A 57,487-nucleotide genomic window follows, 5' to 3' on the forward strand; every position below is an offset into this window, starting at 1 on the left:
GTTTGCAGCAGTCTGGATCTCGGCATGCGGGTGCTGCAGCCACGGCCGAGTGAGATGGATTCACCCGGCTCTTGCCGTATCAGTGGCACCTTCCAGCTGACCTTTCCTCTGAGCAGTATTGTCAGCTGGAACCAGAACAGCAGCGGTTTGCGATCGATCATCCAGGCACCGGGTGCCACCGGTATCGTCCTGCGCTTCGTGATGTTCGAAATGTGCCCGACGATGACCACGCCTCAGCTGCAAGCCGATTATGCCGCCGGCAGAGACACCCCGAACCCGAGCATTGGCCGGGTCATCGGCACATTGGCTCCGGCGTTCGCCAATGAGCCGCTGAACTGTCAGGCGGGCCGTCAGATTGTCAATCAGGACACTGGCGGCACCGGCTACGCAGACCTGAGCAGCCCGGCAATGCTGAGCGTCGACATGGTCAACATCATTCCGAAAGAGACGTTCAGAGTCGTCAGGGATGACATCACCAGCCCTATCGGACCTAACGGGAATTACGGTCCTGTCACTCTGGCAGCCGGCGATACCACTCTGACTACACTCGATCCGACCAGCAGTCCCCTGTTCGACTATTACGTGTATGGCGGCATTGTCGATGTGCCTCTCAATACAACTCAGCAGTCTGCGGTCAGATCCTCAGCGCTGGCCATCAACGCCCCCGGCACGGTCGCCGGGACTACGTTGCAGGCCACGGAGTCTGTCTATCGGATCTATGCCGATCAACGCAGCGTTTATACCGAGGACTACCCACAGGGCCTGTCGATTACGCTGCAGGTCCGGTATCTGGGTGCTGCGGTGACCAGGACAACTGAAATCGATCTCACAGCCGCGCCCTCGGGACCGTATTACACGCAACAGCGGTACTGCGACTTCCTTTATTTCCCCCCGGCGTTGACGGTGAGCCCCGGTCAATTGGCCGTCACTTTCTCCGTCAACGTTAAACCCGCAGCAGCTCCCTTCGCCGGTTTCGTCGCCCTGACCTACACCGTCAACGGTCAGGAAAGCGGCACGTATTTCACCAACTTCCGCAAATACGCCCAGACCGACTTCGGCATCCCCAGGGGTACCACCATCACCTGGCAACTGATGTATCCGAACGTCCTGCGCTTTCACTACCTGGCATTCCCGGCCATGTCTCGCTACATCCCGCTGAACCAGCCCGACGCGATCATGGGCGCGAAGAACCCGATCCTCGTGCGGACCTCGGATGCCTACAAAGGCACCACGCTGTTCATGCCGGTGGTGCGGTCGATGTCGCCCTGTCAGCGGGCACTGCTGCGAGCCTATCTCACGGGTGAACCGTGGCAACCGCCGCAGTAATCGCGTCCATCAGCCCATGGAGAGAAACCTATGACTGTTCATATTCCTGCGCGCCCCCGCGAGACGCTGCGCCCCAGCACGATCATTGCCGAGGGTCTGCTGAACCCACGCGGCGCCTGCGTGCAAGCCGATGGCAGTCTGCTGCTGGTCGAAGCCGGTTCAGGCCTGCCGGACCAGACATTCAGCGGCCGCATCAGCCGACTGCGACCGGACCCGCTCAAGCCCGGCGCGTATCTCGCCCCTGAAACACTGGCGCAAGGTTTCCGCGCCATGAACATGCAGGCCCGCATGCTGCGCGATGAAATCATGGGGCTGTCGGACATCGCCTGCGGTGACGGGCGCTGCCTGGTCAGCCAGACCGACTATGTCGAGGGTTCGAAACTGCTGGACCTGCAATACACCCCGCCCGAGCCGCTGTTTCACAGCCGGGGCAATCTGAATGCGCTGTGTTATCACCCGACCCGCCGCAGTTGGCTGGCGGTCAAACCCGATACCAATCAACTGGTGGAATTCAGCACCGGCGAGGAGGAACAGGTATTGGTCCAGTTGCCCGATCTGGACATGGGCCAGGAAGCCGTCCCCGTCACGCTGGTGCACGAACCGGCGACGGACGCCGTGCTGATCAGCCTGTTCTCCGGAGAGCTGCAAAGCGATCCGAGCCGCAAAGGCATCGACTTTGATGATCAGGCCGGCCAGGTGATCCGGGTCTGGCCCGACACCGGCCGGATCGAAGTGCTGATTCGCGGCCTGCAACTGCCTACCGGACTCGCGCTGTGTCCGCAAGGAAACGTCTTGGTGCTGGAGCTTTGCAGTCGTTTTCAACAACCTTTGCCGCCTGACTGGAACGGCGAACCGCTGCATGGCGGCTTCACTCGATTCAGCGGGCGACTGTTGAGCTGCAACCTGCAAACGAGCGAAGTGACCGTGCTCGCCCGGGACCTGGATACCCCGTCCAACCTGTGCCTGGTGCAGGATGCGGTACTGGTGAGCGAAGGCATGGGTTTGACGGGGCGCCCGCTGCCCACGCCGGATAACAAGGTGGTTGCGTTGAGCGGCAGGCTGCGTCGGGTGCAGCTCTGAAAACAGAAAAAAGGGCGCGGCCTCATTGAAGCCGCGCCCTCTGTTTATTGAGTCACCACAATCTTCCCGATCATCTGCGGATGCAGTACGCAGAAATACTCGAACTCGCCCGGCGTGTTGAACACCCAGGAAAAGCTGTCATTGGTGTCCAGCGCCCCCGAGCGAAACACCTTGTGGGTCTCTGCCACCGTATGCGGGATCTGATCGTCATTCACCCACGTCACCTTGGTGCCCACGGCCACGGTCAGATCCTTGGGGCCGAACATGAACTCCTTGATATCGACTTTCACCTCCTGCGCCCACGCCGACATCGACAGCATCAGGCACACCACCGCCAAAAATCGCGTTTTCATCTGGCTGCCCTCCCCTAGACCAGTGTCGAATCGATCAGTGCCAGCGGATGATCGCCTTGTGTCGCACGCACATCGGTGATCCCCAGATAGTTGCGCAACTGATCGGCTGCCACGGTCATCGGCCCCGGAGACGGCGCTGCGCCCGGTGCCGGTTGCGGATACGCCGTGCCACGGGCGGTGTGGAAGGTGATGTTGCCTTCGACCTTCTGGATGACCTGATGGATGTGGCCGTTCAACACCGTCACCGAGCCGTATTTGCGCAACATCGCAATCGCCTGATCGCCATCCTCGGTGCCCCAGCCCCATGGCTGATAGATCGTCCACAGCGGAATGTGGGTGAACACGACGACGGGCGTACTGGTCGAAACCGCGCGCAGATCATCAGCCAGCCACGCCAGTTGATCGGCGCCGAGCGTGGCTTCATGGCCGGCCTGGAAGTTGAAGACATTGACCAGCGCGATGAAATGCACGCCATGGTCATCGAAGCTGTACCAGCCGTTGCCTTTGGTGCCTTTGCCGTAACGTTCCAGATAGAGCTTGCCGCCGCCCTCGTCGAGGGTGTCGTGTTCACCGGGGATGTAATGCACGGTGGACGGCAGGCCTTTGAGCACCTGCGCCGCCGTATCGAACTCCTCGGCCTTGGACAGGTGCGTGATGTCGCCGGTGTGCAGGATCAGCGACGGCCGTTTCGGCAGTGCGATGACCTTGTCGATCGCCACTTGCAGCGTTTTCACCGGCTCCGGATTGGCTTCCTTGTTGAAGCCGATGTGCGAATCGCTGATCTGCACGAAATGAAAGGTGCTGGCCAACGCCTTGGGGTCGGTGACGTTACCCGCCTCATCCATCGCAAACGCTCTGGGAATGCCGCCGCTCAATGCCCAGAGGACGCCGGCCCCGGCCCACGCCGAGCATTTGAGCAGCGTTCGCCGGTCAGGGTTGTGCAGCAGGCCGTCGGTGCGCAGTGGATGTTTTGCTTGATTGTCCATGGGGATGTCCTCGCTGGCGGACTACAGTGATGTAGCTGACACCAGGTAGAACCACGCGGGGCGAACGTTTATTCCACGCTGCAAAACAAATTCTTTTCAGGGAATAAAACACGACGCATCACGGTTATAGGGGTGTGACGGTGCGGAAACCATTATGAATCGATTTGAGGAACTGATTGCGCCGCACCTGGACGCGGCTTACAACCTCGCGCGCTGGATCACAGGCAACGACAGCGCTGCACGGGACGTCGTGCAGGAAAGCGCCCTGCGCGCCTTCAGGTTTTTGCAGCGTTTTGCCGATGGCAACGCCAAGGCCTGGTTCCTGACCATCGTGCGCAACGAAAGCTACACCTGGCTCAAAGCCTCGGCCGGACGCCACTGGGTCGCTATCGATGACGAAACCGGCGATAGCAGCGATAGCAGCGATAGCGGCGGCGCACTGAGCCACAGCCAGAGTCCGGAACTGCTGGCCATTCACACGGAAAACGCGGCGTTGCTCCAGCAGGCACTGAGCGCCTTGCCGCCGGCGTTTCGCGAGGTCATTGTGCTCAAGGAACTCGAAGACATGCCCTACAAGGACATCGCGCTGGTGGTGGATATTCCCATCGGCACCGTCATGTCGAGGCTGGCCCGGGCCCGCGCCATGCTCAAGCTCGAACTACTGAAGTTGCACGATCATGAATGAACTCCACTGCACGGTTTGCCAGACACAACTGCAGGGCTATCTGGATCAGGAACTTGATCCGGCGATGGCGGCGGATGTCGCTGCGCATCTGGCCACCTGCGCTGACTGCGCGCGGCTGCATGATGAGGCAAAACTGTTGAAGGTCAGTGTGAAGCGCCATGCGCAGTATTACTCCGCGCCGGCATCACTGACGGCCAGCGTGCTTGCCGCCGTTGCGCCGGCTTCGTCGAGCCCGTTCGAACGCTGGCGAAAATGGTTCGCCCCGGCAATTTCAGCAGCGGCCCTGGCCCTGGCGATGGTGCTTTACGTGGCAACACCGGGCAGCGAACAGCCGTTGATGGACGAAGCCGTCTCCAGCCACGTGCGCTCATTGATGGGCGCTCACTTGAACGATGTGGTGTCGTCCGACCGCCACACCGTAAAACCCTGGTTCACCGGCAAACTCGACTTCTCGCCCCCCGTCGTCGACTACTCGGCGCAGGGCTTTCCACTGCTCGGCGGGCGACTGGATTACCTGCAACACCAGACCACCGCTGCCCTGAGTTACGGCCGCGCCAAGCACATCATCAATGTGTTTATCCTGCCGACAACGGACGCCGACAAACCGTCGCAGAGCCAGACGATTCGCGGCTTCAACGTGATTTCCTGGCAGGCCGGTCACATGCGTTTCGTGCTGGTTTCCGATGTGGAGAAAGGTGAGTTGGAGGCGCTCGGTCAGTTGCTCAGGAACGGCGCTTGAAAGAATGTATCCCGTCCGTTAGCGGCACGATCGCTTCAATGTCTCACTCGGCAACTCATCGAACAGCGCCCGATAGCTATTGGAAAACCGCCCCAGATGCCAGAACGACCAATTCATCGCCACTTCGGCCACCGTGGTGCCTGAAGCGGCGCTTCTGAGCAATTCCCGGCGCGCCCCATTGAGCCGGCGCAGGCGCAACCACTGGGTCGGTGACATCCCCGTGTAGGCCTTGAAGGTCTGCTGCAATTGCCGCAGCGATACCCCGGCCACTTGGGACAATTCCAGCAGATTGAGGGTTTCCTCCGGCGAGTCCGCCGCCCATTCCCCCACCCGTTTCATGGTCGTGCGCTCTTCCGCGCGGCGCTGCAGACCGCCGCTGTCGAGGCACACGCAAGCGTTGTCGAGGATGAACAGACAGTCCTCCAGCAACTGTTGGGTCAGTGCTTCTTTGCTTGGCTGATCAAGGGTTTGCGACAGCTTCGTGAGAGTCGAGCTTAACCAGCGACTGAACAGCGCGTTCTGTGCGCCGTTGAGCGGCGCCATGAACAAACCTTCCAGCCGGGCCACGTCCAGGCCGTTGCGGCGCACGAACTCGGGGCCGAACACCACGGCGATTTCCTGATAGTTCTCCGGGGTGATCCAGATGTTGCGGCTCTCTTCGTTCAGCAGGTACAGCGCGTTGTCACTGCGATCGAAACAGAACGCCAGAGACCCCGAGGGTGCACTGAAATTCTGCTCGACCCGGGTGTTCATCTGTTCTTCGTAGACCTCTACACCTTGCAAGTCCAGATAGCGGATTCGCCCGGCGAAATGCCCCGGCGACATCTGTTGGTAATGCTGGACCCAGCCCGGTGTGGCGCGAACCTGTTCGGCGACATCGGCGGTGTTGAAAGCTTGAACCTGTAGCGGATTACACGTTGTCATGGGAGACCTTGCGCACTCTTTTGGTGCGCTTTGGTGCTGCTTAAAGTGGATAGATGGAACGGCAAGGCCCGCCCAAGATAGTCGTCAACGCGCCACAGGGGAAGCCTGCGAAAGATGAAATCGCACTTCCCCCGCGTCAATAAAACCAACGACGAGGTCTTTATGAATGCCCCTTTCGATCAGCTGTTCACGTGGCTGAAAGATCACAAGATTACCGAAGTGGAATGCGTGGTCAGCGACCTGACCGGCATCGCCCGCGGCAAAATTGCACCGACCAACAAGTTCCTGCATGAGCGAGGCATGCGCCTGCCGGAAAGTGTGCTGCTGCAAACGGTAACCGGGGATTTTGTCGACGACGACATCTACTACGACCTGCTCGACCCGGCCGACATCGACATGGTCTGCAAACCGGTGAGCGACGCGGTGTACGTGGTGCCATGGGCCATCGAACCGACGGCCATCGTGATCCACGACACCTTCGACAAGTTCGGCAACCCGATCGAGCTGTCGCCGCGCAACGTGCTGAAGAAAGTCTTGCAGCTGTACACCGACAAGGGCTGGAAGCCGATTGTCGCGCCGGAAATGGAGTTCTACCTGACCCAGCGTTGCGAAGACCCGGATTTGCCGTTGAAGGCGCCGCTGGGACGTTCCGGTCGCGCCGAGAGCGGACGTCAGTCGTTCTCCATCGATGCGGCCAACGAATTCGATCCGCTGTTCGAAGACGTCTACGACTGGTGCGAACTGCAAGGCCTGGACCTGGACACGCTGATCCACGAAGACGGCCCGGCGCAGATGGAGATCAACTTCCGTCACGGCGACGCCCTGGATCTGGCCGACCAGATCACCGTGTTCAAGCGCACCCTGCGTGAAGCCGCGCTCAAGCACAACGTCACCGCGACGTTCATGGCCAAACCGATTGGCGATGAGCCTGGCAGCGCCATGCACTTGCACCAGAGCGTGGTGGAAATCGCCACCGGCAAACCGATTTTCGCCAATGCCGACGGCACCATGAGCGATCTGTTCCGCCATCACATCGGCGGTCTGCAGAAATTCATCCCGAAAGTGCTGCCGATGTTCGCGCCCAACGTGAACTCGTTCCGTCGCTTCCTGCCGGACACCTCGGCACCGGTCAACGTCGAATGGGGCGAAGAAAACCGCACTGTCGGCCTGCGGGTTCCAACCTCCGGCCCTGAAGCGATGCGCGTGGAAAACCGTCTGCCCGGCGCTGACGCCAACCCGTACCTGGCGATTGCCGCGAGCCTGCTGTGCGGTTACATCGGCATGGTCGAGGGCATCGAGCCAAGTGCCGCCGTCGAAGGCCGCGCCTATGAGCGCCGCAACCTGCGCCTGCCGATCACCATCGAAGAAGCCCTGACCCAGATGGAAGAGTGCGACACCGTCGCCGAGTATCTGGGCAGCAAGTTCGTGCGCGGCTACGTGGCAGTGAAACGTGCCGAGCATGAAAACTTCAAGCGCGTGATCAGTTCCTGGGAGCGTGAGTTCCTGTTGCTGAGCGTTTAAGCCTGCGACCTGATCGCTCCCGGACACTGTCCGGGAGCGATCCCTACCGACTTTACGAGCATAAAAAATCCAACTCGAAGAGGTGTCGATATGCGTCTGTTGAAATCCCTGATCCCCGCCGCCCTGGCATTGGCGTGCAGCGCAGGTGCGCAAGCCCAACCCCAGGTCAGCGTCTACAACTGGACCGATTACATCGGCCCGACCACCCTCGCCGACTTCCAGGCCGGCAGCGGAATCAAGGTGATCTACGACGTCTTCGACTCCAACGAAACCCTCGAAGGCAAACTGCTCGCCGGTCGCACCGGTTACGACGTGGTGGTGCCGTCCAACCACTTCCTGGCCCGTCAGGTGAAGGCCGGGGCGTTCCTCAAGCTGGATCGTTCGCAACTGCCGAACTGGAAGAACCTCGACCCGAAACTGCTGGCCCTGCTCGAGAAAAACGATCCGGGTAACGAGCACTCGGTGCCGTACCTGTGGGGCACCAACGGCATCGGCTACAACGTCGACAAGGTCAAACAGGTGCTGGGCATCGACCACATCGATTCCTGGGCCGTGCTGTTCGAGCCGGAGAACCTGAAAAAACTCACCCAGTGCGGCGTGTCGATGATGGACTCGGCCGACGAAGTGTTCCCGGCGATCCTCAATTACATGGGCATGGACCCGCGCAGCGAAAACCCGGAAGACTTCAAGAAAGCCGAAACCAAGCTGCTGAGCATCCGCCCGTACATCACCTACTTCCACTCCTCGAAGTACGTGTCGGACCTGGCCAACGGCGACATCTGCGTGGCCTTCGGTTACTCCGGCGACGTGTTCCAGGCCGCCAACCGCGCCAAGGAAGCAAACAACGGCGTGAACATCGCCTATGCGATTCCCAAGGAAGGCGCGAACCTGTGGTTCGACCTGCTGGCGATTCCCGCCGATGCCGGCAACACCAAAGAAGCCCACGCCTTCATCAATTACCTGCTCGATCCGCAAGTGATCGCCAAGGTCAGCGCCTCGGTCGGCTATGCCAACCCGAACCCGCCGGCCAAGCAATACATGGACGTCGCACTGGTCAGCAATCCTGAGGTTTATCCGCCTCAGGAGGTGCTCGACAAACTCTACATTTCCACCACCCCGCCCCAGTCGATCATGCGTCTGATGACCCGTTCCTGGAGCAAAGTGAAGTCGAACAAATGAATCAGTACACCCAGGAACACGCCCGCTCCTACTACGCCGCGTCGGCCCGGTCGAGCACGTCCTACCCTGCACTTGAAGCCGACCTGATCGCCGATGTCTGCGTGATCGGCGGCGGCTTCACCGGCGTCAACACCGCCATCGAGCTGGCCCAGCGCGGCCTCTCGGTGGTGCTGCTTGAAGGCCGGCGCATCGGTTGGGGCGCCAGCGGGCGCAACGGCGGCCAGTTGATCCGTGGCATCGGCCATGAAGTCGAGGGCTTCGCCCGCCATGTCGGCGCAGAAGGCGTGCGCTACCTGCAACAGGCCGGCGTCGACTCGGTGGAACTGGTGCGTCGGCGCATCGGCGACAACGCCATCGAGTGCGACCTGCGCTGGGGCTTCTGCGAACTGGCCAACACCACGGCGCAGTTCGAAGCGTTCAAGGCCGAACAGGACAGTCTCGCGGCCTCGGGTTATGCCCACGAAACACGTCTGGTCGGCCCCGAAGATATTCGTCGGCAAGTGGTCAACGCCGGTGTCTACAAGGGTGGCCTGATCGACATGGGTTCGGGCCATCTGCACCCGCTCGATCTGGTTCAGGGCGAAGCGCGGCTGGCAGCTTCGCTCGGGGTGCGTATCTTCGAGCAGAGCCCGGTGCTGGAAATCATCCACGGTGCGACGGTACAAGTGCGCTGCGCTTCGGGCACGGTACGCGCCGGCAGCCTGGTGCTCGGTTGCAACGCGCATCTGGACGAACTCGAGCAACAACTCAGCGGTAAGGTCCTGCCCGCCGGCAGCTACATCATCGCCACCGAACCCTTGTCCAGGGAACGCGCCGCCGAACTGATCCCGCAGAATCTGGCGCTCTGCGACCAGAAGGTCGGCCTCGACTATTACCGGCTTTCGGCGGATCGGCGTCTGCTGTTTGGCGGTGCCTGCCATTACTCCGGGAAGGATCCGGCGGATATTGCCGCGTACATGCGACCGAAGATGCTCAAGGTGTTCCCGCAACTGGCGGATGTGCGCATCGACTATCAATGGGGCGGCAAGATCGGCATCACCGCCAACCGCTTCCCGCAGGTCGGGCGCCTCAAGCAGCACCCGAACGTGTTCTACGCACAGGGCTATTCCGGCCATGGCCTGAACGTCACGCACTGGTGCGCCAAATTGCTGGGCGAAGCGATTCACGCCGGCCACAGCCAGGGCATGGACGTGTTCAGCGGCGTGCCGCACATGACCTTCCCCGGCGGCCCGGCGCTGCGCTCGCCGTTGTTGGCACTGGGCATGTTCTGGTATCGCCTGCGGGAAATGCTCGGCTGAACCTCGCGGCTTGAAGCGACCTGCACATTTGCTCTATCGCAAAGCACTTCTATATTGATGAAGTGCTTTTGCGTTCCTGACGCTCAGTGCCCAACACACTCTGGAGGTCATGGATGGAGTCGTCAGCCGCCGATCAACCGCGAGCACCCGGCCAGGCACCGATCAAGACCCGGCGCTTCAGCATTTCGCTGGTGTGGATCGTGCCGATTGTCGCCGTGCTGGTAGGCATTTCGCTGGTGGTGCACAACCTGATGCAGGAAGGCCCGACGATCGTCGTCACCTTCAAGACCGGCAGCGGTCTGACCGCCAACAAGACCGAAGTCAAATACCGCAACGTGGTGGTCGGCCAGGTCTCGGATGTCGAACTGAGCGACGACCAGAAGAGCGTCAACGCCACGATCAAACTGTCCAAACAGGCCGAAACTTTCACCCGCGAAGACTCGCAATTCTGGGTGGTACGCCCGCGTATCGGCGCGGGTGGCGTGTCGGGCATCGATACCCTGCTGTCTGGCGATTACATTGGTGCCGATATCGGCCAATCGAACGATCGCGCCAAGTATTTCAAAGGCCTGGAAAACCCGCCCCCGATCACCTATGGCGAACCGGGCAGGCGCTTCAACCTGCACGCCTCGGATCTGGGTTCGCTGGACATCGGCTCCCCCGTCTACTACCGCAAGATCCCGGTCGGCCAGGTGGTGGCCTATGCCCTGGACCCCGACGGCAAAGGGGTGAATATCGAAGTGTTCATTCACGCACCGAACGATGCCTACGTCACGGAAAACACCCGTTTCTGGAACGCCAGCGGCATTGACGTGAACGTCGGTGCCAATGGTTTTGCGGTGAAAACCGAATCGTTGTCGACCTTGCTGGTCGGTGGCATCGCCTTCCGCGCACCCGATTACAGCCCCAACGATGTCGCCGCGGCGGATGAAAAGTCCTTCGATCTGTTCGAAGACCAGATGACCGCCCTCGCCCCGCCCAACGGCAAGCCGCAGTATCTGAGCCTGCGTTTCGATCAGGCGCTGCGCGGTCTCAAGGTCGATGCTCCGGTGGAATTCCTCGGTATGGAGATCGGCCGGGTGGTGAGCATCAACCTCGACTTCGACGAGAAAAAACGCAGCTTCCCGCTCAACGTCGGCATCGTGATCTACCCGCAACGTCTGGGACGGGCCCACGAAAAGATGCTCAAGGTGCTCAACCACAACCCGGACGACGAAGCCGCCGGCGTGCGTCTGATCGGCACCTTCATCGACAACGGCCTGCGCGCCCAGGCCCGCAGCGGCAACCTTCTCACGGGTCAGCTGTACATCGCTTTGGACTTCTTCCCCAAAGCCGAAAAAGTCGCGTTTGACCCCACCGCTCGCCCGATCAGCGTTCCGACCGTCCCCGGCAGCCTCGAACAGTTGCAGGAAAAACTCGAGGCCATGGTCGACAAACTCAACAAGCTGCCGGTGGAACGCATCGCCGGCAATCTCGACAGCAATCTGGTGGAACTGCGCAAAGGCCTGACCCAATTCAACGCCAAGACCCTGCCCGGTGTTCAGAGCACCCTGGCGGACGTGAGCAAGACCCTGCAATCGGCGAGTTCGACGCTGGCCGAAGACTCGCCGCAACGCGAGCAACTGACCCAGACCCTCGACGAACTCGGGCGCATGTCGCGCTCGTTGCGTGAACTGTCGGATTACCTGGGCCGTCATCCGGAATCGCTGATTCGCGGTCGCCCCGACAACGCCGCGCCGCTGGATCTCAAAGGACCGCCGCGCAATTGAGCACAGGAGCTGTCCCATGGCTTTACCGCTGAAGTTCACCGTGCTGGCTGCGTGCCTGCTGCTGGGTGCCTGTCGCAGCGACCCGATCAGCTTTCATACTCTGACCCCGGCACAACCGGCGGCCGGCAGATCGGGCTCGGACATCGCGATTGAAGGCATCAGCGTGCCGCCGCAGGTCGACCGGCCGCAGATCGTCATCCGCCAGGGCAGCAGTGGCCTGGCGATTCTGGAAACCGAATGGTGGGGTGCAAGCCTGGCCGATGAATTGCGCAGTGCGCTGGTGGATCAACTGAGCAACGCCGCTGGGTCGCGCAAAGTCTCGGTGCGCATCGACGTGCAACGTTTCGATTCGCTTCCCGGGCAATACGCGCTGATCGACGCCAAATGGCGACTGCGCGCAACCGGTGAATCCGACAATGGGCTGCTCACCTGCCGTTCAGTCCTGCAAACGCCGTCCGGGCCGAGCATCAATGAACTGGTGATTGCACAACAGAACAACGTCAAGCGACTGGCTGCGCAGATCACTCAGGCGGCGGGCAATGGACGGGGCTGTCCGCCGGCGTCCTGAGCGGCAGGGCTCAACTTCACGCTGAAGCGGCAACCGTTGGATTCGCCCGTACTCAGGTTCACCTGCCATTGCTGTCGCTTGCAGATCCGCTGCACCAGCGACAATCCCAGCCCAAGCCCCTCTCCCCGACCTTCGTCACCGCGCACGAAGGGCTGAAATACGGCCTGGCGCTGTTCTTCCGGAATGCCGATGCCACTGTCTTCCACGACAAAACCGTTTGCCATCACGGTCAATCGGACAAAACCCCGATCGGTGTAATGCCAGGCATTGCGCAGCAGGTTACCCATCACCGATTGCAGAAACGTCAGGTTGAAACGTTCCATGCAGGGCTGATCCACGTCGTAGTAAAACTCCAGCCCTTTTTCGCGAATCAGTCGGCCCCAGATCTCGCACTGAGCATCGGCGACTTCCTTGAGGGTGACGCAAATATCATTGCCGGCATCATCCTCGGCGCGAGCCAGCATCAGGAAGGTATCGACCAGTTGGCGCATCTCGTGGCTGGCCCGGGCGATACGATTGACCTGTGCGGTCGAACGGGGATCCAGCGACGGATTGGCGAGCAACAATTCACAGGAGCCGCCCAGCACCATCAACGGCGTGCGCAGTTCATGGCTGACATCGCTGGTGAACAGTTTTTCGCGGCTCAGGGTTTCACGCAAACGCCCCAGCGTCTGATCGAACGACAACGCCAGCTCTCCCACTTCATCCGCTGCATAGTCCGGGTGCAGCGGGGGCGCCAGCACCAACAGCTGATCGCGGTGGCGAACCTGGCGAGCCAGACGAATGACCGGCGCCATCACGCGCCGCGCCAACAGCCGACCGAGCATGATCGCCAGCAGGATGCTCAGGAGAAACCCGACCGTGACCACGATGAACAGCAACCGCTCACGTTGTTCGAGGCTTTCCTGATCACGCAGCAGCACGTATTTGCGCCCGCCGACCACCTCGACCATCGCGAAAAAATCGTCGCCGTTGAACATGATTTCCTGGAATCCGGGTGACAGCGCGGCCAGTGACGGAATCAGTGCCATGGGCCCGGGTCCGCCTTCGAAAAAAAATAATTCACTCTTTTCCGGCTGATGGCTCCAGCGATTGATGTCATCCATCGCCAGCAACCGGTGCAGACCGCCACTCAGGGTGCTGGTGGCCAGTTTGTGTTCGACCACATGCACGGCGGCAACGATGCCCAGCGCAAACACCCCGGCGACCAGGGCGCTCATCAAAGCGAACACGATGACGATCCGTTTCGTCAGGCTTTGCTTGAGATCCATTCGGGTCGATGACTCCACTGCTGATTTCAGACTTCGCGGTCAAAAACAGGCGAGCTCCGCGACATTGACCGAACCTGCGCAGCTTCACCGCAAACATAAACATTTGTTAAGCCAGGCCGGTAAAAAAAGGGTATTTGAGTTTGGTTATCAAACACCCGATTAATTGCGCATTTTCAACTCTCGCAAATTTTTCACATGTTCTTCACTGCCCCCCAACGTGCACAAACGTAATGTTCAGCCATTATTCAAGTTCAAAACTATAAAAGTTGGTTAAATCGCCGGCCAATCTCGCCTGCGACGTCAAGGGGCATGCCGTGGAGCGACAGATGCAATTAACAGCGACATATAAACAACGTCGGACGCTGCGACTTGGAAGACTGCTGACCATCATCGGTTCGTTACTGGTCATTGCGCTGGTCAGCGGCTTCGTCTGGATGACCCGTTCGCCCATCGATCTGGGCCAGGCCGGCCATGCGGCCAAGGCTGATTTGACCAAGGCCTGGCAGGCCGGCGAAGTCGTTGCTCTGGTGCGTCATGCCGAACGTTGCGACCGTTCCGACAATCTTTGCCTGGGCCCGGCCGACGGCATCACCAAGGCCGGCAACGACTCTGCAGCGCTGGTGGGCAAAGGCTTCGTGGCACTGGGCATGCAGCAGGCTCAGGTGTTCACCAGCCCGCTGACGCGTACCGTGCAAACGGCGCGTGCCATGTTCGGGCAGGACGCCACAGCCCAGATCTGGCTTGAGTCCTGTGGTTCTTCACTGCGCAACGACGTGGTGGCGCACAAGGTGGCGCAACGCAATCTGGTGCTGGTCACCCACAGCGGCTGCATCAGCGACTTTGAAAAACAGACCGGTTTCCCCCACGCAATCGCCGCCGATTACGGCAGCACCCTGTTCGTACGCATCGATGACAAGGGGCAACTTAAAGTGCTGGGCATCATGAATGCCGACGCTTGGTCCCAACTCAAAAATCATTAATGCTTTAGTTGGATCGGGTCGGCAAGGCTGAACTTTTTTTCAACTAACCAGCGCTGATTTCATTAATTTGTAATGAGACATGTATCTGCCCCCGATTTACTGGACAACTGTTTTTTTTAAGCTTGGCTTTATCGCGAGAACTTCGGCCTGGAGGTACGACAGTTCTCTGGATACAGGAAACGCCCGACACCTGCATTCATTCAACACGATGACACGCCCGCTCAGGAACGCGCCGGGCAGGTCATCGACACAAGAACTTCGTTCGGTACCAAGGCTCTGTCATGACGTCTGAAAACAACCCGCTGCGACACGCTGCCCGTCATTTTCCCCCAACTACGACTTTCGACCGCTTGGCCATCCCCGGCCTGATTCTGGCTTTCGTGGTGTTTTACCTGCTGCCGTTGATGACTCACGGCCTGTGGATCCCCGATGAAACCCGCTACGGCCAGATCAGCCAGGAAATGCTGCTCAGCGGCAACTGGGTGGCCCCGCACTTCATGGGCATCCGCTATTTCGAGAAGCCGATCGCCGGTTACTGGATGATTGCGATCGGTCAGGCGATTTTCGGTGACAACCTGTTCGGCGTGCGTATCGCTTCGGCGCTGAGTACCGGTGCCAGCGTCTGGCTGACTTACCTGATGGCCCGCCGGCTCTGGAACAACCCGCGCATCAGCGCCGCGAGCGCCCTGCTTTATATGAGTTTCGGGCTGATTGCCGGTCAGGCCGGTTATGCCAACCTCGATCCGCAGTTCACCCTGTGGGTCAACCTGAGCATGGTTGCCGTGTGGTTTGCCATCGACAGCCGCACGCCCCGCGCTCGCCTGGGTGGCTGGGCACTGCTGGGTGTTGCGTGCGGCATGGGCCTGATGACCAAGGGTTTTCTGGCCTTGCTGCTGCCGGTGCTGATCGCCCTGCCCTACATGATCTGGCAACGCCGCTTCGGCGAACTGGTGCGTTACGGACTGGTTGCCGTGGTGGTTTGCGTGCTGATCAGCCTGCCGTGGGTATTGGCTGTTCATTATCGGGAACCTGACTTCTGGCGGTTCTTCTTCTGGCACGAACACATCCGTCGCTTTGCCGCCGGCGATGCCGCGCAACATGCTCGCCCGTGGTGGTTCTACCTGCCGTTGCTGTTTGCCTCCACCCTGCCGTGGGCCGTGCTGCTGCCTTCGACGCTCCTGCGCACCTGGCGCGAAAAGCGTGAGGCAAAAACCGCTTACCTTGCGCTGTGGTTCCTGCTGCCACTGGCCTTTTTCAGCCTGAGCAGCGGCAAACTGCCGACCTACATCATGCCGTGCCTGCTGCCGATCGCCCTGTTGATGGGACAAACCGTGATCAACTGGCTGAATCAGAACAGTGGCCGTGTCTTGCGCCTGAACGGTGTGATCAACACCGTCATCGCCAGCGCTGCGCTGGTGGCGCTGCTTTATCTGCAAGCGACCAAAGAAATCTACGAAAACACCGAGATGTTCAGCCTGTCGCTGGTGTACATCGTGCTGGTGGGCTGGATCATCGCCAACGCCTTGCAGGTGTTGCGACCACTGACGTTGTGGGCGATGCCGGCGCTGGGCATCGGTCTGCTGGTGGCGTTGCTGCCTGCGGCCATGCCGGCGCAGATCGTCAACAGCAAGATGCCTGACCAGTTCATTGCCGAGCATCAACAGGAACTGGGTGAAACCTCATCCTTGCTGAGCAACGACCTGGGCGCAGCCTCGGCGCTGTCGTGGCGTTTGAAGCGGCCGCAAGTGGATCTGTTCAACACGATCGGTGAACTCAAATACGGTCTCGAAGACCCGGCCATGGCGGCGCGTAAAGTCACCATGGAAAACGTCGGCCAATGGATGACCGATGCGCGGAAAAAAGGCGCGGTCGGTGTGGTCTTGCGCGTCAACAGTACCCAGGAAGAGCAGGAAGTCGAATTGCTGCCGGTGGACGGCAAGCACTACCGTCGCGGCAATCTGCAGATCTTCATCTTTGCGCAGAGCCAGCCATGACCTTGCGCAACAATGAACGGGGCGCCCTGCTGCTCCTGCTGGCCGCCAGCGCCCTGATGTTGCTGCTCGGCCTGGGCAGCCGCGAGCTCTGGGGCGCAGAAACCCGCTGGGCCAACATCGCGTTGCAGATGCTGCAAAGCGGCGATTACTTCGACCCGTACCTTAAGGGCGATCCCTACTACGACAAACCGTTGTTGTCGTATTGGCTGATCACCGCAACCGCCTGGCTGACCGGTGGCCTGGATCACTGGTCGTTGCGCCTGTCTTCGGTGGTATCCGCGTGGTTGAGCGTCTGGCTGGTGTACCTGCTGGGCGAGCGCCTGTTTCGCAAAGGCACCGGCCTGATCGCCGGCTGGATGCTGGCGACCACGTTCTATTTCGTGTTCTGGGCGCGGGTCGCCACGGCCGACATCCTGACGGTGTGCGGTGTGCTGGCGGCAGTCTGGTGGTACTGGCGCGGGCCGGATGACACTCGGTTTTCACGCTATTTAGTGTTCTGCGTTTTGCTGTCCCTGACTTCGCTGTTCAAAGGCCTGATCGGCTTCATCCTGCCGGGGCTGGTGCTGTTGCCGCATCTATTGAATGAAGGTCGCTGGAAGCGCCATCTCAACCTGCGCCTGCTCGGGGCGCTGCTGGTGGCCGGGGCGTTCTATATGACGCCATTCCTGCTGTCCCATCTTTACGGTGCGCCGAACTACGGGGAAAGCGGCCTGGGATTGGTGCTGAGGGAAAACGTCGTGCGGTTCTTCCAGCCGTTCGACAACATCGGCCCGATCTACACCTATTTGTTGTACCTGCCGGTGTATACCCTGCCCTGGGCGCCGTGCTGGATCATCGCCCTGTGGGTTGCCGCGCGGAACTGGAAACACATCGAACCGGACACCCGCTGGCTGATTCAGGGCCTGGGGTTGTTGATGCTGTTCTTCACCGCCAGTGGCAGCCGGCGCAGTTACTACGTGCTGCCGCTGGTGCCGTTCGCGCAACTGCTCGGGGCCTGGTGGATCACTCGGCGCATGGCTGCGCGCAATGCCGAAAGCCCGTTCGGCGGGCGTGGCCTGAAAATCGGTTTCGGCGTGGCTACCGTCCTGCTGCTCGGTATTCTCGGCGTGCTTTACCCGTGGACCAACAGCGGCGGCGGCGCGATCCGTTTCGGCGAGACCGTGCGCCTGCAAGCCAGCCAAAAGGCGCCATTGAGTCAGTGGCACATGGTCATGGTCGAGGTGGACAACAAAGTGCCGATGTACCTGCAGACCGGCGGTGCACCGTTCTACTACGTGCCGGAAACCCGGGATTTCCCGCGTGATGGCGATGCTGCCGCGATGTTCGAGTGGCTGGAGCGCACCAGCGGCCGGCATTGGGATCCGCAACGGACCATCTTTGTCGCCCAGTACCGCACCGGCGATCCGGTGCCACTCGAGCAGCTCGGTCGCGACCATCAAGTCATCACCACCACCCCGACCCGCGGCGAACAAGTGTTCCACGGACGCGAAGATCAAAGCGTCGCCTACCTCCCCCAAGGCTCCTGAAAGACAACGCCGGGTTCGCCCGGCGTCCCCGCCAAGTGACTGCTAACCTGAATGGCAATGACATGTATTAACGGTTTGTTTGACGTTTTTTTCTCATTTGCCTCTCTACATTGCCAGCCAGCCAACATATGCAAATCATTCGCATTGAAATTTCCCCGCGAACGGTTGCCCATAACGTCTAAAAAACAGGAGCTGCCCCGTCATGAGTTCATCCATTCCGTCCTTTCTCAAGCACGCTGCTCTGGCGACGGCGCTGCTGGCTGCCGGCCAGGTGTTTGCCGCCGACTCGGTTGGTATCGTGGTCTACAACGCCCAGCATGAAACCCTGACCAAGGCGTGGGTCGCCGGCTTCACCGAAGAAACCGGGATCCCGGTCACGATCCGTAACGGCGACGACACGGAAATGGGCAACCAGATCGTGCAGGAAGGTGCGTCTTCTCCGGCAGACGTGTTCCTGACGGAAAACTCCCCGGCGATGGTGCTGGTGGACAATGCCAAGCTGTTCGCCCCGGTAGCACCGGCCACCCTTGAACAAGTGGGCGCAGCCTATCGTCCGGCGCACGGCCAATGGGTCGGCATCGCCGCTCGCTCCACCGTATTCGTCTATAACCCGGCGAAACTGGCGGAAAAAGACCTGCCAAAATCCCTGACGGACCTCGCCTCCCCAGCCTGGAAAGGCCGCTGGGCTGCCTCGCCTGCCGGCGCGGACTTCCAGGCCATCGTCGCCGCCGTGCTGGAACAGAAAGGCGAAGCCGCCACCCTTGAATGGCTCAAGGGCATGAAAGCCAACTTCACCGCCTACCGTGGCAACAGCTCCGTGCTCAAAGCGGTCAATGCCGGGCAGATCGACAGCGGCGTGATCTATCACTATTACTACTTCGTCGATCAGTCCAAGACCGGCGAAAACAGCAAGAACACCGCCCTGCACTACTTCAAGCATCAAGACCCGGGCGCGTTCGTGAGCATTTCCGGCGGTGGCGTGCTGGCGTCCAGCAAGCACAAGGACGAGGCTCAGAAATTCCTCCAATACATCACCGGCAAGCAGGGCCAGGAAGTTCTGCGCACCGGCAACTCCTTTGAATACGCCGTGGGCAAGGACGCAGCATCCAACGCCAAACTGGTACCGTTGAAGGATCTGGACGCGCCAAAAGTCGACGCATCGAAGCTCGACAGCAAGAAAGCCGTCGAACTGATGACCCAGGCAGGACTGCTGTAATTGATGCCTGAAACTTTACCGGCGGGGATCGCTGCGGCGCCCCCCGCCAACCTTTCACGCAGGACCCGCGCCCTCAACGGTCGCGGGAGCCCTTGGGTGGTCGTGCTGGCGATCGGTGTGTCACTGCTGTCGTTACTGCCGATCGGTTTTGTCATCGGCGTGTCGTGGTACACCGGTTGGGCGACCATCGAAGCGTTGATCTTCCGCCCCCGGGTGGCCGAACTGCTGATCAACACCGTATTGCTGGTATTGATCACCCTGCCAATCTGCATTGTGCTCGGCACCACTCTCGCCTGGCTGACCGAACGCACCAATCTGCCGGGTCGGCGATTGTGGTCACTGCTGGCGGTCGCGCCGCTGGCGGTGCCGGCGTTCGTGCACAGTTACGCGTGGGTCAGCCTGATTCCGTCGATCAATGGATTGCCGGCCGGCGTGCTGGTGTCGGTGATCGCCTATTTTCCGTTCCTTTATCTGCCGATCGCGGCGACATTGCGTCGCCTCGACCCGGCGATTGAAGACGTTGCCGAATCCCTCGGCCTCAAGCCGTGGGCCGTGTTCTTCCGGGTGGTCTTGCCGCAATTGCGCCTGGCGATCTGTGGCGGCGCGCTGTTGGTGGGTCTGCACTTGCTGGCCGAGTACGGCCTGTACGCGATGATCCGCTTCGATACGTTCACCACCGCCATTTTCGATCAGTTCAAATCCACCTTTAACGGTCCGGCCGCCAATATGCTCGCCAGTGTCCTGGCGCTGTGCTGTCTGGCGATGCTGACCGTTGAATCCAGCGCCCGAGGCCAGGCACGTTATGCCCGGGTCGGTTCCGGCAGCGCCCGCGAACAGCGGACCGTGCGCCTCAAACGTGGCACCGCCGCGCTGGGTCTGTGCCTGCAAGTCCTGACCTGCCTGCTGGCGCTCGGCGTCCCGATGCTGACGCTGGGCAAGTGGCTGATCGCGGGCGGCGCCGAGGTCTGGCAAGGCGAAGAGTTGTTGCCGGCGCTGCTTCAGACCCTGTCGTTCGGTGTGGCCGGGGCGTTGTTGACCAGCCTTGCCGCGATTCCGATTGCCTGGCTGTCGATCCGCGCGCCCGGCAAGCTGCAGCGTCTGCTTGAAGGCTGTAACTACATCACCAGTTCTCTGCCGGGGATTGTCGTGGCACTGGCGCTGGTCACCGTGACGATCCACTTCGCCCGGCCGATCTACCAGACCACCATCACCGTGCTGCTGGCGTACCTGCTGATGTTCCTGCCGCGAGCGCTGGTCAGCCTGCGTGCCGGTTTCGCCCAGGCGCCGGTGGAGCTGGAAAACATCGCGCAAAGCCTCGGTCGCTCGCCCCTGCGCGCCTTGTGGCTGATCACCTTGCGCCTGGCCGCGCCCGGTGCGGCAGCGGGTGCAGCGCTGGTGTTCCTGGCGATCACCAATGAATTGACCGCAACCCTGTTGCTCGCGCCCAATGGCACGCGCACCCTGGCCACCGGTTTCTGGGCCATGACCAGCGAAATCGACTACGCCGCCGCAGCGCCTTACGCGCTGCTGATGGTGGTGCTTTCGCTGCCGCTCACGGCCATCCTCTATCACCAATCCAGGCGCAGTGCCGGCCGATGAACGCTCTCGACATCATCAATCTCAGCAAATCCTTCGGCGCGCAAACGGCGCTGGACACCATCAACCTGTCCGTCCCGACGGGCAGCCGCACCGTGATCGTCGGCCCGTCAGGCTCCGGCAAGACCACGCTGCTGCGAATGATCGCCGGGTTCGAATTTCCCGATGCCGGCAGCCTGACGCTCAACGGCCAGACGCTGGTCGACAGCACCCACGCCGTGCCCGCCTACCAGCGGCAGATCGGCTATGTACCGCAGGATGGCGCGCTGTTTCCGCACATGACCGTGGCGGACAACATCGGTTTCGGGCTCAGCGAGACCGGCAGCGCCAGAACCGAGCGCATTCAGGCGTTGATGGACAGCGTGGCCCTGAACGCCAACATGGCCGCGCGCTGGCCCCACGAACTGTCCGGTGGCCAGCAGCAACGGGTATCACTCGCCCGGGCACTGGCCCAGCAACCACGCCTGATGCTGTTGGATGAACCCTTTTCCGCCCTCGACACCGGCCTGCGCGGCGCCATGCGCAAAATGGTCGCCCGCCTGCTCGAAGAGGCCGGTGTGACCACGATTCTGGTCACCCACGACCAAAGCGAAGCGCTGTCGTTTGCCGACCAGTTGGCCGTCATGCGTGACGGACGACTGGTGCAATCGGGGCATCCAATGGACCTCTACCGCTATCCGGACGACGAGCAGACCGCACGTTTTCTCGGTGAAGCGGTGGTCATGCCGGCGCGGATCGAGGCCGGCTGGGCCCATTGCGATCTGGGGCGGATCGCGGTGAACAGCAACGGTTTCTCCGGCCCGGCGCAGATCATGCTGCGCCCGGAACAGCTTCAGCTGTCCGACCTTCCCGCCGACTCGGAGGGCTGCAATGCCGTCGTCACCGAACGCGACTTCGGCGGCAACACCTGCACCCTGACGGTCGAACTTTGCGCCACGACCAACGAAGAATCCGGCCGCTCGCTACTGGTTCGCAGCACGGGCATGCACGCGCCACCGGCCGGCAGCGCCGTGCAACTGTCGATACTTGGGGCCGCCCACATCTTCGAAGCGTCCTGACGTTCAGCTACAGATCGAAACGATCCACGGCGCGGCGCCGCTCGTTGTCGTCGCGCACGTCGTAGTTGGCGGTCGTCTGGATATTGCTGTGGTGCGCCAGTTTCTGGGCAATCGACAGGTCGTGCTCCTCGATCACCCGGGTGATGAATGAACGGCGGAAATCGTGGGGCATGATCTTCACCCCGACCTGCGTGCCGCGCTGGCGGGCGATGTAATAGATCGCGTGTTTGGTGATGCGCTCGCGGGTGATGTGGCTGCCACGGCGGATGCGGTTGAACAGAAACGCATCGTCGCTTTCACCTTCCTTGAGCTCGGAACGGCGAAATTCCAGCCAGGTATTGAGTTTGGCGAACGCCCAGGCCGGTGCGTACTTGATCAGTTGCTTGTTGCCCTTGGCGTTGACGCACAAGCTGCGTTCAGTGAAATCCACCTGGTTCAAATCCAGGTCCACTGACTCGGATTTACGCATTCCGGTGCCGTACAACAGCGCAATCACGGCAGCGTCACGCAGCCCCTGCGGGCGCGGGTCGGCGGCGCAGACTTCCATCAGTTCGTGAATCAGCGTGCGCTTCAGATTGCGCCCCTGAGACAGTCGCGTGCCGGCGATGCCCTTGACCGAACGCATCTTCAAAAGATGATCCTGAGTGATCAGGCTCATGCGCCAGGCTTCGTTCATCACGCCGCGAATGGCATTTACATAAAGTGAAGAGGTGTTGGGAGCATAGTTGTCTGCACGCAATGCCGCGACTAACGCCACAACATCTTCGGGTTGTAAGGCGTGCCACGGAATGTCCTCGACATTCATGTCTTCAAAGCCGAGACGGTCGGCGGCATCCTGCAAAACGTAACGCATGGTGAGTTGGCTGGAAGGTGCCAAACGCGCCAGATACAAGGACAAAGGGTTACTTCTGATGGATTCTGAAGGGGTAACGGATAAGCTGCTCAAACGAAAGGCCTTGAGTAAAAACAGTCCAGCACAACAACTAACAACTGCAATGAACTTGATGTAAAGAAGAGTCTTGTAGTAGGACTTTTCCGATAAAACCGCAGAAGTCTGAACAGCGGCTGTATGAATTCCAGATAAACGATTCACCGACCGGTTTTTCATATTCCTTTCACAAAATCGGGAATAACCTTAGGTGGATAGGTCCTCAGTCGGTACCGCCCAACCTGCCGGGCAACGCCTGAAAAGTCAACCAACCCCCGACGTCTTGCTGCTCCAGCAACTCGTTGATGCAAAACCTGTTTTTTGCGTCTACGCTGGGATTGGATCCGATGAACAGATGGATCTGTCCATTTTTATCGCAATGAGGTGTCCATGAGTCAGGCGTTTCTCCCCTTCTCCCGCCCGAGTATTGGCGATGAGGAAATTGCGGCCGTCGAACAGGTACTGCGTTCAGGCTGGATCACCACCGGGCCGAAAAACCAGGCACTTGAAGAACAGTTCGCGCAGTACGTGGGTTGCAAGCACGCCGTTGCACTGTCGTCTGCCACCGGCGGGATGCACATCACCCTGCTGGCCCTGGGCATTGGCCCTGGCGATGAAGTCATCACGCCTTCGCAGACCTGGGTCTCCACCGGCAACATGATTTCCCTGCTCGGCGCCACGCCGGTGTTCGTCGATGTCGACCGCGACACCCTGATGACCGACGCGGCCCGCATCGAAGCCGCCATCACGCCGCGCACCAAAGCCATCATTCCCGTGCATTACGCCGGCGCCGCGTTCGATCTCGATCCGCTGTATGCCCTGGCCGACAAGCATGGCATCGCAGTCATCGAAGACGCCGCCCACGCTGCCGGCACCCGCTACAAGGGCCGCCACGTCGGCTCCCACGGCACGGCGATCTTCTCGTTCCACGCGATCAAGAACATGACCTGCGCCGAAGGCGCGATGTTCGTCACCGACGATGAAGCCCTGGCCGCCCGTGTACGCATGCTCAAGTTCCACGGTCTGGGCGTCGATGCCTACGACCGCCTGACCGGTGGCCGCAAGCCGCAGGCCCAGGTCATGGAGCCCGGCTTCAAGTACAACCTGTCCGACATCAACGCCGCGATTGCCCTGGTGCAACTGCAGCGTCTGGACGCCATCAACGCCCGCCGTACTGAACTGGCCACCCAATACCTGCAAAAACTCGAAGGTCTGCCGGTGCAACCGCTGGCCGTGCCGCAGTACGCCCAGCAGCACGCCTGGCACCTGTTCATCCTGCGCATCGACAGCGAGCGCTGCGGGATGGATCGTGAAGCCTTCATGAAAGGTTTGCAGGAGCAAGGCATCGGCACCGGTATCCACTTCATTGCCACCCACCTGCACACCTGGTATCGCCAGCGTGACCCTGATCTGTATCTGCCCAACACCGAATGGAACTCGGCGCGGCTGTGCTCGATTCCGCTGTTCCCCGACATGACCGACCAGGATCTGGATCGTGTTGTCGGTGCCATCGCCACCCTTATGGACAAACGCTCGTGAGACCTTACCCGATAAAATGCGTGTCGATCGTCATCCCGGTCTACAACGAAGAGGACAGTCTGCCTGAGCTGCTTCGGCGCACAGAGGCGGCCTGCGCCCAACTCAAACATGACTACGAAATCGTGCTGGTCGACGACGGCAGTCGCGATGAATCGGCCAACATGCTCGAGGAAGCCGCCGGGCGTGAAAACAGCCCGTTCGTAGCGGTCATCCTCAACCGCAACTACGGTCAGCACGCGGCGATCATGGCCGGTTTCGAACAGTGCAAGGGCGACGTGGTGATTACCCTCGACGCCGACCTGCAAAACCCGCCGGAAGAAATCCCGCGTCTGGTGGCCGAAGCCGAAAAAGGCTACGACGTGGTCGGCACCGTGCGCGGTAACCGTCAGGATTCGGCCCTGCGCCGCTATCCGTCGAAGCTGATCAACCTCGCCGTGCAACGCTCCACCGGCGTGGCCATGAGCGACTACGGCTGCATGCTGCGCGCCTATCGCCGCACCATCATCGACGCGATGCTCGCCTGCCGCGAACGCAGCACGTTCATTCCGATCCTGGCCAACAGTTTCGCCCGTCACACCACCGAAATCGTCGTGGCCCACGCCGAGCGTGAACACGGTGATTCGAAATACAGCCCGATGCGCCTGATCAACCTGATGTTCGATCTGGTGACCTGCATGACCACCACGCCGTTGCGTCTGTTGAGCATCGTCGGCTTCGCCATGGCCGGTCTGGGTGTGCTGTTCGCCGTTGCGCTGATCATCCTGCGCCTGGCGTTTGGCGCTGGCTGGGCCGGTGACGGCACCTTCGTACTGTTTGCGGTGCTGTTCGTGTTTACCGGTGGCCAGTTCATCGGTATGGGCCTGCTGGGTGAATACCTGGGCCGCATGTACAGCGACGTGCGAGCTCGCCCGCGTTTCTTCATTGAAAAGGTGTTGCGCAGTCAGCCGGCCTCCCCGGCACCTGCGGTCACCGTTGATGGTCTCTCTTCTACTTCCACTTCTTCCGATCAGGTTCTCTCATGAGTGCAAAAACCGTTGTCTTCGCTTACCACGATATTGGCTGCGCCGGCATTGAAGCCCTGTTGAACAGCGGCTACGACATTGCAGCAGTGTTCACTCACGCCGATGATCCGAAGGAAAACGCCTTCTACGCCTCGGTTGCGCAACTGTGCGCCAACAAGGGCATCCCGGTACACGCGCCGGAAGACGCCAACCACCCGCTGTGGATCGAGCGCATCGCCAAGCTCGACCCGGATTACATTTTCTCGTTCTACTACCGCAACCTGCTGAGCGAGCCGCTGCTGGCCCTCGCCAAAAAAGGTGCGTTCAACCTGCACGGCTCGCTGCTGCCACGCTACCGTGGTCGCGCACCGGCCAACTGGGTGCTGGTCAACGGCGAAACCGAAACCGGCGTGACCCTGCACCGCATGGTCAAACGCGCTGATGCCGGCGCCATCGTCGCCCAGCAACGCGTGGCCATCGAGCGCAGCGATACCGGTCTGAGCCTGCACGCCAAGCTGCGCACCGCTGCCAGCGACCTGCTGCGTGACACCTTGCCGAACATGCTGCAAGGCAAGATCACCGAAACCCCGCAAGACGAATCCAAGGCCACCGTGTTTGGTCGCCGTACCCCAGCTGACGGCAAGCTGGTCTGGGCAAAACCGGCCGAAGAGCTGTTCAACCTGGTTCGCGCCGTGACCCGTCCATACCCGGGCGCCTTCTGCGCCGTGGGCGAGCACAAGCTGATCGTCTGGAGCGCCGAAGTCGTCAAGGGCAACGACGGTCAGGCCCCTGGCCGCGTGATCAGCGTCGATCCGCTGCGCATCGCCTGCGGTGAAGACTCGCTGGTGATCAACGCCGGTCAGCGCAACGACAACGGTCTGTACCTGAGCGGCCCGCAACTGGCCAACGAACTGGGCCTGGTAGACGGTTCGCTGCTGCGCGGCGCCGAGTCCGGCCGTGCACCACGCCGCACCCGCGTGCTGATCCTGGGCGTCAACGGTTTCATCGGCAACCACTTGTCCGAGCGCCTGCTGCGTGACGACCGCTACGAAGTCTATGGCCTGGACATCGGTTCCGACGCCATCTCCCGTCTGCGCGACCACCCGAACTTCCACTTCGTCGAAGGCGACATCAGCATTCACTCCGAGTGGATCGAGTACCACATCAAGAAGTGCGACGTGGTCCTGCCGCTGGTGGCCATCGCCACCCCGATCGAATACACCCGCAACCCGCTGCGCGTGTTCGAACTGGACTTCGAAGAGAACCTGAAACTGGTTCGCTACTGCGTCAAGTACAACAAGCGCGTGATCTTCCCGTCGACCTCCGAAGTCTATGGCATGTGCCAGGACAAGAACTTCGACGAAGACAGCTCGAACCTGATCGTCGGCCCGATCAACAAGCAGCGCTGGATCTACTCGGTCTCCAAGCAACTGCTGGACCGCGTAATCTGGGCTTACGGCGCCAAAGGCCTGAACTTCACCCTGTTCCGTCCGTTCAACTGGATGGGTCCGCGTCTGGACCGTCTGGACTCGGCCCGTATCGGCAGCTCCCGCGCCATCACCCAGCTGATCCTGAACCTGGTGGAAGGCACGCCGATCCGCCTGTTCGACGGCGGCGAGCAGAAACGCTGCTTCACCGACATCGCTGACGGCGTTGAAGCCCTGGCACGCATCATCGATAACGACAACGATGTCTGCAACGGTCAGATCATCAACATCGGCAACCCGGAAAACGAAGCCAGCATCCGTCAACTGGGCGAAGAACTGCTGCGTCAGTTCGAAGCTCACCCGCTGCGCTCCAACTTCCCTCCGTTCGCCGGTTTCCGCGACGTGGAAAGCAAGGCGTTCTACGGTGCCGGTTACCAGGACGTGGAACACCGCAAGCCAAGCATCGCCAACGCCAAGCGCCTGCTGAACTGGGAGCCGACCGTGGAAATGCGCGAGACCATCGGCAACACGCTCGACTTCTTCCTGCGTGAAGCCATGCTCGAAATCGCGGACAAGCGTTAATGCAGGCAGGTCTTCGTATCGATGTCGACACCTACCGAGGCACCCGTGAAGGGGTGCCCCGGCTGCTGGAAATCCTCGACGAAGCGCAGGTCAAGGCAACGTTTTTCTTCAGTGTCGGCCCGGACAACATGGGCCGACATCTGTGGCGCCTGATCCGCCCGCAATTCCTCTGGAAAATGCTCCGTTCCAATGCCGCCGGCCTTTACGGCTGGGACATTCTGCTGGCCGGCACCGCCTGGCCCGGCAAGCCGATTGGTCGCGATCTCGGGCACCTGATGCGTCAGGCCCGGGACGCCGGTCATGAAGTCGGCCTGCACGCCTGGGATCACCATGGCTGGCAGGCCAATGCCGGCACCTGGAGCGACGCGCAACTGATCGAGCAGATCCGTCGCGGCGTCGACACCCTCAGCGACATCATCGGCGAGAAGATCCAGTGCTCGGCCGCCGCCGGCTGGCGTGCGGACGAACGCGTGATCGAAGCCAAGGAAACCTTCGGTTTTCGCTACAACAGCGACTGCCGCGGGCAACAGGTGTTTCGACCTCTGTTGGCCGATGGTTCGGTGGGTGCGCCGCAGATTCCGGTGGACATGCCGACCTTCGACGAGGTCGTCGGCCCGACCGTGGCGGCGAAGGACTTCAACACCTTCATCCTTGACCGGTTCCGTCCGGACAACCTCAACAACTACACCATTCATGCCGAAGTAGAAGGGATTCTGATGGCCGAAGAGTTTCGTCGATTGCTGGCCGATGCACGCCAGCGACACATCGAGTTCAAACCTTTGGGCGACCTGCTGCCCGAGTTTCTCAACACATTGCCTGTCGGCCGTGTGCAACGTGGCGCCCTCGAAGGCCGTGAAGGCTGGCTGGGAGTGCAAGGCGCATGAGCAAACGCTGGGCATTGCCGCTGCTGATCGGACTTTTTCTGCTGGCCTACCTGCTGCCGCTCGGCACGCATGGCTTGTGGATTCCCGATGAAACCCGTTACGCACAGATCAGCCAGGACATGCTGCTGAGCGGCAACTGGGTGTCCCCGCACTTCATGGGCCTGCGTTATTTCGAGAAACCGATTGCCGGTTACTGGATGATCGCGCTCGGCCAGGAATTGTTCGGGCAGAACCTGTTCGGTGTGCGTTTCGCCTCGGCCCTCAGCACCGGATTGAGTGTGCTGTTGTGCTTCCTGATCGCTCGCCGGTTGTGGAACGAGCCGCGCAAAAGCTTCATCTGCGCCCTCCTCTACATGAGCTTTACCGTCGTCGCCGGCCAGGCTGGTTACGCCAACCTCGATCCGCAGTTCACCTTCTGGGTCAACCTGAGCCTTGTGGCGCTATGGTTTGCCGTCGACAGCCGCAGTACCGGGCAACGTCTGGCCAGTTGGGCGGTGTTGGGGCTGGCCTGTGGCATGGGGTTCATGACCAAGGGTTTTCTCGCCTGGCTGCTGCCGGTGCTGATCGCCCTGCCGTGGATGCTCTGGCAGAAGCGCTGGCGTGAGCTGCTGATCTACGGTCCGGTGGCGATTGCCGTCGCGATCATCGTCAGCCTGCCCTGGGTCCTCGCGGTTCATGCGCAGGAGCCAGACTACTGGCGGTTCTTCTTCTGGCACGAACACATCCGCCGCTTTGCCGGTGACGACGCTCAACATGATGCGCCGTGGTGGTTCTATCTGCCGTTGCTGGTCGCGTTCAGCCTGCCGTGGGTCGGCATGTTGCCGCCGGCCTTCAAGCAAGCCTGGCAGACCCGTGCTCAACCGGGCATTGCCTTCCTGCTGCTGTGGCTGGTGATGCCGCTGGCGTTTTTCAGCCTGGCCAACGGCAAGCTGCCGACCTACATCCTGCCGTGCCTGCTGCCGCTGGCGCTGCTGCTGGGTCATGCACTGGCCGACCGTCTGCGTCTGGAACAAGGTCGGGCACTGAGCGTCAATGGTCTGCTGAACCTGGTGCTGGGCGTCATCACGCTGATCGCACTGGTTTACCTGCAATTGAAAAAACCGGTGTACGACCACGAACTGCACAGCATGGTGCTGGTGTTCATCGCCCTGATCGGCTGGATCATCGCCAACCTGGCGCAAGCGTTTCTGCCATTGCAATGCTGGGCGGCTCCGGCCCTCGGCAGCCTGCTGCTGATCGGTGTGCTGCCGGCCGCGTTGCCGAAGTCCGTGGTGGCCAACAAGACCCCGGACCAGTTCATCCTGCATCACCTCGACGAACTGTCCGGCACCACTCACCTGTTGAGTAACGATCTGGGGGCCGCCTCGGCACTGGCCTGGCGTCTGAAGCAACCCAAGGTGGCGTTGTACAACACCGTGGGCGAGCTGAAATATGGCCTGTCCTATCCTGAAGGCGCCGAACAGCGGATCACCACCGATGAAGTCCAGCAGTGGGTGCGTGATGCCCGCCGCACCGGCTCGGTCGGCGTGGTCATGCGGGTCAAGGGCGACGACGAGCTGCACGAAGTCGACCTGCTGCCCAAGGACGGCACGCGTTATGAGCAGGGCAACCTGGTGATCATGGTCCTGCCCAAGGATCCGTCATGAGCTGGTTGCTGTTGCTGACCGCGTGTCTGCTGACGTGCCTGGGCCAGGTCGCGCAAAAGTATGCGGTGGAGAGCTGGCGCGGGGTCGACTCGTCCTGGGCCGATAAACTGCGTTCGCCGTGGCTGTGGCTGGCCCTGTTCGCACTGGGCTCGGGCCTGCTGGTCTGGCTGTTGGTGCTGCAACGCCTTGAAGTGGGCATCGCTTACCCGATGCTCAGCCTCAACTTTGTGCTGATTACGCTGATCGCGCGTTTCGTGTTTCGCGAACCGATCGATCGCCAGCACTGGATCGGTGTGGCACTGGTGATCGGCGGCGTGGCACTGCTGGGGCAACAGTCATGAACCAGGGACGCGGCATCGGCTTCGCCCTTGGCAGCGTGTTGCTGGTCAGCGGCGCCCAACTGGGCATGCGCTGGAGCATGACGCGCCTGCCGCAGCCTGAACAATGGTTGTCCGCGCTGACCACCGGCAACGTCGATCTGATGGCGCTGGCGGTGGTGTTCACGGCCATTCTCGCCTATGCGCTGTCAATGCTCTGCTGGCTCGCCGCCCTGCGCGACCTGCCGCTGGGCCGGGCCTATTCACTGCTGAGCATCAGCTACGCGCTGGTGTATCTGCTGGCGGCCAGCCTGCCGCTGTTCAACGAATCCTTCAGTTTTACCAAATCACTGGGCGTGGCACTGGTCATGCTCGGCGTCATCACTATCAACACTCGTCCGGCAAAAGCGCCCGATTTGAGGAGTGCTCCATGAAAATCACAGTATTTGGAAGCGGTTACGTCGGCCTGGTGCAAGCCGCGGTTCTGGCCGAGGTCGGCCATGATGTCGTGTGCATGGATATCGATCAGAAGAAGGTCGAACTGCTCAGCCAGGGTCACGTCAGCATCTTCGAACCGGGGCTGTCGAGCCTGGTGCGTGAAGGCCTGGATTCCAGCCGCCTGCACTTCACGTCCGATGAAAAGTTTGCCGTACAGCACGGTCGCGTAGCGTTCATTGCTGTGGGCACACCGTCCAGCGAGGATGGCTCGGCCGATTTGAAATACGTCCTGTCGGTGGGCGATGCCGTCGCTCGTCATCGTGAGCAGCCGCTGATCCTGGTCGAGAAATCCACCGTACCGGTCGGCACCGGCGACACCTTGCGTGCGCATATTCAGGCCGCGCTGGACAAGGCCGGGCGTGCACTGCAGTTCGATATCGTCTCCAACCCGGAATTCCTCAAGGAAGGTTCGGCGGTCTCCGACTGCCGTCGTCCGGACCGCATCGTCATCGGCTGCGAAGGCGATGACGTGCGCGACGTGATGCGCGACCTGTACTCGCCGTTCAACCGCAACCATGACCGCATCATGTTCATGGACCTGCGCAGCGCCGAACTGACCAAATACGCCGCCAACTGCATGCTGGCGACCAAGATCAGCTTCATCAACCAGATCGCTGAACTGGCCGAACACCTGGGCGCGGACATCGAGTCGGTTCGCCAGGGCATCGGCGCCGACACGCGCATCGGTTACCACTTCATCTACCCGGGCTGCGGTTACGGTGGCTCGTGCTTCCCCAAAGACATGCGCGCGCTGATCCACAGTGCCGAACAGGCCCATTGCTCCAGCGACCTGCTGCAAGCGGTCGAAGCGATCAACGAGCGTCAGAAGCACAAACTGTTCGACCGCATCAATGCGTTCTACAAAGGTGATCTACGCGGCAAGACCTTCGCCCTGTGGGGCCTGGCGTTCAAGCCGAACACCGACGATATGCGCGACGCGCCTAGCCGCGTGCTGCTCGATTCGCTGTTTGCCGCCGGCGCCAGCGTTCGCGCCTTCGACCCGGAAGCGATGCAGGAAACCCAGCATCTGTACCCGAACGAAGAAAAACTGATGCTGATGGGCACCCCGGAATCGGTACTGTCCGGTTCCGACGCGCTGATCATCTGCACCGAATGGCAGCAGTTCAAGGCCCCGGACTTCGACCTGATCCAGCAACGCCTCAAGGACCCGGTGATTTTCGACGGTCGTAACCTGTACGACGCCGATCGCCTGGCACGCAATGGCTTCAAGTACTTCCCGATCGGCCGTGGGGATTCGCGCAAATTGCCGATCCCGCTGCAACAATGGCCTAACACTGCGGACGTCGCTTGATCCCGTTGTCGCCTGCCATCCGCCAGCAGTCCCTGATCGCAGGGCTGCTGGCACTGTTGTTGTTTATCGCCGGGGTTTACGGACAGGCACCCATTGGCTTCGATTCACGTTTTGTACTGTTTGCCCAGGAGATGCTGAGACACGGGCCGACGGTATTCCCGACCACGTATGGCCAGCCGTACGCCGATTATTCGGCGGTTTCGACGCTGTTCATCTGGCTGTTGTCGTTGCCCTTCGGCGCGATCAATACGCTGACGGCGTGGCTGCCCAGCGCCATCGCCGGCGGGGTGATCGTGACGTTGATGTACCGCTTGCTGGCGGTGCATTCGCAACGCTGGGCGTTGATCAGCATTGCACTGCTGATGCTCACCAGCACCTTCGTTACGGAAGTCCGGGCGGTGTCGCAGGACCTGATGCTGGCTGCCGTGGCGCTGTCGGTGTTCTACCTGGGCTACGCACACGACCATTTCGGCTCCGGCCGACGCTGGCCGCTGATCTTTGCCCTGTTGTTGCTGGGCTTCGGCATTCGCGGGCCGATCGGCCTTGTGGTGCCGACCGGCATGCTCTGCAGCTATTACCTGCTCAACCGCCAATGGGCACGGCTGTTCGTGTTCGGTGTGCTGGCGTCGATCCTGCTCGCCGCCTGCGTCGGACTGCTGTTGTGGCTGGCCAAGCTCAGCGGTGGCGAGGCCTTTCTGCAAGACGTGATCCGCATGCAGTTCATGGGGCGCATGGATGGCAGTGAGGGCGTCAGCGGCTCGCTGTATTACTTCACCAGTTCGCTGGGCAACTACGCGCTGGCCTATCCACTGGCGCTGGTGGTCCTGGCGGCGGCATGGCTGAGCAAACCGCATCAGCGCGGGCCGGCCTTGCGGCTGGTGCAATATTGCGCGGCGGCCGGGTTGATCGTGATGGTCGGCCTGTCGATTCCACAGGCGAAGAAGGCACGTTACCTGCTGCCGATGTTGCCGATGGCGGCGATCATCGCGGCGTACCCGTTTCAGGTGGCTCATGGTCGGGTGTTCGCGTGGTTGCGCGGGATCATTCAGGGGCTTTGGCTGCTGACGCCGGCGCTGCTGATGGTTGCGTTGCTGGTGGCGCAGCGCAGGTTTCCGGGCGTGCTGACCGGTGTCATGCCGGTGCTGATCGTGCTGGGCGTGCTGCAACTGCTGGCGTTGTCCCGACTGTGGAAATCGCGCTGGCGCGCTGAAGTGCTGGCCCTGAGCGCGGTGTTGGCGTTGTGGACGGTCTATGCGGCGGTGTTCGAGCCGGTAGAACGTGATCTCTACGACACCCGTGCCTTCAGTCGCGCTGCGTTCGCTCAGGTTCAACAGAACCCGGCACCGCTGGTGCTGCACGGCATGGGCAAAGACGCCAAGGCGATCAAGTTCATGGTCAACGTCGAACAGGACCTGCAACCGCAGTTCACCGAAACCGTTCAGCAACTGGAAGCGCTCAATGCCCCGGCCTGGCTGATCATGGACAGCAAGGACCTGCAATCGCTGCAAGGTACGCCGCTGGCCAGTCTGCAACCGGTATTGGCCGGGCGTTTCGACAAGAACGATTACGTGCTGTTGTACCTGAAACCCTTGTAGACCTCGTTGAAGGCTGCGATCTTGCGGACTTTCCCAGGATCACAGCCTTCGGCAGTTAACGCATGACATTCACGCTTCGCCTCGCCCGGCCCGCCGACGCGGCCACCCTCCCCGCCATCGAACGCTCGGCCGCCGAGCTGTTCCGCCTCGACCCGACACTGGCCTGGCTCGCCGACAGCGATGTACCCGACGCCGCACAGCATTTGCAGGCCATCGAGCAGGGACATGTATGGGTCGCAGAAAATACTGTCGGACAACTTGCCGGTTTTTTAAGGGCCGTTGAAATCGACAACCAGTTGCACGTCGACGAACTGTCCGTCAGCCAACACTTTCAGGGCCGCGGCATCGGTCGCAAGTTACTGTTGGGCGTGATTGAACACGCACGACGGCAGCAACTTGAGGCGATCACGTTGACCACTTTCCGCGACCTGCCGTGGAATGCGCCGTTCTATCAACGCATGGGTTTTGTGCCATTGAACGAAGTGGACGCCGGACCCCGTTTGATCGAGGTACTCAACGACGAAATCGCCCACGGTTTGCCCGGCGAGCGACGTTGCGGGATGCGATTGATGCTCGGCTGAATTACAGCGGCGCCTTCAGATCAACGCCCAACGCCTGAGCGAATGCCTTCACCAACGGACTGCGCACGGTGTTGTGACGCAGGATCAGATTGAACGGCGTGGCGATGTTGATTCGCTCCGGCAGCACCGCACGAAACTGCCCCGCCGCCACCAGCGTGGCCGCGTAATGCCGGGGCAGGAAGCCTACGAAACGCCCGGTCTTGATCAGCAGCGCCACGGCTTCGACCTGGGTCGCCGAGGCGGAAAAACTGTCGTAGCGGGCAAAATTGAGCTTGTCGCGATGGATCGCGTAGCGGTGGTTGATGCACTCGTAATCCTGCAGCACGTCGCTGTTCATTTGTGCTTCAGGCATGTCGAACAACGGATGGCCGACAGCGCAGTAAACCTCCGAACGCTCTTCATATAACGGGTAATAATCAAACTCCTCGCGCTTTTGATAGACCGGCACTATTCCCGCCACTAATCGCCCTTCTACCACGCCTCTTTCCACCTCATCCAGCTGGGTGGCCTGAAGTTGAAACCTTACTTTCGGCGACTCTTCATTTATTCTTTTAAGCGCTGCAACTAACGGTGAATTAAGGTCACTGATCGTATTGTCGATCACCCCCACCCCAAGATCGCCGATAAGTTCGTTCTGTGCCGAACTAAGCCTATCCCGAAAGTTGTCGACCGACGCGAACAGATCAATCGACGCCTGATACACCAGACGCCCTTCCTCGGTCAGGTGAAACCCCTCGCGACCCCGGGTACACAGGCGCATGCCGATGCGGATTTCCAGGTCGGAGATCTGCTTGCTGATGGCCGCAAGGCCCACGTTCAGCTCGTTTTGCGCGGCGCTGAAGCCTCCCGCCTCGACCACGGCCTTGAACACCTTGAGCAGTTTGAAATCCAGTCCGCTGAGGGCCAGCGGTGCTCGGTGAGCCGTTTTCAGCGGCGGGTTTCCGGAATTGGAAAGTGGGGTTTCCATAATGCTGATTTACCTCTGGCGCAATGTTCAACAATCTGTGTCCAACAACAAAAACATCGCCGGCTAATAATAATGATCACAGAAAACAAGCCTTGGCAACCGCCAAAAAATCCCGAACATCAGTGCCAACTCACTGATCGCCAAACATTAAAAGCTGACACTTCGATCAGCTCTTGTCTCTTTGCAACTGCCCTCTTGAAAACTGCTTTGGCCTGACTCTGTTCTCTGAGTCTGTCTGCTCACTTTTCAGCGTGTTCGACAGGCCATGCACACCGATTTCAGTTCGCGTTACCGACGAGGAAAACAACAAATGTCTCAAACCACCGACCGTCTCTGGGGTGCCCGTTTCAAAAGCGGCCCGTCCGCAGCCCTGGCGGCCCTGTCCCGTTGCCCCGAGCGCTATTTCCGCCTGACGCCGTACGATCTGGCCGGCTCCAAGGCCCACGCCGGGGAACTGCAACGTGCCGGCCTGCTGGACGAGCAGGAAACCCGCACGATGATCGAAGCCCTGGACGGCATCGGTGCCGATTTTTCTGCCGGGCGCATTGCCCCGACGCTGGACGACGAAGACGTTCACACCTTCATCGAGCGCCTGCTGACCGAACGCCTCGGTGCACTGGGCGGCAAGCTGCGCGCCGGCCGTTCACGCAACGACCAGACCGCCAACGACCTGCGCCTGTTCCTGCGGGATCACGTGCGCACCCTGGCTGTGGAAGTCCTGGCCCTGCAAACGGCGCTGGTAAATCAGGCCGAGCAGCACGTCGACAGCATCTGCCCGGGTTTCACCCACCTGCAGCAGGCGCAGCCAATCGTGTTTGCCCATCACTTGCTGGCTCACGCCCAATCGATGCTGCGTGACGTGCAGCGCCTGGTGGACTGGGACAACCGCACTTCGCTGTCGCCCTTCGGTGCAGCAGCCATGGCCGGTTCCGCCATCGCTCGCCAGCCGCAGCAATCAGCGAAGGAAATGGGTTACGCCGGGGTCTGCGAAAACTCCATCGACGCCGTGGCCAGCCGCGATCACGTCGCCGAATTCCTGTTCATCGCCAGCATGCTCGGGATCAACATCTCGCGTCTGGCCGAAGAATTCTGCCTGTGGTCGTCGCGCCAGTTCCGCTGGGTCGATCTGGACGACGCCTATGCCACCGGCAGCTCGATCATGCCGCAGAAGAAGAACCCGGACATCGCCGAACTGGCGCGGGGCAAGGCAGGCCGTCTGATCGGCAACCTGACCGGCCTGCTGTCGACGCTCAAATCCCTGCCGCTGTCGTACAACCGCGACCTGAGCGAAGACAAGAACGGCGTGCTCGACAGCGTCGATACCTTGTTGTTGGTTCTGCCGGCGATGGCCGGGATGGTTGCGACCATGACCGTCAACGTCGATGAACTGCGTCGTCAGGCACCGCTGGGTTTCACCCTGGCTACCGAAGTTGCCGACTGGCTGGCGGTGCGCGGCGTGCCATTCAAGGAAGCCCACGAAATCACCGGGGCGCTGGTGCAGGCCTGTGAAAAACACAGCCTCGAATTGTGGGAAGCCTCGCCGGCGCTGCTGGCCGAAATCGACCCGCGCCTGACGGCGGACGTGCGCGACAGCCTGACCCTGGAAGCCGCCATCGCTGCCCGCAGCGGTTGGGGCGGCACCGCGCCGCAGCAAGTGCGCGAGCAGATCGGCCGACTGAAAACCGCCCTCGCTGCGCAGCAACAGTGGACCGAAAACTACCAAGGCTTCCGCCTCTAAGCCGGATCCCCCTCCCATCGGGAGGGGGTTGATCTGAAAGTACAGTGTACGGAGAAACACCATGAGCCAGACTCAGGCAGAACGACTCCAGGCGGAGCGCAAACTGGCGGAAAACCAGTTCGACATCACCCAATACCAGCACGTGCCACGGCGCTATTACGGGCGGATCTTCTTCGCCACGCTGATTGTGATCGCGATCATCGGTCTGGTGCGGGCCTTCGCCGAAGGCAAGATCGAATGGTCGTACATCGGCCAGTTCCTGACCTCCGAAGCGATCATGTGGGGCCTGCTCAACACGATCATCATGGCCGTGCTGGCCATGGCGCTGGGCATCGTGTTCGGGGTGATCACCGCGATCATGCGCATGTCGGCCAACCCGATCCTGCGCTACGTGGCGCTGACCTACACCTGGCTGTTTCGCGGTACGCCGCTGATTCTGCAACTGCTGTTGTGGTTCAACCTGGCGCTGATTTTCCCCACCATCGGCATTCCCGGCCTGTTCGAACTCGACACCGTGAGCCTGATGACGCCGTTCGTGGCCGCCCTGCTCGGCTTGAGCATCAACCAGGGCGCCTACACCGCTGAAGTGGTGCGTGCCGGCCTGCTGTCGGTGGACACCGGCCAGTACGAAGCGGCCAAGTCGATCGGCATGCCGCGCCTGCAAGCGCTGCGCCGGATCATCCTGCCGCAGGCCATGCGGATCATCATTCCGCCGGTCGGCAACGAGTTCATCGGCATGGTGAAAATGACCTCGCTGGCGAGCGTGATCCAGTACTCGGAACTGCTCTACAACGCCCAGAACATCTACTACGCCAACGCCCGGGTCATGGAGCTGCTGATCGTCGCCGGTATCTGGTACCTGGCCACCGTCACCGTCCTGTCCTTTGGTCAAAGCCGTCTGGAGCGTCGTTTCGCTCGCGGCGCCGGCAAGCGCTCGTAAGCCGCGCAGGAGAATCGAACATGAGAAGCATCGTCAAGGCTGTGGCCCTGAACAAATATTACGACCAGTACCACGCGCTCAAGGACATCAACATCGAGGTCGAGCAAGGCGAAGTGCTGTGCATCATCGGCCCGTCCGGCTCGGGCAAGAGCACCCTGCTGCGCTGCGTCAATCAGCTGGAAAAGATCGACAAGGGCGGTTTGTGGGTCGATGGCGAACTGGTGGGCTACCGCGTCGTCGGGCACAAGCTGCACGAACTCAACGAATCGCAGATTGCCCGTCAGCGCCTGGCCACCGGCATGGTGTTCCAGCGCTTCAACCTGTTTCCGCACATGACTGTGCTGCAAAACATCATCGAAGGCCCGTGCCAGGTGCTCAAGCGTTCACCCAAGGAGGCGCATGAAGAAGCCCTGGAACTGCTGGCCCGGGTCGGCCTTGCCGACAAACGCGACAGCTACCCGATCGAGTTGTCGGGCGGTCAGCAGCAACGGGTGGCGATCGCCCGCGCCCTGGCCATGCGACCCAAGCTGATGCTGTTCGATGAACCCACTTCGGCACTCGACCCGGAACTGGTCGGTGAGGTGCTGTCGGTGATGCGCGATCTGGCGCAGACCGGCATGACCATGATCGTCGTCACCCATGAACTGGGCTTCGCCCGGGAGGTTTCCAACCGCATGGTGTTCATGGACGGCGGGCAGATCGTGGAGGCTGGAAGCCCCGAAGAAATACTAATAAGTCCGCAAAACCCGCGCACCCAAAGCTTCATTTCTGCCGTTCGAACCTGAGGCCCCTTTGGCCTTCACAACACTCATAAGAGAACGTCCATGAAGAACTTCGTTATCCCAGCAGTACTCGCAGGCCTGATGGCTTCCAGCGTCAGCTTCGCCGCCGAATTGCCGGCCGGCATCAAGGAAAAAGGCGAGATCGTCGTCGCGATCATGCCCAACTATCCGCCGATGGATTTCAAGGACCCGGCCACCAACAAGCTCACCGGCCTTGACTACGACCTGGGCAACGCTCTGGCCGAGCGCCTAGGGATCAAGATCAAGTGGCAGGAAACCGGCTTCGAGCAAATGATCAACGCCCTGACCACCGACCGCGTCGACATCGTGCTGTCGGGCATGACCGACACCGCCGAGCGTCAGGCCAGCGTGACCTTCGTCGACTACTTCACCAGCGGCCCGCAGTTCTACACCTTGCAGAAGAACACCGCGACCAACGAAATCACCGACCTGTGCGGCAAGAAAGTCGGCACCAGCCGCCGCACCACGTTCCCGGCGGAAATCGCCGCGTGGAGCAAGGAACACTGTGAAGCGGCAGGCAAACCGGCGATCAACGTGATCGGCACCGAAGGCTCGGCCGACGCCCGCGCCCAACTGCGTCAGAGCCGTATTGATGCGGCGATGCAGGGCAGCGAGACCCTGTCGTACCTCAAGACTCAGGAAAAGGACATGTACAAGACGGTCGGCCAGCCGATCTCCGTGCAGTTCACCGGGCTGGGTGTGAGCAAGAAGAAACCTGAGCTGAGTGAAGCGGTGAAAGTGGCGTTGCAAAGCATGGTGGATGACGGCAGCTACAACGCGATTCTGAAGAAGTGGGATCTGGAGCTGGGTGCGATCAAGGACGTGACCATCAACGCCGGCAAGTAAACCGGTCAGCGCCGACCCTACCGGTCGGCGCCTTTTTCATGAACAGCTGGAGCGCCCTTGATGTCCTCCTTGCAACCCACCTGGCCCGACCAGCACAAAGCCTGCCTCGCCCTGGCCTTCGACCTCGACGGCCCGACCGGCGACGCGATGCTCAACGGCTCGATCTGGCACAAACCCGAATACTTCGGCTTCGGCGGTTACGGCCCCTACCGCGCCTTGCCACGCCTGCTCGATCTGCTCGACACCTTCAAGATCCCGACCACCTTCTTCGTCCCCGCCTGGGTCGTGGAAAACTGGCCGAAACAGTGCCAGGCCATCGTCGAGCGCGGCCATGAAGTCGCCTACCACGGCTACAAGCACGAATCCTTCTACGCCCTGACGCTGGACCAGCAGCAGGCCGTGATGAACAAGTCCCGCGACGTCTTCTGGCAATACCTGCACATCCGCGCCGAGGGTTTTCGCACTCCGTCCGGCGACTGGCGCGCCGAGACCCCGGCGATGCTGGCCGACAACGGCGTCATCTATTCCAGCAGCATGCGCGGCGACGATCGTCCGTATCTGGTCAACGTCCCCGGCCACGACACCCCGCTGGTGGAGATCCCCGGCCGCTGGGAAATGGACGACTACGCCTCCCTCGCCTACACCCGCGCACCAAACTTCCCGTCCGGGCTCGACCGCACCGCCAGCTATGAGCTGACCCTCGACAACTGGCAACGCGAGTACGACGGCGCGATGGACGAGGGACTGTGCCTGACCACCCTGTTCCACCCGAAAATCACCGGCAAACCGGGGCGCATCCTGTTGCTGGAGAAACTCTTCGAACACATGCGCCAGCGTGATGACGTGTGGTTCGCCACCTGCCGCGACGTCGCGCGCTGGTGGCTGAAGGAGCATCACCATGGCTGACGTCAACCATTCCTGGCCCGCCGGCAAGCGTTGCGCGGTGGTGCTGACCGTCGATTACAACGACATCCACGGCATTCTCACCCAAGCTCCGGAAGTTGCCGGGCGCGACAAGACGCTGTCGGTGTGGCGCTACGGCACGCAACGGGGTGTCGAGCGCTTGCTCGGCCTGCTCAGGGAGCTCGGGGTGCGCAGTAGTTGGTTCGTGCCCGGCATCGTCGCCGAGGAAAACCCGCAGCACATCGCCGCGATTCAGGCGGACGGCCATGAAATCGCCTGCGCCGGCTACCGTCATCAGGATTACGACACGCTGGATCTGGCGGCGCAAAACGCAGAAGTCGCCAAGGGTTGTGCAGCACTGGAAGCGTTGACCGGCGTGCGTCCGACCGGTTTCCGGATTCCTGCGGGTAACGGCGCGCCGGGCTTCATTGAGGCCTTGAAAGATCGCGGCATTCACTGGTCGTCATCTTGGCGTGGCGATGATTTGCCGTTCTTGCACCCGACTGCGCCCGAAGTGGTCGAGTTGCCGCTGCATTACGAACTGGAAGACGAGCCCTATTTCGCCTTCAACCTGAGCCCGGCCGTGCCGCCGGCGCAATCGCGGATCGCTTCCTACAGCCACACGCTCGGTAACCTGCAAATGGACTTCGCCGGGTTCCACCGCTTCGGCCTGTGCTACGTGCTGCGCCTGCACCCGGAAATCATCGCCACGCCGGGGCGTATCGGTGTGTTGCGTGAATTGCTGCGAGGCATTCAGCAGCACGACGACGTGTGGATTGCCACAGGCGCCGAAGTCGCGCAGTGGTGGGCGCAAACGGCGGCGCCGGTCGCGCAAGATCATCCGGCGTCGGTGTACGAGCGCCATTATCGGGACTACCTCGTATGACCCAACGCATGCAACGGCTGGCGCAGTTTTGCGTCGAGACCCGGTTTGAAGATCTGCCCCCGGCGTTGGTGGAGCAAGCCAAACGGCACATTCTGGATACCTTTGGCGCGGCGCTGGCCGGGGCCGACAGTGCGGTGGCGCTTCAGGCTCGGCACGTGTTCGGTGCCGAACCGGGCACCGCACTGGTCTGGGGTTCATCACTGCGTGTCGGCGCCGGGCATGCAGCATTGCTCAACGGCATCGCCGCCCATGCGCTGGAACTGGACGATACCGGCGGTTGCGATCATTCCGGCGCGGTGGTGCTGCCGGCGGTGATGGCGGCGCTGTCGCTGGTGGATCGGCCGGTGGACGGTCGCGAGTTCATCACCGCCGTGGTGATCGGCTACGAAATCGGTCGGCGGGTGCTGGAAGCCTGCGGCAGTTATTCCGCGCACAACGGCGCCGGTTGGCACTCCACCGCCACCTGCGGCGTGTTCGGCGCGGCGGCGGCCTGTGCGCGGATCTTTGCCCTGGATGCAGCGCAAACCGTGTCGGCGCTGGGCATCGCCGGCAGTTTCAGCGGCGGGTTGTGGGCGTTCATCCATGACGGTTCGCAAAGCAAGAAACTGCACAGTGGCCGTGCGGCCGAAGGTGGTCTGCTGGCGGCGCGTTTTGCTCGCGAAGGCGTCAGCGGGCCATCGGTGTTGTTCGATGATGTCTGGGGTGGATTTCTCAAGACCCTCGCGCCGGGTAGCGCGCAACCGGATGCATTGGACGCCGAGTTGGGACAGGTCTGGAAACTCGCGCGCTGCTCGATCAAACCCTACGCCGCCTGCCGTGGCACCCACTCGGCGATCGATGCGCTCGGTTTGTTGCTGGAGCAATTGCAGGTCGGCGCCGATCAGGTGGAAGACGTCCAGGTGAACCTGTGCGGGTTTCTGCTCGACATGTGCGGCGGTCGCGATACCCGCAGCCTGGCCGCCGCGCAGATGAGTCTGCCCTACGCCCTCGCCGCGCGACTGGTGCACGGCCATTGCCGGCTCGAGGCTTACGATGAACAGCCGCGCAACGATCCGCGCATTGCTCAATGGCTGACGCGCATTCGCCTTGAAGTGGATGAGCGTCTGTCGGAGGATGGCGAGCCGGTGGTCATTGTTCGAACCCGCGACGGGCGTCAGGCGAGCCTGTGTGTCGAGGTGCCGCTGGGGGCGCCGGGCAATCCGCTGAGCGAGGCGGCGCTGGAGGAGAAGTTTCTCAGTCTGGCGTTGCGCGTGAGTTCAGCAGCCCAGGCTGAACGGCTGCTGGCGCAGTTGCGGCAACTGCAAACGCTGGATTCCGTGCGCGATCTCGAGCACCTGTTAACCGAATAAGGACATTTGATTTTCCGTGGCCACCTACTCGCTCGTTATCCGCCGCCTGATGATCGTTTCGCTGACGATTGTCGTCAGCCGCGCCATCACCAGCCCTTTGCTCACCTTGTTTTTGAGCAACAAGCTCGGCCTCAACCAACAGGACGTCGGGTTGCTGCTGGGCATCGCGGTGTTCATCGCCACCCTGCTTGCGCTGTACGGCGGCTACATCATCGATCGACTCGAGAAACGTCGGTTGCTGATTCTGGCGATGCTCTCCAGTGCAGTCGGCTTCGTGCTGCTGACCTTCGCCAAAGACCTGTACCTGACCACCGCGACCCTGGTCATCACCGAAACCGCCTCGGCGTTGTTCCTGATCGGTTCCAAGGCCATCCTCAGTGAAAACCTGCCCATGGGTCAGCGGGCCAAGGCGTTTTCCCTGCGCTACACCCTGACCAACATCGGCTACGCCACCGGCCCGATGCTGGGTGTGGTGATCGCCGGGGTGTACCCGATTGCGCCGTTCCTGATTGCCGCCGGCATCGCTTTCGGCAGCATCTTCCTGATGATCGGCATTCCCAAGGACGCCAGCCCGGTCGCCGCCATCGGTCAGCCGCAAAGCTTCCTGAAAACCCTGATTACCCTGAAAAACGACCGCACGCTGATCATGTTCACCTGCGGTTGCCTGCTCAGCACCGTGGTCCACGGGCGCTTCACCCTGTACCTGTCGCAATACCTGCTGGTGGTCGAAGACTCGCAGCGCGCCCTGCAAACCATGGCCGCCCTGCTCGCCTGTAACGCCATCGCGGTGATCCTATTGCAGTACCAGATAGGCCGCTTTCTCAACCGGGAAAAACTGCGCTACTGGATTGCCGCCGGCACCAGTCTGTTCATTCTCGGCCTGATCGGTTTCAGCCTCGCCGACAGCCTGGTGAGCTGGTGCATCGCAATGTTCATCTTCACCCTCGGCGAGATGATCATTTATCCGTCGGAGTTCCTGTTCGTCGACACCCTGGCCCCGGAAGAATTGCGCGGCAGTTATTACGGCGCGCAGAACCTCGCCGCATTGGGCGGTGCGTTGAGTCCGGTGATCTGCGGTTTCCTGCTGATGCACACGCCGGCGCCGACCATGTTCTATGCGCTCAGCGCGCTGACCGCGATGGGCGGATTCCTGTGCTTCATGAGCGGACGGCGAGTGGCTTTACTTCATAAATAATGCATTGAAGATGCATTTATATGAATTTGTCAGCATCGAGATTGCTTGGCACACTGTGCACGTTCCTCCCCCAATAGTTGGAACACTTCGAAGGACTTTCCGGATTGACGGACAAGTCCTTTTTTTTGCCTTCAGTTTCCCCAAGAGGATCGGTTCTTCATGCTCGCTCGCTGGTTGCCCGCCGCCATCAACACCCGTCCCACCGAATGGAGCCGCGCCGCCATCGGTATGGCGCTGGGCACGTTGTTCAGTGTGTGGGCGTGCAGTCAGGTGTTCGGCATCGAAGTCGCCTACCACCTGATCGGCCCGCTGGGCGCCTCGGCGGTGTTGCTGTTCGCCGTGTCCTCCGGCGCCCTCGCCCAGCCGTGGTCGATCATCGGCGGCTACCTGTGTGCGGGTGTCGTGGCATTGCTGGTGGCCCACGTCCTCGGCCGAACTCTGGGCAGCGCGTGCCTGGCGGCGGGCATGGCGCTGATTCTGATGTGCTGGCTGCGCTGCCTGCACCCACCGGCCGGCGCGGTGGCATTGACGATGGTGCTGGCCGACCCGACGACCATCGCCATGGACTGGAAAGCCCTGGAACCGGTCATGCTCAGCGCCGCGTGCATGCTGCTCAGCGCGCTGGCATTCAACAACCTGACCCGCATCCGCTACCCGAAACGCCCGGCCGAACCCGCGCCCGCCGTGGCGCCGATCGATACGCAGGCCATCACGGCTGAAGACCTGAAACTGGCGCTGGCGGACATGGAGGCATTTATCGATGTCACGCCGGAGGATCTGGAGCGGTTGATTCATGCCAGTGAACTGCATGCCAAGCGGCGGAGCATTGGTCAGGTGTTCACCTGAGCGCGACATATGGCGACAACGCCCCGCAAGCGATCAATCCGGCATCGACCGGATGATGTCCGTCAGATCCTCTTTGGTGATTTCATTGGCTTTGATAGCTGCGGCGACGTCTTTTTTCGAGAGAGGAAAACGTTGGAAAATGTCTTTCAACGCATCGGCATCGACGCTCGACAACCAGCGAGGATCAATCAATGATCCTCCATACTCGGGCTTCATCGGCACTGGATCGCCGGCAATAACACCCTTGTGATTGAAAAAGACCATGTAACGGCTAAAACCTTCGGGATAGCTTTTGTCGTAATAAAGCGTCGTGCTGACGGGCAGCACGTAATAGTGTTCATCATCGCCACGCCCCGCGATCAGCAAGGGTTCTTTGGTCCTGATCATCTCCATGCCATACGCCCTGGAAAGCCCGCCACGCAGGACAAACGCCAACGCTGCGACATTGATAACCGTCAGCAGCAGTAGCAACACAACGATCAGTCTGCCTGTTGAATACCTTGTTATTGACATGGTGCGCCTCCATTGCGCGTTGAGCTCTGATGAAAAAATCGCTGGGGTTCTGTTGCAGATGCTGTTGAAGCGAAGGTCTGTTTGCAGGCTCGTCGCAACCGCCGCGCAGCCTAGCAGGCGCCAGCGCTCCGGCCACAATTTTTCATTTTGTGGTCAAGGCAAAAATGCAGACACCCCATGCACATATCCCCGTTGTACATGGCAAATTTGCACTGTTACGATCCGGTAACGCTCGCGCGCGAGCTTCTCGAATAAAGACAATAAAAGCAGGGAGTTAGTGATGACTGCTCAGGCTTCATCCCCGCGGACTTCGTCCATGGATGCCACGCCACACGAAGTGCTGGCCGAGGTTCGCAATCACATCGGTCATCTGACCCTCAATCGCCCCGCCGGCCTCAATGCCCTGACCCTCGACATGGTGCGCCAGCTCCAGCAATACCTGGACGCCTGGGCCGCTGATGCCGATATCCACGCGGTCGTGCTGCGCGGTGCCGGCGAGAAAGCCTTCTGTGCCGGTGGCGACATTCGTTCCCTGTACGACAGCCATAAAAGCGGCGACACACTGCATGAAGATTTCTTCGTCGAGGAATACGCCCTCGACCTGACGATTCACCATTACCGCAAACCGGTGCTGGCATTGATGGACGGCTTCGTCCTCGGCGGTGGCATGGGCCTGGTGCAAGGCGCCGATCTGCGGGTGGTCACCGAGAAGAGCCGTCTGGCGATGCCTGAAGTGGCGATCGGGTATTTTCCGGATGTCGGCGGCAGTTATTTCCTGCCGCGCATTCCCGGCGAACTGGGGATTTACCTGGGCGTCAGCGGCGTGCAGATTCGTGCAGCGGATGCGCTGTATTGCGGGCTGGCCGACTGGTATCTGGACAGCAGCAAACTCGGCATCCTCAACGAACAACTCGATCACCTGGAGTGGCACGATACGCCGCTCAAAGATCTGCAAAGCCTGTTGGCCCGCCACGCCGTGCAAACCCTGCCGGATGCGCCGCTTGAAGCCTTGCGCCCGGCCATCGACCACTTCTTCGCGTTGCCCGACGTGCCGAGCATCGTCGAGCAATTGCGCGCCGTGACCGTTGCCGACAGCCACGAATGGGCGACCACCACCGCCGACCTGCTGGAAACCCGTTCACCGCTGGCCATGGGCGTGACCCTGGAAATGCTGCGTCGCGGCCGGCACCTGAGCCTGGAACATTGCTTCGCCCTCGAACTGCATCTGGATCGCCAGTGGTTCGAACGCGGCGACCTGATCGAAGGCGTGCGCGCCTTGCTGATCGACAAAGACAAATCACCACGCTGGAACCCGCCGAGCCTTGCCGGGCTGCACGCCGAGCACATCGCGAGTTTCTTCCACGGTTTCGCTGAGAGCGGGAGCTGAGCCATGCACGATCTCGAATTGACTGAAGACCAGGTAATGATCCGCGACATGGCCCGGGACTTCGCCCGTGGCGAAATCGCCCCCCACGCCCAAGCCTGGGAAAAGGCTGGCTGGATCGATGACGGTCTGGTGGCGAAGATGGGCGAACTCGGCCTGCTGGGCATGGTGGTGCCGGAAGAATGGGGCGGCACCTATGTCGACTACGTGGCCTATGCGCTGGCGGTGGAAGAGATTTCCGCCGGTGACGGCGCTACCGGCGCGTTCATGAGCATTCACAACTCGGTGGGCTGCGGGCCGGTGCTCAACTACGGCAGCGAAGAACAGAAACAGACCTGGCTGGCGGATCTGGCCAGTGGCGCGGTGATCGGCTGCTTCTGCCTGACCGAACCCCAGGCCGGCTCCGAAGCACACAACCTGCGCACCCGCGCTGAACTGCGTGACGGGCAATGGGTGATCAACGGCGCCAAGCAATTTGTCAGCAACGGCAAGCGGGCGAAACTGGCGATCGTGTTTGCGGTGACCGATCCGGATCTGGGCAAGCGCGGTATCTCGGCGTTCCTCGTGCCGACCGACACACCGGGTTTCATCGTCGACCGCACCGAACACAAGATGGGCATCCGCGCCTCCGACACCTGCGCGGTGACGCTGAACAATTGCAGCATTCCCGAAGCGAATCTGTTGGGTGAACGCGGTAAAGGCCTGGCGATTGCCCTTTCCAACCTGGAAGGCGGACGCATCGGCATCGCGGCGCAAGCATTGGGCATCGCCCGTGCGGCGTTTGAAGCGGCGCTGAGTTACGCCCGTGATCGGGTGCAGTTCGGCAAGGCGATCATCGAGCACCAGAGCATCGCCAACCTGCTGGCGGACATGCAGATGCAGATCAACGCGGCACGCTTGATGATCCTGCATGCGGCACGGCTGCGCACGGCGGGCAAACCGTGTCTGTCGGAAGCTTCGCAGGCCAAATTGTTTGCTTCGGAAATGGCTGAGAAGGTGTGCTCGTCAGCGATTCAGATTCATGGCGGGTATGGGTATCTGGAGGATTACCCGGTGGAGAAATATTACCGGGATGCGCGGATTACCCAGATTTATGAGGGGTCCAGCGAGATACAGCGGATGGTGATTGCGCGGGAGTTGAAGAACTACCAACTCTGATTGGGCGCCCCCACGCAATGCGTGGGGGCGAACTCCATTACTTGCCTTGGAACTCCGGCGACCGCTTGGCCACAAACGCCGCCATCCCTTCTTTCTGATCCTGCGTCGCAAACGCCGCATGGAACACCCGACGCTCGAATCGCACACCTTCAGTCAGGTTCACTTCAAAGGCGCGGTTGACGCTTTCCTTGACCATCATCGCAATCGGCAACGACTTGCTGGCGATCACCGCCGCGACTTTCAGCGCTTCATCCAGCAGTTCATCACTCGGCACGATCCGCGCGACGATGCCGCAACGCTCGGCTTCAACCGCGTCGATCAAGCGTCCGCTCAGGCACATTTCCATGGCCTTGGCCTTGCCCACGGCGCGGGTCAGGCGCTGGGTGCCGCCCATGCCCGGCAGCACGCCGAGGTTGATTTCCGGCTGGCCGAATTTGGCGTTGTCGCCGGCCAGGATGAAGTCGCACATCAGCGCCAGTTCACAGCCGCCACCGAGGGCGAAGCCGTTGACGGCGGCAATGATCGGCTTGCGGCGGTTGGCCACGCGGTCGCTGTCGCTGAACAGGTCGTCCATGTAGATCTGCGGGTAGGTCAGATCCGCCATTTCCTTGATGTCGGCGCCGGCGGCGAAAGCTTTTTTCGAACCGGTGATGACGATGCAGCCAATGTTCGCATCGGCTTCCAGGCCATCGAGGGCGTGGTTCACTTCGCTGACCAGTTGCGCGTTCAGGGCGTTCAGCGCCTGCGGGCGGTTCAGGGTGATGACGCCGACGCGACCATGGGTTTCCAGCAAAATCGTTTCGTAACTCATGTGCAGATTCCTTCTCAAAGATTGCGCGAAATGACCATGCGCTGAATGTCGCTGGTGCCTTCGTAAATCTGGCAGACCCGCACGTCGCGGTAGATGCGCTCCAGCGGGAAGTCGTTGAGGTAACCGTAACCGCCCAGGGTTTGCAACGCCATGGAGCAGACCTTCTCGGCCATTTCCGAAGCGAACAGCTTGGCCATCGACGCTTCGACCAGCGCCGGTTGACCGCTGTCACGCAGGGCGGCGGCGTAATGCACCATCTGCCGCGCCACGGCGATCTGGGTCGCCATGTCCGCCAGGCGGAACGCCACGGCCTGGTGCTCGATGATCGGCTTGCCGAAGGTGTCACGCTCACGGGCGTAATCACGGGCCGCTTCGAACGCGGCACGGGCCATGCCCACCGATTGCGAAGCGATGCCGACGCGGCCGCCTTCAAGGTTGGCCAGGGCGATCTTGTAGCCCTCACCCTCCTCGCCCAAACGGTTGGCGACCGGCACTTTGACGTCTTCGAACAGAATCTGACAGGTGTCCGAAGCGTGCTGACCGAGCTTGTCTTCAATGCGGGCGACTTTGTAGCCCGGCGAGTCAGTCGGCACGATAAAGGCGCTGATCCCGCGCTTGCCGGCACTCGGGTCGGTGACGGCAAACACGATCACGATCCCGGCGTTCTGCCCGGAGGTGATGAACTGTTTGCAGCCGTTGAGCACGTAGTGATCGCCTTCCAGTCGTGCACGGGTTTTCAGGCTACTGGCATCGGAACCGGCCTGCGGTTCGGTCAACGCGAAAGCACCGAGCATCGCACCGCTGGCCAGCGGCTTGAGGAAGCGTTCGCGCTGGTCGTCGTTGCCGAACTTGAGGATCGGCACGCAGCCCACTGAGTTGTGCACGCTCATGATCGTCGAGCAAGCACCGTCGCCGGCGGCGATTTCTTCCAGGGCCATGGCGTAAGCCAGGTAACCGGTGTCGCATCCGCCCCACTGCTCCGGCACCAGCATGCCGAAGAAGCCCAGTCCGGCCATTTCGCCGATGGCTTCTTTCGGGAAGCGGTGCTCGCGATCCCACTCGGCGGCGAACGGTTTCAGCCGTTCCTCGGCAAACTGCCGGGCCATGTCGCGGATTTGTTGTTGGTCGTCATTGGGAATCATGGCAAATCCTTAAATCGGTTCAGACGCACTCGACGGCCATCGCCGTGGCTTCGCCGCCGCCGATGCAGATCGCCGCGACGCCGCGTTTCAGGCCTTTCTGGCGCAGGGCCGAGAGCAAGGTCACCAGAATCCGCGCGCCGGACGCACCGATCGGATGACCGAGGGCGCAGGCACCGCCATGGATGTTGAGCTTGTCGTGGGGGATTTCCAGATGGGTCATCGCCGCCATGCCGACCACGGCAAACGCTTCGTTGACCTCGAACAGATCGACCTGATCCAGCGACCAGCCGGTTTTCTTCATCAGCTTCTTGATCGCGCCAATCGGTGCCACCGGGAACAGGCCCGGGGTGTCGGCGAATGCTGCGTGGCCGTGAATCACCGCCAGTGGTTTCAGTCCTTGTTTCTGAGCTTGCGACTGACGCATCAGCACCAGTGCCGCTGCGCCGTCGGAGATCGAACTGGAGTTGGCTGCGGTTACGGTGCCGCCCTCGCGGAACGCTGGTTTCAGCGAAGCGATCTTGTCCAGTTTGGCTTTTGGCGGCTGTTCGTCGTTGCTGATCACAACCTGTTCCTTGCCGACGGTCACGGTCAGCGGAACGATTTCGGCCTTGAAGCTGCCGTCCTTGATCGCCTGCTGGGCGCGGGTGGTCGAAGCGATGGCGAAAGCGTCCTGAGCCTCGCGGCTGAAGTCGTTGGTTTCAGCGCAATCTTCGGCGAAGGTGCCCATCAGGCGACCCTTGTCGTAGGCATCTTCGAGACCGTCAAGGAACATCGAATCCAGCACCCGGCCGTGGCCCATGCGGTAACCGGCACGGGCGCGGTCCAGCAGGTACGGCGCGTTGGACATGCTTTCCATGCCGCCGGCGATCACCACATCGGCGCTGCCGGCCAGCAGCATGTCGTGGGCCAGGATGGTGGTTTCCATGCCCGAACCGCACATCTTGTTGACGGTGGTGCAGCGGGTGGATTTGTCCAGCCCGGCACCCAGTGCAGCCTGACGCGCAGGCGCCTGGCCGAGACCGGCTGGCAGTACGCAGCCGAACAACACTTCATCGACCGCATCGGCGGCGACACCGGCACGCTCAACCGCAGCCTTGATTGCAGCGGCGCCCAGTTGCGGTGCAGTCAGGCTTTTCAGTTCGCCTTGAAAGCCGCCCATCGGGGTACGAACGGCGCTGACAATGACAATCGGATCGTTGGAGATGGTCATGAGAAATCCTCCTTATTTGGCGGCCATGCGCAAGGCACCGTCGAGACGGATCACCTCGCCGTTGAGCATGCTGTTTTCAATGATATGCCGCACCAGTGCGGCGTACTCGGCAGGTTTTCCCAAGCGCGGCGGGAACGGCACGCCAGCGGCCAGCGAGTCGCGCACTTCCGGGGTCATGCCGGCCATCATCGGGGTTTCGAAAATGCCCGGGGCGATGGTCATCACGCGGATGCCGAAGCGCGCCAGTTCGCGGGCGGCAGGCAGGGTCAGGCTGGCGATGGCGCCTTTGGAAGCGGAATACGCGGCCTGGCCAATCTGGCCGTCGAATGCAGCGACGGAGGCGGTGTTGATGATCACGCCGCGCTCGCCGTCAGCGTTGGCTTCACTTTCGGCAATCGCTGCCGCTGCGAGGCGCAGCATGTTGAAGCTACCGATCAAGTTGACGTTGATCACCTGCGCAAAGCTCGCCAGCGCATGCGGGCCGTTCTTGCCGAGGATCTTCTCGCCCCGGACGATACCGGCGCAGTTCACCAGACCATTCAGGCTACCGAAAGCTTTTACCGTAGCCTGTACGGCGGCTTCGGCGGCGGTTTCGTTGCTGATGTCGGCCACTACGCTTTGCGCACCGAGGCGTTGAGCCTGAGCGGCGACGGCTTCGGCGTTCATGTCCACCAGCATCACTTTGGCACCGGCGGCAACCAACAGCTCAGCGGTGGCTGCACCCAGCCCGGACGCACCGCCGGTGACGATAAAAACCTTGTTCTCGATCTGCATGACTGTTTCCTTGGATTCAAGCTGAAACGTTGTGCGCCGCAGCCTCTTGAGCCTTGGCGATTTCCTGGTTGCGCAAGATAAAGCGCTGCAATTTGCCGCTTGGGGTTTTCGGCAACTCGCTGACAAATTCGATTTCACGGGGGTACGAATGCGCGGCCAGACGTTTGCGCACGTGCTGACGCAGTTCTTCGGCCAGCGCTGGCTCGGCGCGGTATTGCGGGTTGAGCACGACGAAGGCTTTCACCAGTTCGGTGCGCTCGGGATCGGGTTTGCCGACCACCGCCGCTTCGACCACCGCCGGGTGCTCGATCAGTGCGCTTTCCACGTCGAACGGGCCGACCCGATAGCCTGAAGTGGTGATCACGTCGTCACTGCGGCCGACGAAGCTGATGCTGCCGTCCGGGTTCCACTCGACGGTGTCGCCGCTCAGGTAGTAATCGCCGACGAAGGCCTTGGTCGGTGCACCTTCGTAACCGGCGAACCAGCACATTGGCGATTGCGTGCGGTCGATGGCGAGAATGCCCGGCTGACCGACGCCGAGTTCGTTGTTCTGCTCGTCGAGCACCACGATGCGATGGCCCGGCGAGGCAAACCCGGCGGCGCCGAGGTGGATCGGGTGTTCGAGGCCATGGTGATTGCACAGCACCATGCCCAGTTCGGTCTGGCCGTAATGGTCGTGAATGACCACGCCGAGGTTGTCAGCGAACCAGCGGATCACTTCCGGGTTCAACGGCTCGCCGGCGCTACTGACGATGCGCAGCTTGCCCTTGATCGATTTGGCGAACTCGTCGCCGCCGGCAATCAGCAGGCGATACGCCGTAGGCGAACCGGTGAGGTTGGTGATCCCGTACTTGTTGATCACCCGGCAGGTGCTTTCGAGGGTGAACGGGCCATCGTAGAAGGTGATCGGATGGCCCATCGACAACGGGCCGGTGACGCCGAAATAAATGCCGTAGGCCCAGCCCGGATCGGCGACGTTCCAGAACGCATCTTCCGGGCGCAGATCCACGGCATCGCGGGTGTAGCTCTGGAACGCCACGACTGCCTTGAGCGGCACCGACAACGCTTTCGACGGGCCGGTGGTGCCCGAGGTGAACATCAGCAGGAACGGGTCTTCGCCGGTCAACATCACCGGTTCGCAGACATTGGAGTGGTTGGGCAGCTCGGCCCAGAAACTGAAATCGCCACGGACAATGCCCTGGCCTTTCGGGCCGCCGACGGTGACCAGCGTCGGGCAGTCGGCGACTTCACTGAGCTTCGGCCGGTTGACCGCATCGGTCACCACCACTTTTGCGCCGGAACTGTTCAGGCGATGTTCGAGGGCTTTGGGGCCAAACGCGGTAAACAACGGTTGATACACCGCGCCGATGCGCCAGGTGGCGAACACGGTGATCAGCAATTCGATATTGCGCGGCAGCAGACCGGCGACCTTGTCGCCCTTCTGCACGCCCTGGGCGAGAAGGAAATTGGCGAAACGCGCGGCTTTGTCCTGCAGATCGCTGAAGGTGTAAGTCGCACTGGCGCCATCGCGGCCCTCCCAGAACAGCGCGATGCGCCCCGGCAAGGCGTGACGGTCACAACATTCGACGCAGGCGTTGAGCGCCTCGAGCGTGCCGCTGAGTGCGGCGTCCACGGTGTGCTGATAATCAAACTGCTGGGTGGCAGACAAGTAATCGCGCATTGCCAGAATCCCTCTGTGTTTTTATTAGGTTGGGGAACCGTAAACAACAGAGGAATACTCGCGCCGCACGCCGGCGGCGGCAATGGTCAAAGCCTTCAAAGTGGATGACTGGTTTGGCCAAGGTTTGCGGCGAATCGAGGATCAGACCGCTTCGTTGAGGATCAGGCTGCGGTAATGCCCAGGATTAGTCCCTGACCACTTGCGAAACGCCTTGTAGAACGAGCTCGCATCGGCAAACCCCAGGCGTGTGGCGATGTCGACAAAACTGATCGAAGGCTCCGCCAGCCAGGTGATCGCCAGTTCCTTGCGTACGCTGTCCTTGAGGCCTTGGTACGTCTGCCCTTCTTCAGCCAGGCGCCGGCGCAGGGTCGAGGCGGACATGCACAACTGCTGGGCCAGGGCTTCGGTTTCCGGCCACTGTTCGGCGGGCAACTGACGCAGATCCTGCTTGATGCGGCTGGCGAGGCTTTCCGGGTCGCGGTACTTCACCAGAATGTTGGCCGGGGCATGGGCGAGGAAACGTTTCAACTCCTCGGCACTGCGCTTGATCGGCAGATCCAGCACCTCGGCGGCGAAGATCATCCGCGTGCGTGGCCGATCGAAGCGCAGGTTCTCGGAGAACATCACCCGGTAGTCGTCGCAGAAGTCCGGCGCCGGGCAGCGCAATTCAATGGCCAGGATCGGAATCCGCCGCCCCGCGAGCCAGCAGGCCACGCCGTGGACGATCATCCAATAGGTGAAATAGGTGAAGGCGCGGCGCGGTTCAGGATCGTCCTCCAGCAGGACGATCTCCGCCAGGCTTTGCTGGTGCACCAGTTGCGCCGGCATGCGCTCAAGCATCAGCGACAGGAAATTCAAACCGGCGCTCAAACCGGCAGCCAGATTCGGCTGGGCCATCGCGCTGCGGCAGAGGAATTCCAGGCTGCCGGACTTCAGCTTGCGCGGGTCCATGCCAAAGAACTCGTCATCGCCGCGCCGCGCCAGCAGTCGCCACAACCGTGCGTACTGGCTGGCCGGGACGCGGGCGTCGTCGGTGGGCAGCAGCGCCGGATCGATGCCGACCTTGTTCAAGACTTCTTCCGTGGCCACGCCCGGGGCACAACTTTGCAGCAGTGCTTCGCGCACCAGTTGAATGGCGATGGTGTCTTTTTCCGACATGGATCGAGGCAAATCCTGTTGTTGTTCGGGTGGCAGGCATCTTAACGCAGCTGCTCTGGCACGGCTCGCTCCATCCGGGAATGTCCGTTGCGTATTTGAGAATGGTTGATCTTCAAGCTTGTTCAGCTACCGTTCAGGTAAATGTCAATGAGTGCCATGTGAGAATGACTTTCATTATGTTACAACTTGTAACCTCATTTCGTTACACAGTGGATGCCGAATGCTCGTTCCCTTTCTGATCATGCTGCGTGAAGGCATTGAAGCCGCGCTGATCGTTGGCATTATCGCCAGCTACCTGCAACAGACCGGCCGTGGCCAATGGATGCCGGCGGTGTGGATCGGCGTATTTCTCGCCGCTGCGCTGGCGCTGCTGGTGGGTGGTGGCCTGGAACTGGTCAGCGCCGAATTCCCGCAGAAACAGCAGGAACTGTTCGAAGGCGTGGTCGGCCTCGTCGCCGTGGGCATTCTCAGCTCCATGGTGTTCTGGATGCGCAAGGTCGCGCGTTCGATCAAGCATTCGCTGCAGGCGTCCCTCGATCATGCGCTGACCGCTTCGAAACATCAGGTCATCGCGCTGATCGCCATGGTGTTTTTCGCCGTCGCCCGGGAAGGACTGGAAACCGTGTTCTTCCTGCTCGCCGTGTTCCAGCAGAGCGAAGGCCCGGGCGCGCCGATCGGTGCCCTGCTCGGCCTGATCCTGGCCATCGTCGTCGGTTTCCTGATCTACAGCGGCAGCATGCGCCTGAATCTGTCGGCGTTCTTCCGCTGGACCGGGCTGTTCATCCTCGTGGTCGCTGCCGGGATCCTCTCCAACTCGGTGCAGGCACTGCATGAGGCCGGGGTGTGGAACCACCTGCAAACCGTGCTCTTCGACTTCAGCGCGACGCTGCCGATGGACGGCCCGCTGGGCTCGGTGCTGGCCGGCATGTTCGGTTATCAGGATGCCCCGACCGTCAGCACCCTCGGTGCATACCTGATCTACCTGGTGGTGGCGCTGGTGATGTTCTTCTATCCGGCCTCCGCCCCTGCGCCCAAAGCCGCCGCTTCGAATTCCGCTTCCAGCCAATAAGGGCCTCCATGTCAAAGCCTAATATTCCTCAGGCCTCCCCTCCCCGCGCCTTGCGCTGGGCGGTGGCCGGTTCCGTGGTCGTGATGATCGCCGCCGGTGGCCTGTTCTACTACGCCTCGAAAATGGCTGCGGCCAAGCGTCAGCACAACCATGACGAAGTGGTGGTCAACATCCACCCCGGCAGTTGCGAGCCCAACGAGCTGAGCGTGCCGGCCGGCCGTGCCAGTTTCCGCATCGTCAACCGCTCCGATCGGGCAGTGGAATGGGAAATCCTCGACGGCGTGCTGGTGATCGAAGAGCGCGAAAACATCGCTCCGGGCCTTAGCCAGGTGATCAACGCCAACCTGCAACCCGGCGATTACGCCATCACCTGCGGCCTGCTGAGCAACCCGCGCGGCGTGCTGCATGTGACGCCGACCGCAGCCTCCGATGCCGCCGCCAAGGCCAAGCCGTCGATGGTCGCTTTCGTCGGGCCGCTGTCGGAATTCCGTGTCTATCTGGCCACCCAGAGCAGCGCGCTGATCAGAGCCGTCACGGCGCTCAATCAAGCGATCACCAGCGGCGATCTGGCCCAGGCTCAGGCGGCGTACTTGCCGGCCCGCGCGGCGTATCAGCGTCTGGCTCCGGCCGCACAACGCCTGGCCGAGCTGGACAACAGCATCAACGCCCGCGCCGATTACTTCGAGAAACGCGAGCAGGATCCGGCCTTCGTCGGCTTCCACCGCATCGAGTACGCATTGTTCCAGCAACGCAGCCTCGACGGTCTGTCGCCGGTTGCCGAGCGCCTGTTGGGCGACGTCACCACGCTGAAACAACAGTTGCTGGCCCAGTCGCTGCCACCGGAGCAACTGGTGGAAATCCTCGTGCGCAACCTCAACACCCTGGCCGACGTGCGCGCCGCCAGCGGCGAAGAGGAACGCTACAGCCACGGCGACCTCAACGGTTTTGCAGCGAATCTGGAGACCGCGCACAAAGTCGTCGAACTGCTGCGCCCGATGCTGAGCAAATCCGCCGCCGACCTGCTGCCGAAAATCGACAGCGCGCTGACTGATTTCGATACCACTCTGAACGGCTTCAAGGTCAAGGATGGCTACGCCAGTTACGACACCGTCAACGGTGAGCAACGCAAGCAGATCGCCGACAAGGCCAAGGCTCTGGCCGACGCCCTCGACGCCATTGATCCCGCCCTCGGCCTCTCCGGCCTGTAAGTAGAAGACGACTACCGATGAACGATTCCGAACACTTCAACCTGCAACGTCGCCGCGTACTGATGGGCATGGGCGCCGCCGGTGTCGCACTGGCCGGCACCGCCCTGAGCTGCCCGGCAATGGCCGCCGCCCCTGCGCAAGTCACCGAAGCGCCGAGCAGTGACAAGACCCAGGATCACCACGACTTTCATGGCGCGCACCAGACCGGCATCGTTACCCCGCGTCCGGCGTCCGGCATGCTGGTGTCGTTCGATGTGCTGGCCAGCGACCGCGAAGACCTCGAACGTCTGTTCCGCACCCTCAACGAGCGCATCGCGTTCCTGATGAAGGGCGGCCCGGTGGCGCAGATCGACCCGAAATTGCCGCCACCGGATTCCGGCATCCTCGGCCCGGTGGTCACACCGGACAACCTGACCATCACCGTGTCGGTGGGCGAATCGCTGTTCGACGAGCGTTTCGGCCTCGCCTCTGCCAAGCCCAAGCGCCTGATCCGCATGGTCGGCTTCCCCAACGACGCGCTGGAAGCC

General features: G+C 61.3%; 52 protein-coding genes (2 of these 52 only partly in view). 39 read left to right on the forward strand and 13 right to left on the reverse strand.

What is annotated here, in order from left to right:
• Positions 1-1,326 carry the 3' portion of a hypothetical protein gene (locus AC1RME_RS06355; protein ID WP_096821438.1) on the forward strand. 492 nt of this gene lie to the left of the window's left edge, so only the last 1,326 of its 1,818 coding nucleotides appear in the window; its start codon lies beyond the left edge, outside the window; it ends in the stop codon at positions 1,324-1,326.
• Between the two features lie 30 nt (positions 1,327-1,356).
• The gene (locus AC1RME_RS06360; RefSeq protein ID WP_493090791.1) at positions 1,357-2,406 is read left to right on the forward strand and encodes a hypothetical protein; all 1,050 of its coding nucleotides are present in this window, start codon (positions 1,357-1,359) and stop codon (positions 2,404-2,406) included.
• 44 nt (positions 2,407-2,450) lie between these two features.
• On the opposite strand, the gene AC1RME_RS06365 is transcribed toward AC1RME_RS06360, so the two are convergent.
• Together AC1RME_RS06365 and AC1RME_RS06370 are read right to left on the reverse strand one after the other, a co-directional pair.
• Positions 2,451-2,759 carry a cupredoxin domain-containing protein gene (locus AC1RME_RS06365; RefSeq protein WP_096821440.1) on the reverse strand — a complete coding sequence of 103 codons (309 nt, stop codon included), beginning with the start codon at positions 2,757-2,759 and terminating at the stop codon, positions 2,451-2,453.
• 14 nt (positions 2,760-2,773) lie between these two features.
• A complete protein-coding gene (locus tag AC1RME_RS06370) occupies positions 2,774-3,745 on the reverse strand; it encodes a metallophosphoesterase family protein (protein WP_096821441.1) in 972 nt (323 codons plus the stop codon).
• A 154-nt stretch (positions 3,746-3,899) separates the two neighbouring features.
• Here AC1RME_RS06370 and AC1RME_RS06375 point away from each other — a divergent pair, with 154 nt between their 5' ends.
• Complete coding sequence (locus AC1RME_RS06375) at positions 3,900-4,430, forward strand: sigma-70 family RNA polymerase sigma factor (RefSeq protein ID WP_493090793.1); 531 nt, start codon at positions 3,900-3,902, stop codon at positions 4,428-4,430.
• Positions 4,423-5,169: an anti-sigma factor family protein gene (locus AC1RME_RS06380; protein ID WP_096821443.1), complete on the forward strand. Its 747-nt coding sequence runs from the start codon at positions 4,423-4,425 to the stop codon at positions 5,167-5,169. The genes AC1RME_RS06375 and AC1RME_RS06380 overlap by 8 nt, the downstream gene beginning before the upstream one ends.
• 18 nt (positions 5,170-5,187) lie before the next feature.
• On the opposite strand, the gene AC1RME_RS06385 is transcribed toward AC1RME_RS06380, so the two are convergent.
• On the reverse strand, positions 5,188-6,093 hold the full coding sequence (locus AC1RME_RS06385) for a helix-turn-helix domain-containing protein (protein WP_493090795.1): 906 nt from the start codon (positions 6,091-6,093) through the stop codon (positions 5,188-5,190).
• A 162-nt stretch (positions 6,094-6,255) separates the two neighbouring features.
• On the opposite strand from AC1RME_RS06385, the gene AC1RME_RS06390 reads away from it, so the two are divergent.
• The 5 genes from AC1RME_RS06390 to AC1RME_RS06410 all read left to right on the forward strand — a co-directional run bounded on the left by AC1RME_RS06390 (position 6,256) and on the right by AC1RME_RS06410 (position 12,428).
• Positions 6,256-7,614, forward strand: coding sequence for a glutamine synthetase family protein (locus tag AC1RME_RS06390; protein WP_096821445.1), 1,359 nt, complete (start codon positions 6,256-6,258; stop codon positions 7,612-7,614).
• Positions 7,615-7,704: 90 nt separating this feature from the next.
• A complete protein-coding gene (locus AC1RME_RS06395) occupies positions 7,705-8,793 on the forward strand; it encodes a polyamine ABC transporter substrate-binding protein (RefSeq protein WP_096821446.1) in 1,089 nt (362 codons plus the stop codon).
• Complete coding sequence (locus AC1RME_RS06400; protein WP_096821447.1) at positions 8,790-10,091, forward strand: NAD(P)/FAD-dependent oxidoreductase; 1,302 nt, start codon at positions 8,790-8,792, stop codon at positions 10,089-10,091. Before AC1RME_RS06395 ends, AC1RME_RS06400 begins: the two co-directional genes overlap by 4 nt.
• Before the next feature lie 113 nt (positions 10,092-10,204).
• A complete protein-coding gene (locus AC1RME_RS06405; protein ID WP_096821448.1) occupies positions 10,205-11,860 on the forward strand; it encodes a PqiB family protein in 1,656 nt (551 codons plus the stop codon).
• Positions 11,861-11,876: 16 nt separating this feature from the next.
• Positions 11,877-12,428 (forward strand): PqiC family protein, encoded by a 552-nt coding sequence (locus AC1RME_RS06410; RefSeq protein ID WP_096821449.1) that lies wholly within the window; start codon positions 11,877-11,879, stop codon positions 12,426-12,428.
• Here AC1RME_RS06410 and AC1RME_RS06415 read toward each other — a convergent pair.
• A complete protein-coding gene (locus tag AC1RME_RS06415; protein WP_096821450.1) occupies positions 12,386-13,699 on the reverse strand; it encodes a sensor histidine kinase in 1,314 nt (437 codons plus the stop codon). The genes AC1RME_RS06410 and AC1RME_RS06415 overlap by 43 nt on opposite strands.
• A 326-nt stretch (positions 13,700-14,025) precedes the next feature.
• Here AC1RME_RS06415 and pmrG point away from each other — a divergent pair, with 326 nt between their 5' ends.
• From pmrG to AC1RME_RS06445, 6 genes are all read left to right on the forward strand, one after another.
• Entirely contained in the window at positions 14,026-14,679 is a 654-nt protein-coding gene (gene pmrG, locus AC1RME_RS06420; RefSeq protein WP_096821451.1) for a lipopolysaccharide core heptose(II)-phosphate phosphatase PmrG, read from the forward strand.
• 281 nt (positions 14,680-14,960) lie between these two features.
• Positions 14,961-16,673, forward strand: a complete 1,713-nt coding sequence (arnT, locus tag AC1RME_RS06425) for a lipid IV(A) 4-amino-4-deoxy-L-arabinosyltransferase (RefSeq protein WP_096821452.1) — start codon at positions 14,961-14,963, stop codon at positions 16,671-16,673.
• Positions 16,670-18,199 carry an ArnT family glycosyltransferase gene (locus tag AC1RME_RS06430; RefSeq protein ID WP_096821453.1) on the forward strand — a complete coding sequence of 510 codons (1,530 nt, stop codon included), beginning with the start codon at positions 16,670-16,672 and terminating at the stop codon, positions 18,197-18,199. The genes arnT (AC1RME_RS06425) and AC1RME_RS06430 overlap by 4 nt, the downstream gene beginning before the upstream one ends.
• Positions 18,200-18,401: 202 nt before the next feature.
• The gene (locus AC1RME_RS06435) at positions 18,402-19,415 is read left to right on the forward strand and encodes an iron ABC transporter substrate-binding protein (protein ID WP_096821454.1); all 1,014 of its coding nucleotides are present in this window, start codon (positions 18,402-18,404) and stop codon (positions 19,413-19,415) included.
• 3 nt (positions 19,416-19,418) lie between these two features.
• Positions 19,419-21,014 carry an ABC transporter permease gene (locus AC1RME_RS06440; protein WP_096821607.1) on the forward strand — a complete coding sequence of 532 codons (1,596 nt, stop codon included), beginning with the start codon at positions 19,419-19,421 and terminating at the stop codon, positions 21,012-21,014.
• Complete coding sequence (locus AC1RME_RS06445) at positions 21,011-22,069, forward strand: ABC transporter ATP-binding protein (protein WP_493090799.1); 1,059 nt, start codon at positions 21,011-21,013, stop codon at positions 22,067-22,069. Before AC1RME_RS06440 ends, AC1RME_RS06445 begins: the two co-directional genes overlap by 4 nt.
• Positions 22,070-22,076: 7 nt before the next feature.
• Here AC1RME_RS06445 and AC1RME_RS06450 read toward each other — a convergent pair whose 3' ends face one another.
• Positions 22,077-23,015 carry a site-specific integrase gene (locus AC1RME_RS06450; protein WP_341807538.1) on the reverse strand — a complete coding sequence of 313 codons (939 nt, stop codon included), beginning with the start codon at positions 23,013-23,015 and terminating at the stop codon, positions 22,077-22,079.
• A 372-nt stretch (positions 23,016-23,387) separates the two neighbouring features.
• Here AC1RME_RS06450 and arnB point away from each other — a divergent pair, with 372 nt between their 5' ends.
• The 10 genes from arnB (at position 23,388) to AC1RME_RS06500 (ending at position 34,379) form a co-directional block, all read left to right on the forward strand.
• Positions 23,388-24,536, forward strand: coding sequence for a UDP-4-amino-4-deoxy-L-arabinose aminotransferase (gene arnB, locus AC1RME_RS06455; protein ID WP_096821457.1), 1,149 nt, complete (start codon positions 23,388-23,390; stop codon positions 24,534-24,536).
• Positions 24,533-25,558, forward strand: coding sequence for an undecaprenyl-phosphate 4-deoxy-4-formamido-L-arabinose transferase (arnC, locus tag AC1RME_RS06460; RefSeq protein WP_096821458.1), 1,026 nt, complete (start codon positions 24,533-24,535; stop codon positions 25,556-25,558). The genes arnB and arnC overlap by 4 nt, the downstream gene beginning before the upstream one ends.
• Entirely contained in the window at positions 25,555-27,546 is a 1,992-nt protein-coding gene (gene arnA / locus AC1RME_RS06465; RefSeq protein WP_096821459.1) for a bifunctional UDP-4-amino-4-deoxy-L-arabinose formyltransferase/UDP-glucuronic acid oxidase ArnA, read from the forward strand. The genes arnC and arnA overlap by 4 nt, the downstream gene beginning before the upstream one ends.
• The gene (arnD, locus tag AC1RME_RS06470) at positions 27,546-28,430 is read left to right on the forward strand and encodes a 4-deoxy-4-formamido-L-arabinose-phosphoundecaprenol deformylase (protein WP_096821460.1); all 885 of its coding nucleotides are present in this window, start codon (positions 27,546-27,548) and stop codon (positions 28,428-28,430) included. Before arnA ends, arnD begins: the two co-directional genes overlap by 1 nt.
• Positions 28,427-30,076, forward strand: a complete 1,650-nt coding sequence (gene arnT, locus AC1RME_RS06475; RefSeq protein WP_096821461.1) for a lipid IV(A) 4-amino-4-deoxy-L-arabinosyltransferase — start codon at positions 28,427-28,429, stop codon at positions 30,074-30,076. The genes arnD and arnT (AC1RME_RS06475) overlap by 4 nt, the downstream gene beginning before the upstream one ends.
• Complete coding sequence (gene arnE / locus AC1RME_RS06480) at positions 30,073-30,417, forward strand: 4-amino-4-deoxy-L-arabinose-phosphoundecaprenol flippase subunit ArnE (RefSeq protein WP_065257283.1); 345 nt, start codon at positions 30,073-30,075, stop codon at positions 30,415-30,417. The genes arnT (AC1RME_RS06475) and arnE overlap by 4 nt, the downstream gene beginning before the upstream one ends.
• On the forward strand, positions 30,414-30,827 hold the full coding sequence (gene arnF, locus AC1RME_RS06485) for a 4-amino-4-deoxy-L-arabinose-phosphoundecaprenol flippase subunit ArnF (RefSeq protein WP_096821462.1): 414 nt from the start codon (positions 30,414-30,416) through the stop codon (positions 30,825-30,827). Before arnE ends, arnF begins: the two co-directional genes overlap by 4 nt.
• A complete protein-coding gene (locus tag AC1RME_RS06490; RefSeq protein ID WP_096821463.1) occupies positions 30,824-32,203 on the forward strand; it encodes a UDP-glucose dehydrogenase family protein in 1,380 nt (459 codons plus the stop codon). The genes arnF and AC1RME_RS06490 overlap by 4 nt, the downstream gene beginning before the upstream one ends.
• On the forward strand, positions 32,200-33,798 hold the full coding sequence (locus AC1RME_RS06495; protein ID WP_096821464.1) for an ArnT family glycosyltransferase: 1,599 nt from the start codon (positions 32,200-32,202) through the stop codon (positions 33,796-33,798). Before AC1RME_RS06490 ends, AC1RME_RS06495 begins: the two co-directional genes overlap by 4 nt.
• A 62-nt stretch (positions 33,799-33,860) precedes the next feature.
• Positions 33,861-34,379 (forward strand): GNAT family N-acetyltransferase, encoded by a 519-nt coding sequence (locus tag AC1RME_RS06500; protein WP_096821465.1) that lies wholly within the window; start codon positions 33,861-33,863, stop codon positions 34,377-34,379.
• Position 34,380: 1 nt separating this feature from the next.
• On the opposite strand, the gene AC1RME_RS06505 is transcribed toward AC1RME_RS06500, so the two are convergent.
• A complete protein-coding gene (locus tag AC1RME_RS06505) occupies positions 34,381-35,346 on the reverse strand; it encodes a LysR family transcriptional regulator (protein WP_096821466.1) in 966 nt (321 codons plus the stop codon).
• A gap of 310 nt (positions 35,347-35,656) precedes the next feature.
• On the opposite strand from AC1RME_RS06505, the gene argH reads away from it, so the two are divergent.
• The 9 genes from argH to AC1RME_RS06550 all read left to right on the forward strand — a co-directional run bounded on the left by argH (position 35,657) and on the right by AC1RME_RS06550 (position 44,852).
• Complete coding sequence (argH, locus tag AC1RME_RS06510; RefSeq protein ID WP_096821467.1) at positions 35,657-37,084, forward strand: argininosuccinate lyase; 1,428 nt, start codon at positions 35,657-35,659, stop codon at positions 37,082-37,084.
• A 61-nt stretch (positions 37,085-37,145) separates the two neighbouring features.
• Positions 37,146-38,024: an amino acid ABC transporter permease gene (locus AC1RME_RS06515; protein WP_096821468.1), complete on the forward strand. Its 879-nt coding sequence runs from the start codon at positions 37,146-37,148 to the stop codon at positions 38,022-38,024.
• 20 nt (positions 38,025-38,044) lie between these two features.
• The gene (locus tag AC1RME_RS06520) at positions 38,045-38,809 is read left to right on the forward strand and encodes an amino acid ABC transporter ATP-binding protein (protein WP_096821469.1); all 765 of its coding nucleotides are present in this window, start codon (positions 38,045-38,047) and stop codon (positions 38,807-38,809) included.
• Between the two features lie 39 nt (positions 38,810-38,848).
• Positions 38,849-39,673 (forward strand): ABC transporter substrate-binding protein, encoded by an 825-nt coding sequence (locus AC1RME_RS06525; RefSeq protein ID WP_096821470.1) that lies wholly within the window; start codon positions 38,849-38,851, stop codon positions 39,671-39,673.
• A gap of 57 nt (positions 39,674-39,730) precedes the next feature.
• Positions 39,731-40,579, forward strand: coding sequence for a polysaccharide deacetylase family protein (locus AC1RME_RS06530; RefSeq protein WP_176504870.1), 849 nt, complete (start codon positions 39,731-39,733; stop codon positions 40,577-40,579).
• Positions 40,572-41,462: a polysaccharide deacetylase family protein gene (locus AC1RME_RS06535; protein WP_096821472.1), complete on the forward strand. Its 891-nt coding sequence runs from the start codon at positions 40,572-40,574 to the stop codon at positions 41,460-41,462. Before AC1RME_RS06530 ends, AC1RME_RS06535 begins: the two co-directional genes overlap by 8 nt.
• Positions 41,459-42,811 carry an MmgE/PrpD family protein gene (locus AC1RME_RS06540; protein WP_096821473.1) on the forward strand — a complete coding sequence of 451 codons (1,353 nt, stop codon included), beginning with the start codon at positions 41,459-41,461 and terminating at the stop codon, positions 42,809-42,811. Before AC1RME_RS06535 ends, AC1RME_RS06540 begins: the two co-directional genes overlap by 4 nt.
• A gap of 16 nt (positions 42,812-42,827) precedes the next feature.
• The gene (locus tag AC1RME_RS06545; RefSeq protein WP_096821474.1) at positions 42,828-44,006 is read left to right on the forward strand and encodes an MFS transporter; all 1,179 of its coding nucleotides are present in this window, start codon (positions 42,828-42,830) and stop codon (positions 44,004-44,006) included.
• Positions 44,007-44,165: 159 nt separating this feature from the next.
• A complete protein-coding gene (locus AC1RME_RS06550) occupies positions 44,166-44,852 on the forward strand; it encodes an HPP family protein (RefSeq protein ID WP_096821475.1) in 687 nt (228 codons plus the stop codon).
• A gap of 33 nt (positions 44,853-44,885) precedes the next feature.
• Here the strand turns inward: AC1RME_RS06550 and AC1RME_RS06555 are convergent, their stop codons facing one another.
• Positions 44,886-45,365, reverse strand: a complete 480-nt coding sequence (locus AC1RME_RS06555; protein WP_096821476.1) for a hypothetical protein — start codon at positions 45,363-45,365, stop codon at positions 44,886-44,888.
• Positions 45,366-45,645: 280 nt separating this feature from the next.
• Here AC1RME_RS06555 and AC1RME_RS06560 point away from each other — a divergent pair, with 280 nt between their 5' ends.
• Together AC1RME_RS06560 and AC1RME_RS06565 are read left to right on the forward strand one after the other, a co-directional pair.
• Positions 45,646-46,752, forward strand: a complete 1,107-nt coding sequence (locus AC1RME_RS06560; protein ID WP_096821477.1) for an enoyl-CoA hydratase/isomerase family protein — start codon at positions 45,646-45,648, stop codon at positions 46,750-46,752.
• A gap of 3 nt (positions 46,753-46,755) precedes the next feature.
• The gene (locus AC1RME_RS06565) at positions 46,756-47,907 is read left to right on the forward strand and encodes an acyl-CoA dehydrogenase family protein (RefSeq protein WP_096821478.1); all 1,152 of its coding nucleotides are present in this window, start codon (positions 46,756-46,758) and stop codon (positions 47,905-47,907) included.
• A gap of 37 nt (positions 47,908-47,944) precedes the next feature.
• On the opposite strand, the gene AC1RME_RS06570 is transcribed toward AC1RME_RS06565, so the two are convergent.
• From AC1RME_RS06570 to AC1RME_RS06595, 6 genes are all read right to left on the reverse strand, one after another.
• Positions 47,945-48,718 carry an enoyl-CoA hydratase gene (locus AC1RME_RS06570; RefSeq protein WP_096821479.1) on the reverse strand — a complete coding sequence of 258 codons (774 nt, stop codon included), beginning with the start codon at positions 48,716-48,718 and terminating at the stop codon, positions 47,945-47,947.
• Positions 48,719-48,732: 14 nt separating this feature from the next.
• A complete protein-coding gene (locus tag AC1RME_RS06575) occupies positions 48,733-49,860 on the reverse strand; it encodes an acyl-CoA dehydrogenase (protein ID WP_096821480.1) in 1,128 nt (375 codons plus the stop codon).
• 19 nt (positions 49,861-49,879) lie between these two features.
• On the reverse strand, positions 49,880-51,070 hold the full coding sequence (locus AC1RME_RS06580; protein ID WP_085745585.1) for an acetyl-CoA C-acyltransferase: 1,191 nt from the start codon (positions 51,068-51,070) through the stop codon (positions 49,880-49,882).
• 12 nt (positions 51,071-51,082) lie between these two features.
• Entirely contained in the window at positions 51,083-51,844 is a 762-nt protein-coding gene (locus tag AC1RME_RS06585) for an SDR family NAD(P)-dependent oxidoreductase (protein WP_096821481.1), read from the reverse strand.
• 16 nt (positions 51,845-51,860) lie between these two features.
• Entirely contained in the window at positions 51,861-53,525 is a 1,665-nt protein-coding gene (locus AC1RME_RS06590) for an AMP-binding protein (RefSeq protein ID WP_096821482.1), read from the reverse strand.
• Positions 53,526-53,666: 141 nt separating this feature from the next.
• The gene (locus AC1RME_RS06595; protein WP_096821483.1) at positions 53,667-54,683 is read right to left on the reverse strand and encodes an AraC family transcriptional regulator; all 1,017 of its coding nucleotides are present in this window, start codon (positions 54,681-54,683) and stop codon (positions 53,667-53,669) included.
• 220 nt (positions 54,684-54,903) lie between these two features.
• Between AC1RME_RS06595 and efeU the strand changes: the two genes are divergently transcribed.
• The 3 genes in view from efeU to efeB are tightly spaced (at most 17 nt apart) and all read left to right on the forward strand, a layout consistent with a single transcriptional unit that may run on beyond the window.
• Entirely contained in the window at positions 54,904-55,752 is an 849-nt protein-coding gene (gene efeU / locus AC1RME_RS06600) for an iron uptake transporter permease EfeU (protein ID WP_096821484.1), read from the forward strand.
• Positions 55,753-55,760: 8 nt separating this feature from the next.
• Complete coding sequence (efeO, locus tag AC1RME_RS06605; protein ID WP_096821485.1) at positions 55,761-56,960, forward strand: iron uptake system protein EfeO; 1,200 nt, start codon at positions 55,761-55,763, stop codon at positions 56,958-56,960.
• Between the two features lie 17 nt (positions 56,961-56,977).
• Positions 56,978-57,487, forward strand: the start of a protein-coding gene (gene efeB / locus AC1RME_RS06610; protein ID WP_096821486.1) for an iron uptake transporter deferrochelatase/peroxidase subunit. 789 nt of this gene lie beyond the right edge of the window; 510 of the gene's 1,299 nt are visible here — the first part of the coding sequence; its start codon is at positions 56,978-56,980; its stop codon lies off the right edge, out of view.

It is taken from the genome of Pseudomonas sp. GW822-FHT03F08 (assembly GCF_058801265.1).

Coding starts and splice junctions, on each gene's coding strand:
- AC1RME_RS06360 (WP_493090791.1), top strand. CDS start 1,357: ATGACTGTTCATATTCCTGCGCGCCCCCGCGAGACGCTGCGCCCCAGC.
- AC1RME_RS06365 (WP_096821440.1), bottom strand. CDS start 2,759: ATGAAAACGCGATTTTTGGCGGTGGTGTGCCTGATGCTGTCGATGTCG.
- AC1RME_RS06370 (WP_096821441.1), bottom strand. CDS start 3,745: ATGGACAATCAAGCAAAACATCCACTGCGCACCGACGGCCTGCTGCAC.
- AC1RME_RS06375 (WP_493090793.1), top strand. CDS start 3,900: ATGAATCGATTTGAGGAACTGATTGCGCCGCACCTGGACGCGGCTTAC.
- AC1RME_RS06380 (WP_096821443.1), top strand. CDS start 4,423: ATGAATGAACTCCACTGCACGGTTTGCCAGACACAACTGCAGGGCTAT.
- AC1RME_RS06385 (WP_493090795.1), bottom strand. CDS start 6,093: ATGACAACGTGTAATCCGCTACAGGTTCAAGCTTTCAACACCGCCGAT.
- AC1RME_RS06390 (WP_096821445.1), top strand. CDS start 6,256: ATGAATGCCCCTTTCGATCAGCTGTTCACGTGGCTGAAAGATCACAAG.
- AC1RME_RS06395 (WP_096821446.1), top strand. CDS start 7,705: ATGCGTCTGTTGAAATCCCTGATCCCCGCCGCCCTGGCATTGGCGTGC.
- AC1RME_RS06400 (WP_096821447.1), top strand. CDS start 8,790: ATGAATCAGTACACCCAGGAACACGCCCGCTCCTACTACGCCGCGTCG.
- AC1RME_RS06405 (WP_096821448.1), top strand. CDS start 10,205: ATGGAGTCGTCAGCCGCCGATCAACCGCGAGCACCCGGCCAGGCACCG.
- AC1RME_RS06410 (WP_096821449.1), top strand. CDS start 11,877: ATGGCTTTACCGCTGAAGTTCACCGTGCTGGCTGCGTGCCTGCTGCTG.
- AC1RME_RS06415 (WP_096821450.1), bottom strand. CDS start 13,699: ATGGATCTCAAGCAAAGCCTGACGAAACGGATCGTCATCGTGTTCGCT.
- pmrG (WP_096821451.1), top strand. CDS start 14,026: ATGCAATTAACAGCGACATATAAACAACGTCGGACGCTGCGACTTGGA.
- arnT (WP_096821452.1), top strand. CDS start 14,961: ATGACGTCTGAAAACAACCCGCTGCGACACGCTGCCCGTCATTTTCCC.
- AC1RME_RS06430 (WP_096821453.1), top strand. CDS start 16,670: ATGACCTTGCGCAACAATGAACGGGGCGCCCTGCTGCTCCTGCTGGCC.
- AC1RME_RS06435 (WP_096821454.1), top strand. CDS start 18,402: ATGAGTTCATCCATTCCGTCCTTTCTCAAGCACGCTGCTCTGGCGACG.
- AC1RME_RS06440 (WP_096821607.1), top strand. CDS start 19,419: ATGCCTGAAACTTTACCGGCGGGGATCGCTGCGGCGCCCCCCGCCAAC.
- AC1RME_RS06445 (WP_493090799.1), top strand. CDS start 21,011: ATGAACGCTCTCGACATCATCAATCTCAGCAAATCCTTCGGCGCGCAA.
- arnB (WP_096821457.1), top strand. CDS start 23,388: ATGAGTCAGGCGTTTCTCCCCTTCTCCCGCCCGAGTATTGGCGATGAG.
- arnA (WP_096821459.1), top strand. CDS start 25,555: ATGAGTGCAAAAACCGTTGTCTTCGCTTACCACGATATTGGCTGCGCC.
- arnD (WP_096821460.1), top strand. CDS start 27,546: ATGCAGGCAGGTCTTCGTATCGATGTCGACACCTACCGAGGCACCCGT.
- arnT (WP_096821461.1), top strand. CDS start 28,427: ATGAGCAAACGCTGGGCATTGCCGCTGCTGATCGGACTTTTTCTGCTG.
- arnE (WP_065257283.1), top strand. CDS start 30,073: ATGAGCTGGTTGCTGTTGCTGACCGCGTGTCTGCTGACGTGCCTGGGC.
- arnF (WP_096821462.1), top strand. CDS start 30,414: ATGAACCAGGGACGCGGCATCGGCTTCGCCCTTGGCAGCGTGTTGCTG.
- AC1RME_RS06490 (WP_096821463.1), top strand. CDS start 30,824: ATGAAAATCACAGTATTTGGAAGCGGTTACGTCGGCCTGGTGCAAGCC.
- AC1RME_RS06500 (WP_096821465.1), top strand. CDS start 33,861: ATGACATTCACGCTTCGCCTCGCCCGGCCCGCCGACGCGGCCACCCTC.
- AC1RME_RS06505 (WP_096821466.1), bottom strand. CDS start 35,346: ATGGAAACCCCACTTTCCAATTCCGGAAACCCGCCGCTGAAAACGGCT.
- argH (WP_096821467.1), top strand. CDS start 35,657: ATGTCTCAAACCACCGACCGTCTCTGGGGTGCCCGTTTCAAAAGCGGC.
- AC1RME_RS06515 (WP_096821468.1), top strand. CDS start 37,146: ATGAGCCAGACTCAGGCAGAACGACTCCAGGCGGAGCGCAAACTGGCG.
- AC1RME_RS06520 (WP_096821469.1), top strand. CDS start 38,045: ATGAGAAGCATCGTCAAGGCTGTGGCCCTGAACAAATATTACGACCAG.
- AC1RME_RS06525 (WP_096821470.1), top strand. CDS start 38,849: ATGAAGAACTTCGTTATCCCAGCAGTACTCGCAGGCCTGATGGCTTCC.
- AC1RME_RS06535 (WP_096821472.1), top strand. CDS start 40,572: ATGGCTGACGTCAACCATTCCTGGCCCGCCGGCAAGCGTTGCGCGGTG.
- AC1RME_RS06540 (WP_096821473.1), top strand. CDS start 41,459: ATGACCCAACGCATGCAACGGCTGGCGCAGTTTTGCGTCGAGACCCGG.
- AC1RME_RS06550 (WP_096821475.1), top strand. CDS start 44,166: ATGCTCGCTCGCTGGTTGCCCGCCGCCATCAACACCCGTCCCACCGAA.
- AC1RME_RS06555 (WP_096821476.1), bottom strand. CDS start 45,365: ATGTCAATAACAAGGTATTCAACAGGCAGACTGATCGTTGTGTTGCTA.
- AC1RME_RS06560 (WP_096821477.1), top strand. CDS start 45,646: ATGACTGCTCAGGCTTCATCCCCGCGGACTTCGTCCATGGATGCCACG.
- AC1RME_RS06565 (WP_096821478.1), top strand. CDS start 46,756: ATGCACGATCTCGAATTGACTGAAGACCAGGTAATGATCCGCGACATG.
- AC1RME_RS06570 (WP_096821479.1), bottom strand. CDS start 48,718: ATGAGTTACGAAACGATTTTGCTGGAAACCCATGGTCGCGTCGGCGTC.
- AC1RME_RS06575 (WP_096821480.1), bottom strand. CDS start 49,860: ATGATTCCCAATGACGACCAACAACAAATCCGCGACATGGCCCGGCAG.
- AC1RME_RS06580 (WP_085745585.1), bottom strand. CDS start 51,070: ATGACCATCTCCAACGATCCGATTGTCATTGTCAGCGCCGTTCGTACC.
- AC1RME_RS06585 (WP_096821481.1), bottom strand. CDS start 51,844: ATGCAGATCGAGAACAAGGTTTTTATCGTCACCGGCGGTGCGTCCGGG.
- AC1RME_RS06590 (WP_096821482.1), bottom strand. CDS start 53,525: ATGCGCGATTACTTGTCTGCCACCCAGCAGTTTGATTATCAGCACACC.
- AC1RME_RS06595 (WP_096821483.1), bottom strand. CDS start 54,683: ATGTCGGAAAAAGACACCATCGCCATTCAACTGGTGCGCGAAGCACTG.
- efeU (WP_096821484.1), top strand. CDS start 54,904: ATGCTCGTTCCCTTTCTGATCATGCTGCGTGAAGGCATTGAAGCCGCG.
- efeO (WP_096821485.1), top strand. CDS start 55,761: ATGTCAAAGCCTAATATTCCTCAGGCCTCCCCTCCCCGCGCCTTGCGC.